The 57,671-nt window shown below is 37.2% G+C and carries 34 protein-coding genes and 1 pseudogene (1 of these 35 running past the window's edge); 27 read left to right on the top strand and 8 right to left on the bottom strand.

What is annotated here, in order from left to right; genetic code table 11:
• Positions 1-281: pseudogene (locus GQO80_RS08450) on the bottom strand (ISAon1 family transposase); the annotation flags it as partial.
• Positions 268-621: an ISAon1 family transposase N-terminal region protein gene (locus GQO80_RS08455; RefSeq protein WP_157207919.1), complete on the bottom strand. Its 354-nt coding sequence runs from the start codon at positions 619-621 to the stop codon at positions 268-270. The gene GQO80_RS08455 and the pseudogene GQO80_RS08450, both read right to left, overlap by 14 nt.
• 310 nt (positions 622-931) lie before the next feature.
• Between GQO80_RS08455 and GQO80_RS08460 the strand changes: the two genes are divergently transcribed.
• The 4 genes from GQO80_RS08460 to GQO80_RS08475 all read left to right on the top strand — a co-directional run bounded on the left by GQO80_RS08460 (position 932) and on the right by GQO80_RS08475 (position 5,588).
• Positions 932-2,020, top strand: a complete 1,089-nt coding sequence (locus tag GQO80_RS08460; RefSeq protein WP_157207920.1) for a sensor histidine kinase — start codon at positions 932-934, stop codon at positions 2,018-2,020.
• Between the two features lie 5 nt (positions 2,021-2,025).
• Positions 2,026-3,348 (top strand): sigma-54-dependent transcriptional regulator, encoded by a 1,323-nt coding sequence (locus GQO80_RS08465; protein WP_157208104.1) that lies wholly within the window; start codon positions 2,026-2,028, stop codon positions 3,346-3,348.
• Positions 3,349-3,850: 502 nt separating this feature from the next.
• Complete coding sequence (locus GQO80_RS08470; protein WP_157207921.1) at positions 3,851-5,155, top strand: Glu/Leu/Phe/Val family dehydrogenase; 1,305 nt, start codon at positions 3,851-3,853, stop codon at positions 5,153-5,155.
• Positions 5,156-5,168: 13 nt separating this feature from the next.
• Positions 5,169-5,588 (top strand): GreA/GreB family elongation factor, encoded by a 420-nt coding sequence (locus GQO80_RS08475; protein ID WP_157207922.1) that lies wholly within the window; start codon positions 5,169-5,171, stop codon positions 5,586-5,588.
• Between the two features lie 132 nt (positions 5,589-5,720).
• On the opposite strand, the gene GQO80_RS08480 is transcribed toward GQO80_RS08475, so the two are convergent.
• Positions 5,721-6,512, bottom strand: a complete 792-nt coding sequence (locus GQO80_RS08480; protein ID WP_157207923.1) for a gluconate 5-dehydrogenase — start codon at positions 6,510-6,512, stop codon at positions 5,721-5,723.
• A gap of 550 nt (positions 6,513-7,062) precedes the next feature.
• Here GQO80_RS08480 and GQO80_RS08485 point away from each other — a divergent pair.
• From GQO80_RS08485 to GQO80_RS08505, 5 genes are all read left to right on the top strand, one after another.
• Positions 7,063-11,217 carry a hybrid sensor histidine kinase/response regulator transcription factor gene (locus tag GQO80_RS08485; RefSeq protein WP_198037741.1) on the top strand — a complete coding sequence of 1,385 codons (4,155 nt, stop codon included), beginning with the start codon at positions 7,063-7,065 and terminating at the stop codon, positions 11,215-11,217.
• Between the two features lie 213 nt (positions 11,218-11,430).
• Positions 11,431-14,598 (top strand): SusC/RagA family TonB-linked outer membrane protein, encoded by a 3,168-nt coding sequence (locus GQO80_RS08490; RefSeq protein ID WP_157207925.1) that lies wholly within the window; start codon positions 11,431-11,433, stop codon positions 14,596-14,598.
• 107 nt (positions 14,599-14,705) lie between these two features.
• Positions 14,706-16,295, top strand: coding sequence for a RagB/SusD family nutrient uptake outer membrane protein (locus GQO80_RS08495; RefSeq protein ID WP_157207926.1), 1,590 nt, complete (start codon positions 14,706-14,708; stop codon positions 16,293-16,295).
• A gap of 104 nt (positions 16,296-16,399) precedes the next feature.
• Complete coding sequence (locus tag GQO80_RS08500) at positions 16,400-20,227, top strand: chondroitinase family polysaccharide lyase (RefSeq protein WP_157207927.1); 3,828 nt, start codon at positions 16,400-16,402, stop codon at positions 20,225-20,227.
• Positions 20,228-20,404: 177 nt separating this feature from the next.
• The gene (locus tag GQO80_RS08505; RefSeq protein ID WP_157207928.1) at positions 20,405-21,367 is read left to right on the top strand and encodes a T9SS type A sorting domain-containing protein; all 963 of its coding nucleotides are present in this window, start codon (positions 20,405-20,407) and stop codon (positions 21,365-21,367) included.
• A gap of 172 nt (positions 21,368-21,539) precedes the next feature.
• Here the strand turns inward: GQO80_RS08505 and GQO80_RS08510 are convergent, their stop codons facing one another.
• From GQO80_RS08510 to GQO80_RS08525, 4 genes are all read right to left on the bottom strand, one after another.
• Positions 21,540-23,447 (bottom strand): site-specific DNA-methyltransferase, encoded by a 1,908-nt coding sequence (locus tag GQO80_RS08510; protein ID WP_157207929.1) that lies wholly within the window; start codon positions 23,445-23,447, stop codon positions 21,540-21,542.
• 39 nt (positions 23,448-23,486) lie between these two features.
• On the bottom strand, positions 23,487-23,882 hold the full coding sequence (locus GQO80_RS08515) for a GxxExxY protein (RefSeq protein ID WP_198037742.1): 396 nt from the start codon (positions 23,880-23,882) through the stop codon (positions 23,487-23,489).
• A gap of 35 nt (positions 23,883-23,917) precedes the next feature.
• On the bottom strand, positions 23,918-26,839 hold the full coding sequence (locus GQO80_RS08520; protein WP_157207931.1) for a restriction endonuclease: 2,922 nt from the start codon (positions 26,837-26,839) through the stop codon (positions 23,918-23,920).
• Between the two features lie 678 nt (positions 26,840-27,517).
• The gene (locus GQO80_RS08525) at positions 27,518-27,901 is read right to left on the bottom strand and encodes an HU family DNA-binding protein (RefSeq protein WP_157207932.1); all 384 of its coding nucleotides are present in this window, start codon (positions 27,899-27,901) and stop codon (positions 27,518-27,520) included.
• Positions 27,902-28,487: 586 nt separating this feature from the next.
• On the opposite strand from GQO80_RS08525, the gene GQO80_RS08530 reads away from it, so the two are divergent.
• The 13 genes from GQO80_RS08530 to GQO80_RS08590 all read left to right on the top strand — a co-directional run bounded on the left by GQO80_RS08530 (position 28,488) and on the right by GQO80_RS08590 (position 50,465).
• Positions 28,488-31,337: a SusC/RagA family TonB-linked outer membrane protein gene (locus tag GQO80_RS08530; protein ID WP_198037743.1), complete on the top strand. Its 2,850-nt coding sequence runs from the start codon at positions 28,488-28,490 to the stop codon at positions 31,335-31,337.
• Positions 31,338-31,356: 19 nt separating this feature from the next.
• Positions 31,357-32,898, top strand: a complete 1,542-nt coding sequence (locus GQO80_RS08535) for a RagB/SusD family nutrient uptake outer membrane protein (protein WP_157207934.1) — start codon at positions 31,357-31,359, stop codon at positions 32,896-32,898.
• A gap of 578 nt (positions 32,899-33,476) precedes the next feature.
• Positions 33,477-34,757: a glycoside hydrolase family 88 protein gene (locus GQO80_RS08540; protein ID WP_198037744.1), complete on the top strand. Its 1,281-nt coding sequence runs from the start codon at positions 33,477-33,479 to the stop codon at positions 34,755-34,757.
• A gap of 6 nt (positions 34,758-34,763) precedes the next feature.
• Positions 34,764-36,278 (top strand): sulfatase family protein, encoded by a 1,515-nt coding sequence (locus GQO80_RS08545; protein WP_157207935.1) that lies wholly within the window; start codon positions 34,764-34,766, stop codon positions 36,276-36,278.
• Between the two features lie 128 nt (positions 36,279-36,406).
• A complete protein-coding gene (locus GQO80_RS08550; RefSeq protein ID WP_157207936.1) occupies positions 36,407-39,478 on the top strand; it encodes a chondroitinase family polysaccharide lyase in 3,072 nt (1,023 codons plus the stop codon).
• Between the two features lie 113 nt (positions 39,479-39,591).
• Positions 39,592-41,184 carry a DUF4955 domain-containing protein gene (locus GQO80_RS08555; RefSeq protein WP_198037745.1) on the top strand — a complete coding sequence of 531 codons (1,593 nt, stop codon included), beginning with the start codon at positions 39,592-39,594 and terminating at the stop codon, positions 41,182-41,184.
• 59 nt (positions 41,185-41,243) lie between these two features.
• Complete coding sequence (locus tag GQO80_RS08560) at positions 41,244-42,347, top strand: T9SS type A sorting domain-containing protein (protein WP_157207938.1); 1,104 nt, start codon at positions 41,244-41,246, stop codon at positions 42,345-42,347.
• 78 nt (positions 42,348-42,425) lie between these two features.
• On the top strand, positions 42,426-43,841 hold the full coding sequence (locus GQO80_RS08565; RefSeq protein WP_262885568.1) for a sulfatase family protein: 1,416 nt from the start codon (positions 42,426-42,428) through the stop codon (positions 43,839-43,841).
• A gap of 88 nt (positions 43,842-43,929) precedes the next feature.
• Positions 43,930-45,471, top strand: a complete 1,542-nt coding sequence (locus GQO80_RS08570) for a sulfatase-like hydrolase/transferase (RefSeq protein ID WP_198037747.1) — start codon at positions 43,930-43,932, stop codon at positions 45,469-45,471.
• Between the two features lie 26 nt (positions 45,472-45,497).
• Complete coding sequence (locus GQO80_RS08575; protein ID WP_157207941.1) at positions 45,498-46,922, top strand: sulfatase; 1,425 nt, start codon at positions 45,498-45,500, stop codon at positions 46,920-46,922.
• Positions 46,919-47,623: a DUF6250 domain-containing protein gene (locus GQO80_RS08580; protein ID WP_157207942.1), complete on the top strand. Its 705-nt coding sequence runs from the start codon at positions 46,919-46,921 to the stop codon at positions 47,621-47,623. The genes GQO80_RS08575 and GQO80_RS08580 overlap by 4 nt, the downstream gene beginning before the upstream one ends.
• 12 nt (positions 47,624-47,635) lie before the next feature.
• A complete protein-coding gene (locus GQO80_RS08585; protein WP_157207943.1) occupies positions 47,636-49,780 on the top strand; it encodes an alginate lyase family protein in 2,145 nt (714 codons plus the stop codon).
• A 31-nt stretch (positions 49,781-49,811) separates the two neighbouring features.
• Positions 49,812-50,465 (top strand): sugar-binding protein, encoded by a 654-nt coding sequence (locus GQO80_RS08590; protein WP_157207944.1) that lies wholly within the window; start codon positions 49,812-49,814, stop codon positions 50,463-50,465.
• On the opposite strand, the gene GQO80_RS08595 is transcribed toward GQO80_RS08590, so the two are convergent.
• On the bottom strand, positions 50,462-51,505 hold the full coding sequence (locus GQO80_RS08595; protein WP_157207945.1) for a substrate-binding domain-containing protein: 1,044 nt from the start codon (positions 51,503-51,505) through the stop codon (positions 50,462-50,464). The genes GQO80_RS08590 and GQO80_RS08595 overlap by 4 nt on opposite strands.
• Positions 51,506-51,720: 215 nt before the next feature.
• Between GQO80_RS08595 and GQO80_RS08600 the strand changes: the two genes are divergently transcribed.
• The 5 genes in view from GQO80_RS08600 to nagB are tightly spaced (at most 29 nt apart) and all read left to right on the top strand, a layout consistent with a single transcriptional unit that may run on beyond the window.
• Entirely contained in the window at positions 51,721-52,623 is a 903-nt protein-coding gene (locus GQO80_RS08600) for a nucleotidyltransferase family protein (protein WP_157207946.1), read from the top strand.
• Between the two features lies 1 nt (position 52,624).
• A complete protein-coding gene (locus GQO80_RS08605; RefSeq protein WP_157207947.1) occupies positions 52,625-53,716 on the top strand; it encodes a phosphotransferase enzyme family protein in 1,092 nt (363 codons plus the stop codon).
• Between the two features lie 5 nt (positions 53,717-53,721).
• Positions 53,722-55,056, top strand: coding sequence for a sugar MFS transporter (locus GQO80_RS08610; RefSeq protein WP_157207948.1), 1,335 nt, complete (start codon positions 53,722-53,724; stop codon positions 55,054-55,056).
• Between the two features lie 27 nt (positions 55,057-55,083).
• On the top strand, positions 55,084-56,061 hold the full coding sequence (locus GQO80_RS08615; protein ID WP_157207949.1) for a Gfo/Idh/MocA family protein: 978 nt from the start codon (positions 55,084-55,086) through the stop codon (positions 56,059-56,061).
• A 29-nt stretch (positions 56,062-56,090) separates the two neighbouring features.
• Positions 56,091-57,671, top strand: the 5' portion of a protein-coding gene (nagB, locus tag GQO80_RS08620; RefSeq protein ID WP_157207950.1) for a glucosamine-6-phosphate deaminase. The gene runs 348 nt beyond the window's last position; 1,581 of the gene's 1,929 nt are visible here — the first part of the coding sequence; the start codon lies at positions 56,091-56,093; the stop codon falls past the right edge of the window.

A 57,671-nucleotide genomic window follows, 5' to 3' on the forward strand; every position in this document is an offset into this window, starting at 1 on the left:
GCTCTGGTGCCCGAGAATATGGCCACTATAGAGCCCTTCTTGCCCTTTGCTTGTTTGTTGGTGATTATGGTATAAAGCTCTCCTTTGGAGAGTGCTGTTTCATCAATAGATAAATATGGGCCTGTATTTTCAGGAAAGACAAGCCATTGTTTAGCATGCTTGTTTTGTTCCCAATTTTTAAAATCACTTAGATAATCTCTGTACTGCCGCCGTAGGTTCTTGCCATTAACGCCATAGAATTGGCCTATGGTATGGCAATCAGTAGCTTTAGCATCGACCAATCTCTTTTAAAAAAGCAGCGAACTCGGTGGTCATCCGTGTTCCCTGTGCTACCAAACTCCAGTCCCTCTGAACGATTTCCTTAGTTGCTTTATCCAGCCATCTACGCCGTTTTACATGTAAATACACCGTGTTCCCGCGCAAAGGAAAGTCCTGAATGGTTACTTCTTTATGAAAACCATGGGCTATCAGTATCCTAGGGGTTTGCTCTTTTGGAGGTGTGTTTTGCTCTTCGAAATACAGGTGCATTACTTCACCGTTTTTGGTGCTCTTTATAAGGTCGAAGTGGTTAATTAAAAATTCTGGCAGAATGAGTTTTAGTAGGTCTAGATAATGGTCCAAGATTATATTTTTTTTACAAAAATCGTAATCTTATTTTAATTCACACACAACTTTTGAGATTGATCCGTCTTTTCTATTAACATCAAATTTATGGATGTGTATTTGTACACTAAATCCGAACTACTTCTTTATTGATTTAAGTTTAGTTTCCCAAGAGAATTATAATCTTAAATAAATAAGGGGTTTTAAGTTTTTAAGAATGTAAAGCTGTTATAAAACTTAAAAAGGTAACACGACTGTGGAATATTACTTTAATTGTTATATATTTATTTCATAAAAAAGCTGTAATATGGCTATGCGATGAAAATAAATGAACTCTACTGAACTTGCATTAAATGAACGAATTAAGGAATTAACCTGTCTTTATGATATTTCAACGATTATCGTAAATTCGGATGTTGAGACGCTTGAGGATACCATAAAGGCCATTGCTTTCAGTTTAAAAAAAGCATTTCGTTTTCCAATAGATACCCATATTGTTATTGCCACAAGCACCATTAAAGTAGAAACTTTCAATACAAAAGAATCGCCCATAAAACTGGTTGAAAACATTGTTGTTTTTAATAAGTTTGAAGGATCTATTGCGGCCTATTTGGATGCTTCAAAATTTGATATGGACCATTTTTTGAAAGAAGAACGGCGTCTCCTTAATAACGTAGCGCTAAAACTGGGCTCGTTATTGGAACGTGTGGAAATACAAAAAGGGGAAACATCCTTAAAACGCCAGATGGAACGTGCCGATCGTCTTAATATTTTAGGTGAACTTACCGCAGGAATAGCCCACGAACTCAACACGCCCTTGGCCAATATTTTAGGATTTGCAGAATTGCTCAAGGACAGCCTAAAGCATGATAAAGTAAATTTGGCCGATTTAGATAAAATCATACAAAATGCTATTTTTTCAAGAGAGGTTGTAAAAAAATTGATGTTTTTTGCCTGCGAAATGCCCCAGGAAATGACAAAAGTAAATATTGTTCCTAGCATTAAAGACGCGATTAATTTGCTGGATGCCACTTTTAGAAAACAGGAAGTAAAGTATGTTGTTAAAATAGAGGAAGAAGAACTATGGCTTCGTGCCGATACCGTTCAACTCACGCAAATTATTTTTAACCTTATTATGAATGCCATTTATTTTTCGCCCAAAAACGGCTTGGTCGTTATCAGTGCCTTTCAAACGGATAAGGATATTGTACTTAAAATTTCCGATGAGGGCCCGGGTCTTTCCGAACAGGCACACGAAAAAATTTTTCAGCCATTTTTCACTACAAAACCAGCAGGCGAAGGCTCTGGTTTAGGCTTAAGTGTTGTTCAAGGTATTGTTTCAAGCCATAAAGGCAGTATTTTGGCAACCAATAATTCACCCAAAGGTACTACCTTTACGGTATCCTTGCCAAAATAGTTATGATGCAGTTGCGTAAAGAGAACATATTGATTGTTGATGATGATGTTAACATTCTTGAACTGTTACAGCGCCATTTACAATCGTGGAACTATCATGTTTTTAAAGCCATTTCTGTAAAGGAAGCAGTATCCATTTTAAGGGATGCTTCAATAGATTTGTTGATTACCGACCTCAAAATGCCTGAAATTGATGGTTTTGAACTCATAAAGTTCGTATCCGAACATTATCCCAAACTTCCAAAACTTGTAGTTACAGGGTATCCATCCGTTCAAGACTCATTGGCAGCCATCAAATCGGGCGTGGTTGCCTATCTAACAAAACCCTTCACAAAGGATGAATTGAATACGGCCATCCAAAACGCATTAACGAAATCGGGTTCTGGAGAACCAACTGAAACACAAGGTCGTACAAAAGGTTCCTATGCTGAAATTATTGGCACTTCGGAAAATATAGACAAGGTTATCCAAATTATTGAACGCGTTAAAAACAATAAGGCCACCATTTTTATTAAAGGTGAAAGTGGAACAGGCAAGGAACTGGTTGCGCGTGCCATCCATTATCAAGGAAAATTTTCGAGGGCCCCATTTATTGCCGTAAATTGTGGTGGCATACCCGAGAACCTTTTGGAAGCAGAACTTTTTGGGTATGTGAAAGGTGCCTTTACGGGTGCAGATTCCAATAGGGATGGTTATTTTTTGGCAGCCAATGGTGGTACTATTTTTTTAGACGAAATTGGCAACGCCCCACTCGCGGTACAATCGCGTTTACTGCGTGTGCTTCAAGAGAAAGAAGTTGTTAAGGTTGGTGCCCAAAAAGCCGAAAAAGTAGATGTACGCATTATTGCCGCAACAAACAGCGATTTAAAGGATTTGATTGCAAAACAACATTTCAGGGAAGATTTATATTACAGGCTTACCGTTGTTGAAATTAACATGCCACCATTGCGCGAACGTAAGGAAGATATTCCGTTGTTGGTGGATAAATTTCTTTTTAAATACGGTGTGGAGTATAAAGACCGATTTATTGAAATTACACCCGAAGTTCGAGCAGTGCTGCAACGCTACGATTGGCCCGGTAATATTAGGGAGCTAGAAAATGTTGTTCAACGTGCCGTTATCATGAGCGATAAGATTGTTGACATGGAGCATTTGCCCAATGGGATCAAGTTTAATATCGATTTTCCAGATGAAGAACTGGTGCCATTAAAGGAAATGGAAAAAAAATATATCCAAAAAGTTTTAAACGTTACCAACAACAACAAATCAAAAGCAGCTGAAATTCTTGGAATAGACCGTAAAACCATCCGCGAAAAACTTTCAGAATAAGTCTATAATTTTTGGTACTTTTTATCCCAGATGGGTAAATTTGTACCACTTTCTTTGTGTTGTTTTATTTTATTTTAAATACAACACATTGTTTTATAGTGTTTTATGTATTTGTTGCTCTTTTTGGTATGATATGGCACAGCAATTGCCTTTAAGGTAGCAAAGCATAGTGCATGAAACCCAATCCGTTTAATATTTGCCCAACGTGTAAACACAGGTTAACCTGTGTTTTAACCAATCAGAAGAGTCAGGTTTGGTCGTGCAGTGAATATGAAGCAGTACATACGAAATCGACAGTTTTTCCGTCCATGAAAATTCGTTCGCCTAAGAAAACTAAATTTCTTATTTCAAAAATTTAACAACTAAAATTAAAAATCTTATTGTCAATTATTTAAAATCTATTCGTTATATAAATAACACGGAAGTATCAAAAACACACACAAATACACTTAAATGAATTACTAAAAAAATAATTAAAAGCCATTCTAAACAAATAAACCAAATGACAACAATAACAAAAGTAATGAATAACAAAACAGCCATTGTACCCGTAAGAGGTATGATGGAGAATGTAATGGAGCAATTCAATAAAGCTTCCAATCAAATAAATTTGAACCCAGACATCCGCAAAATATTAAGTATTACCAATAATGAGATAATCATCCATTTTCCGGTAAAAATGGATGATGGCTCCATTGAGGTTTTCACGGGGTATCGGGTACAGCATAACAATGCGCTTGGGCCATATAAAGGCGGTTTGCGCTACCATCCAACGGTTGACATAGATGCCGCAAGAGCTTTAGCCATGTGGATGACCTGGAAAACTTCGCTTGCGGGCTTACCTTATGGTGGTGGCAAAGGAGGTATTCAAATAGACCCTACAAAATATTCAAAAGGCGAACTGGAGCGTATTACCCGAAGGTTTACGTTTGCTTTAGCCGATAATATTGGGCCAGAACACGATATTCCTGCGCCCGATGTTAACACAAACAGTCAAACCATGGCGTGGATAGCCGATACCTATATGAGTACAAGGCCACCCGCAGAACGTTCAGCAAATCAGCATATCGTTACCGGTAAACCAGCGGGAAGTGGCGGTTTGGAAGGACGCGACAGGGCAACAGGTTATGGCGTGTATTTGACCATAAAATATTGGTCAACTAACAACAACCAGATTCTTAAAGGAAAACGTTTTATTGTGCAAGGCTTTGGTAATGTTGGCTATTGGGCCGCCCATTTTTTAGAAAAAGAAGGTGCCAAATTAGTGGCAGTACAAGATGCTTTTGGTTCTTTACAAAACCCCAAAGGTATTGATGTAGAAGCCCTTTTTAATTACGCCAATAACAACAAGGGCAGTATTGTCGATTTTCCAGAAGCTGCTGTACTAGACAAAAACGATTTTTTTGCAGTTGATTGTGATATCTGCATCCCAGCAGCCTTGGGCAACCAAATAACCAAGGAAACCGCACCCAAAATCAAGGCAAAACTAGTTGCTGAAGGTGCCAACGGGCCCACCAATGTAGAGGGTGAACAGGTGCTTTTGCAAAGAGGCGTAACCATTATTCCCGATATTCTATGTAATTCGGGAGGTGTTATTGCCAGCTATTTTGAGTGGCTTCAAAATAGAAATGGCGAATTATGGCACATGGAAGAAGTTATCGATAAATTAGAAAGAAAATTAAAAAACTCTTTTGATAGGGTTTCAGAATACGCCCAAAAAGAAGGTGTCGATATGCGAACAGCGGCCTATTGTTTGGCCATTGAAAGAATTGAACAAGCTTATGTACAACGAGGGATTTTCCCATAAATGATTTAATAAAATGAAATACGGAAGTTTAATATTGGAAAAAAAGGAATATGTGTACATCAAGCGGATTCTTAACATCTCAGGTTATGTTGGCGATCATGAAATTCAGAAGTCATTATCAAAATTCACTGAAGAACTCAAAACAGCCCACATTCTTGATGAGGAAGAAATGCCTAATGATGTAGTACGTTTGAATACCATTGTTACCGTTACATCGGATAATGATTGGGAAAAAACACTCCAAATCGTGCAACCCTCAGAAAAGGACATTAAGAGTAATAGAATTTCCATTCTTACGCCCATGGGAGCGGCGCTTTTTGGTTACTCGGTAAATGATGTTGTGCGATGGGATTTCCCTACGGGGGCTAAAGAACTTAAAATTATAGAGGTAACACAACAGCCCCAAAATAAAACTTTCGACGTGCTTATATAGTTGCTTCAACAATTGAAAACCACTGTATAGGTAACTATTCATCAAAAATAAAAAGGCAAGTAGCGCATAATACTATGGGTTACTTGCCTTTTTTATATTAAAACCGTAAGAAAAATTTAATCTATAAAGTAGTTAATTTTCATTTGAAGGCTTGCCTATGGTTGCTAAAATGCCCCCATCGACATACAAAATATGACCATTAACAAAATCACTGGCTTTTGAGGCCAAAAATATGGTGGCACCTTGTAAATCGTTTGGATCTCCCCAACGTCCTGCCGGGGTTCTACTTATAATAAATTCGTTAAATGGATGTCCATCTACGCGAATGGGCGCTGTTTGGCTCGTTGCAAAATAACCAGGTCCAATACCGTTTGTTTGAATGTTGAATTTTGCCCATTCGGTTGCCATACTGCGGGTTAACATTTTTAATCCGCCTTTTGCTGCGGCATAGGCACTAACCGAATCTCTGCCCAATTCGCTCATCATGGAGCAAATGTTTATAATTTTTCCGCCCCCACGTTTTATCATGTTTTTTGCAACATATTTTGATACAATGAAAGGCCCAACGAGGTCAACCTTTATTACCAATTCAAAATCGGGTATTTCCATGTCAACAATAGGTGTTCTTTTAATAATACCGGCGTTGTTTACCAAAATATCAATGGGCCCTACTTCAGTTTCAATTTTTGCAATGGCTTGCTCAACGGCTTTATCATTGGTAACATCAAATACATAGCCAAAAGCCTTCAATCCACAAGCTTTGTATTCTGCTATGGCTTCCTCTAAAGCTTCACTTGAATTGTTATTTACAACAATGGTTGCGCCTGCATTGCCCAATCCTTTTGCCATAGACATTCCCAAACCGTGTACGGCACCGGTAACTAAAGCTACTTTTCCTGTTAAATCGAATAAGTTAATTGACATAATTGTTTTTTTAAGGTAGTTTATTTTTAAAATAGTTATGAGATTGCAATTTTAAGCCCTTTAAATAATTGTTTATCAGTATTATAGATGCCTATTTTTAGGGCTATATTTTAGGAACCAAAACCTATTATGCTGCGAAAGTAGCTATTTTTTTGTAAAAAATAGGCAAATTATAAAATAATGTGTTCGAGCACACTATAATTTAATTTAAAAAATTATATTTGTTTACAATAAAAATGGAAATTGAGCCAATCAAATTTTTTAACTTTTCTTGAGTAGTTTCTTTTTTGTTTTTTACTTGTTTAAAAGGTGTTTTATAGCCATCAATGTCAATAATTCTGCTTAAATTTGGGTTAAGTAAACACAAGGTTGGTAACCACTCAAATATGCTGAAAAATGTGTGTTCAAAACTAATTTTTAATAGTTATTTTATTGTTTTCAAACAAAGCATCCAAACCTAAACTAAAACAGTTCTGGCTATTTTTGTTAAAGAAATATCCTTTAAAGACTTACATTATAAGTTATTATGAATTTGATCAGGTTTTTAATTTTGAAATACACGCAATACACGACACTGTTTTTTCTGATGGCGGTTATTACGGTTTCTAATGGGCAAAACGAAGTAAAGGAACATAAGAATTTAAAATTTAAACATTTTTCTTTAACCGAAGGGTTATCGCAAAGTTCGGTATTGTGTATTCTACAAGATAAAAAGGGCTTTTTTTGGTTTGGAACACGGGATGGGTTGAATAAATATGATGGACATACCTTTACAACCTATAGGCATAACTCGCAAGACCCTAGTAGCATAAGCAACAGTTTTATAAAATCTTTATTTGAAGATGAAACTGGCACTTTGTGGGTTGGAACCATGAATGGGTTGAACAAATACCTGCCAGATACCGATGGCTTCGAACGCTTTAAATATGCCAGCGCCAAAACCTATTTTAATAATAAATCGAATAACGAAATTTGGAGCATCGTTTCAAAAGAGAAAGGTTATTTATGGTTGGGCACCAATTACGGTCTGGAAAAATTTAGTATAAAATCAAACGATATTACACGTTTTTTAGTGCAAAATGAAACCACTAATACTGTTTCAAATAACAACATACGTTCCTTATTAATTACAAAAGACAAAAATTTATGGATTTGCAACAGCAAGTCTATCGACGTCTATAACCCAAACACAAAAACGTTTAAACATTACGAATATCCTCAAACAACGCTTAAAGTAATTAATCTCAATTATATTCCGGTGCTTTATCAAGATAAAGATGCTAATTTGTGGCTGGGTTATAAAGACGGACTTATGGTGTTCAACAAAAAAAGCAATGTTTTTCAACCTTATCGTATAAATTCCAACGGAATAAACCAAATTACAGATGAAGTAAGAAGCATTCGTCAAGATTCTTTAGGAAATTTATGGGTTGGAACTTATGAAGGTTTGTATATAATTAATAGCGATAAAAGCAGCATCTCCCATTATGTACATGATGAAAACGAACCAAATAGTTTAAGTCAAAATTCCGTTTATCAAATATTTGAAGACACCAAAGGCGATATTTGGATTGGCACTTACCTAGGAGGCATAAATTATTACGACCGTAGTTTCGATTTATTCAAGCATTTTTCGGCAGGCACCAATAAATCAAAGTTAAGCTATAAAGTTGTAAGTGCCATTATTGAAGACCCCGAGCGCAACTTATGGATTGGTACTGAAGGTGGCGGTATCAATTTTTACGATAGAAAAACGGGCCTTTTTGAATATTACCAACATAACGACAACCCCAATAGCCTGAGCACAAACAATGTGAAATCCATGATACGCACCCGAAGCGGAAATTTCTGGATTGGAACGCACGATGGCGGCCTTAATTTTTTAAACCCTAAAATAAAACCTTTCAAGTTTGAAAAATATAAATATATATTTGGAAACACTAATAGCTTAAGTAATAATCGGGTCATAGCCTTGTATGAAGATTACCAAAATAATATTTGGATAGGAACTTCTGGCGGTGGTTTAAACGTTATGGATGTTTCAACAAAAACCATAATCCGTATTCCCGATCCTTCGAACGCTTTAAGCAATTTGGTGTATAGTATTTCAAAAACCTCAAGCAAGGATACCCTTTTGATAGCTGGAGATAAGGGATTGGCTAAGTTTAATTTAAAGACATATAAATTCGTTCCTTTAGATTATAAAAACAATCAGAGCGTCTATGATTTTAACGCAACACTCTATGCTTACGAAGATCCTTCAAAAAACCTCTGGATCGCCACCGAAGGGGATGGTTTGTACTTTTATAATACCAATTCTAAAAAAAGCATAAAATATGGTATTTCCAATGGGTTGCCAAACGAGGTTATATATGGTATTTTACCTTCCGATAACAATACGCTATGGTTAAGTACCAACCATGGGTTAAGCAGGTTGAACCTAAAAACGCAACAATTTAAAAACTTTGATGTTTCCGACGGACTTATAGGCGATGAATTTAATTTTGGTGCTTTTATAAAATTACGAAATGGTAACCTTATGTTTGGCGGTACCATTGGCATCGATTATTTCAACCCTCAAGATATTATGGAAAATGCCTTTGTGCCACCCGTATCCATAACGTCTATATTAGTAAACAACAAACCGTTTTTGGACAAAAACCATGCTAAAAATGAAATAACGCTTACACACAACCAAAATGTATTCAGCTTTAATTTTGTGGCCTTGAGTTATTCGCAACCCAAAAAAAACCAATATGCCTATAAATTAGAAGGTTTTGATGAAGACTGGAATTATATTGGAAACAAAAAATCGGCTACCTATACAAACCTTGATGCAGGCGAGTACGTTTTCAAGGTCAAAGCGTCCAATAGTGATGGGGTATGGAATGAAACGGGCGCATCTATAAACGTGAACATCCAACCAGCACCCTGGAAAACCTGGTGGGCCTATGTTTTATATGCCATGGCGATATTGGGCGTTCTGTTAATAATTAGAAAGTACAGTCTTATACGAATCCATGAAAAAAACCAACTAAAGCAAGAACGTCTTGAAAAGGAACGTATTGAAGAAATCAACCAAATGAAATTGCGCTTGTTTACCAATATTTCCCATGATTTTAGAACCCCGTTAACTTTAATTATCGGCCCATTGGAGCGCATGTTGAGTCAAAAAATAGGCAATGATTTTATACAAAAACAACATGAAATCATGCACAGAAATGCCAGTGTGCTCTTGCAGCTCATTAATCAGCTATTGGATTTCAGAAAAAGTGAAGCAGGCAAACTTCAGTTAAATGCCTCAAATAGCAACATAGTTCCTTTTATTGAAAACATTAAACTGTCTTTTGAGGAATTGGCAAGGGTACGGCAAATAACTTACACCTTCAATGCGCCAACTGAGCCTATTTTTATGTGGTTCGACAAAATAAACCTTAAAAAGGTAGTGTTCAATTTATTGTCCAATGCCTTCAAATTCACGCCCGATGCTGGTGAAATTTCAATAACATTAAGCACTACAACCAAAAAAATAAAAAAAGGGAAACCTAAAGATTATTTAAAATTGGTAGTAAACGATAGCGGTAGGGGCATTCCAGAAAAAAGTCTAAAAGCGGTATTTGAAAGGTATTACCAAGTTGGGCAGGACGACAATACCCGGTCTGGAACAGGTATCGGTTTGGCGTTAACTAAAAATTTGGTGGCACTACACCATGGCATTATCAAGGCAAAAAGTATTGAGGGCAGTGGCACTACCTTTACGGTACTGTTGCCTTTGGGCGACCAGCATTTAAAGGAAAATGAAAAGATTAGTGAAGGGGCCGAAGCGCAAAACGATACGGCATTTTATTCTGAAACACCCAATTTTTTGGTCAAATCGGTTATTTCAAATGAAGTACAGGAAGAAGCAACAAAAGTTGACACGTCCAAACCTACCCTTTTAGTGGTTGAAGATAATGCCGAGGTACGAACGTTTATAAAGAATATCTTCAGCAACGATAAAAATGTATTAGAGGCTGAAAACGGTGAAATTGCCATAGAAATAGCCAAAAACAACAGCATCGATTTAATTATAAGCGACGTTATGATGCCCATAATGGATGGAATGGAACTATGCGAAACCATAAAATCCAATATACTAACCAGTCATATTCCAGTATTGCTTTTAACTGCCAAAACATCTGAAGAAGCTCAAAAAGAAGGGTTTGCACATGGGGCCGATGCGTACATTACAAAGCCTTTTAATACCGATTTGTTAGTGTTACGGGTTAACAATATATTGCGCTCCAGAAAAAAACTCATTGAAAAATTTAAAAAAGAGCGTATCCTAGAGCCTTCGGAACTCACCGCCACATCAACCGATGAGCTGTTTTTGCAAAAAGCCATCGACCTGATAGAAAAAAACATGTCCAGCGCCGAGTTTTCCATCAACGATTTCATCAAGGAAATGGGCATGAGCCGTTCGGTTTTGTACCGCAAGTTAAAAGCCCTTACCGATCAATCCATCACCGAATTCATTAGAACCATCAAACTTAAAAGGGCCGGACAACTTATTTTGCAATCGCAATTAAGCATTTCTGAAATTGCCTTCGATTTGGGCTTCAACGATTTGAAACATTTCAGGAAATCGTTCCAAAAACTATTCAACGAGCTCCCTTCCGAGTACCGACAAAAGCATACTTCAAAAGAAACGGACAACGGGGCATAAGCCATCATTTCTTAAAGTTTAAAAAAATGACTCTTACAAACAAAAAAATAAGGAATTTGTTTTAATAGGGCTTAACCTTCTGTAAATCAAGCATCATAAAAATAAACTGAACAGATACCCCCAGTTCAAAGAACGTTGCAGCCCCCTAAGATTGTAGTTGATATTTTTAATTTTACATAAAATTTATTACTGTAATCAAACTAAACAACAAAAATGAAAAAACATTTTAAACTATTGTTAACCCAACCAAAAAACAAAAAGCTCATTGTGTTCATGCTTTTGTGTATGGCATTAAGCAGTGTGCGAACTCATGCGCAAGTAAAAACCGTTACAGGCGTTATTACAGATGAAGTAGGGCTTCCATTACCGGGCGCCAACGTGCTTGAAAAAGGTACCCAAAATGGTGCTATAACCGATTTCGATGGTAGATATTCAATAAAAGCGATGCCAAATTCAAAATTGGTCATTAGCTATATCGGGTACAAAACAATTGAAGTAGCTGTGGGCGGTCAAACTACCATAAACGCAAGTTTAGCGCCCGACATGCAACAACTCGATGATGTTGTGGTTGTTGGCTACGGAACTGTGCGCAAAAAAGACTTAACAGGTTCGGTGGCATCGGTAAAAATGGAGAAATTAATTGAGGCTCCCGTAGCGAACTTCGACCAAGCTTTGGCAGGTCGTGTGGCAGGTGTTCAAGTAAATTCTACCAGCGGCGAACCTGGTTCGGGCATGGAAATTACCATACGTGGTGGCAATACCGTAAATGGCGATAATTCACCACTATATGTATTGGACGGATTTATTATTGAAAATTTTAACCCCGGTATTTTAAACCCTTCGGACATTCAAAGCATCGATATATTAAAAGATGCTTCGGCAACGGCCATTTATGGTGCACGCGGTGCCAACGGTGTGGTGCTTATCACAACCAAACAAGCAAAGTCTGGAAAAACAAAAATTTCTTATGAAACCCGCTTGGATGTTAAGAACATTGCTAAAAAACTAGACGTACTTAGTGCATACGAGTTTGTGAAGCTCGCCAACGAAATCAACCCAACAAATACGGTTTCTAAATTTTTTGTAGATGATAACGGTGCTGTTGTAGGCGGTGTTGAAGATTATAGAAATTCGCCATCGGTTAATTGGCAGGACGATGCTTTTAGAGTGGCATTTTCAAAATCACATACCGTTAAAATAGCAAGTGGCAACGATGTAACAAAGTTTGATGCTTCGGTTAACGTGGTCAATGATGAAGGCACCTTACTAAGATCTGATTATAATAAGATTAACGGCAGGTTGAATTTAAGGCACAAAATTAATGATAAATTCGATTTAACACTTGCTACCATATATGCCAATACCGAGCTTAACGGACTTGATACCGAAGGAACCGCAACGTATTCGTTTATGCGCAACGTGATTACTTACACCCCAGTAGTGAATAAATTTAAGGACTATGGCGATGCCAACCCTTTGTATGGAATCAATGTGGCTGAGTTTGACATCAATAATATTTTTAACTGGCATCCCATCGTATCGTTGAACAACGAATATAGAAAAAGGGAAACCAACCAGTTTATATCCAACCTCTCGTTGCGTTATAAAATTTTACCAAGCTTGGTGCTTGAAGTAAAGGGCGCATACAACGGAGATTTTAGGCAAACGGGCATCTTCAACAACAGCAATACCGTTTACGGTCGTTTAATCAATCCTATAAACGGTATTAATGGTACCATGGATCACCAAAATTATAAAACCCTTTCCAATACCAATACCTTAACCTATACCAAAGGGTTTGGTAAACACGATTTAAGTGTTTTGGTAGGAACCTCATTCAATTCCCGAAAAATAACCAGAACCTTTATTAGGTCGATACAGATTCCGCAATATGCTGAAAGCCAAGGCATCAATTCTTTGGATGAAGGCACGCAATCTAGTACAGATGATATAATAGGAAGTGATACTTCCAGAATCCAATCGCTTTTAGGAAGATTGAACTATTCATATAACGATCGCTATTTATTAACAGCCTCGATACGAAGGGATGGATCTTCAAAATTTGGGCCCGGGCATAACATTGGGTATTTCCCTTCTTTAGCGGTTTCATGGAAAGCAGAAGAGGAACAATTTATAAAAAACCTAGACTTTATTTCACAATTGAAATTTAAGGCAGGGTATGGTAAAACAGGAAACGATAGAATTCCCGGAGATGCAAGGTTTGACCTGTTCAATTCAAATTTGGCCTCTTATTTTATAAATGGTATTGAAATATTGGGACAACGCCCATCTTCAAGCGGCGCCAATCCAGAAGTAGAATGGGAAACCACTTCGCAATACAATGCAGGTGTCGATTTGGGGTTGTTTAAAGGCCGCATTTCGTTAGCTGCCGAGGTTTATGAAAAAACAACCAACGATTTGCTTATCAATGCAGATACGCCCCCATCTCTCGGTGTTAGTTCCGTATGGAAAAATAGCGGTTCGGTAAGGAATAGAGGACTGGAATTCTCGTTAAATACCATCAATGTAAATTCAAAAAACTTTAAATGGACCACCGATTTTAATATTTCATTCAACAAAAACGAAATCATGTCGCTTCCAGATGGTAAGCCTATTTATGGCAACCCAAGATATTACCAACGCTATTCTTCCAATCAATTTATTGTTGAAGAGGGCAAACCTTTGGGCAATATGTTCGGGTATGTTTCTGATGGCGTGTATCAACCAGACGATTTTGTTAATTACGATCCAAATTCATCAACTCACACTTTAAAACCGGGACAACCTAGTTATAAATTGGCACACCAACCAGGAGACGAAAAATATAAGGATTTAACAGGTGATGGAAAAATTACGGCTAATGATAAAACCATTATTGGTAACGGGCTCGCTAAACATTTTGGTGGCTTAGGAAACACGTTTTCTTATAAAGGTTTCCAATTAAGCGCCTTTTTTCAATGGTCGTACGGAAACGATATTATGAATGCCAATAGATTGGTTTTTGAAGAATTGGCCTATGAAGGTCAAAACCAATACGCTACTGTAACCAACAGATGGACGCCAGATAACCAAAACACTACCATGTTTAGGGCTAAAGGAAGAGGTTTTGAAGATTTATCATCAAGGGTTATTGAAGATGGTTCTTATATCCGTTTAAAAACCGTAAACCTGTCTTACGATTTTGCAAAGGATGTGGTTAAAAAATTAAATTTAAGCACCTTGTCTTTATACATATCGGCACAAAACTTAATTACTTGGACCAATTACAGTGGTTTCGACCCAGATGTTTCGGTAAATAGTTCGGCAATTATGCCGGGGGTAGATTATTCTTCCTACCCAATCAACAAAACCTTTAGTCTTGGTTTAAACGTATCATTTTAAAAACAAATAACACAGAAACAAGAAACTTCCATAACCAAATTTCAATACTTAAGTAATGATTATGTGGAAGAACCTTGTGAACGTTAAAAAACAAATAATATAAACACATGAAAACGAAATTTTTAATAATAACAATCGTTGGTTTGTTGTTCGTTCAGAGTTGCGACAACAAACTGGACATATTGCCAGAAGACGGTATTGGCTCGTCAACACTATATCAAAATGAAGCAGGTGCACTTGCGGGCCTTATGGGTGTTTACAGTCGCGTGGTGTGGGCTTATCGCGAGTCGGTTATTAATGCCATGTACCCTTCGGCAGCAACCGATGAAGCGTTTGAAAACCGAACAGGTTTAAGGTTTTATGTTGAAAATAATGGCACCAGTAGCAGCCAGGATATTCTAGCTTCGTGGGCCATATTATACGAAGGGGTAAATGCAGCAAACATTATGTTGGTTGAGGTTGCCAATTCTACGGGGCTCACAGAGGCCCAAAAAGTGGCATTTAGTGCAGAAGCTCGTTTTATAAGAGCCTTTCTGTACCTTGATTTACAGAAGAATTTTGGAGGTATTGATGGTATTCCTTTACCCACCGAAGCAACATTAAAGCAATTATTGCCCCGTACCAAAGGCGTGGAAGTATATAACCAAATTTTTGCCGATTTAGAATATGCCGAACAAAATTTAAAAAGCATCCAAGAGGTTACCCCGGGTAGAGCAAGTAAAGAAGCGGCACAAGGGCTATTGGCAAGAGCGTGTTTGTACAGGGCAGGAAAACCATTTACCAACGATGGCGATTACTACACAAAAGCAAGAGATTGGGCTAAAAAAATAACCGATAACCCATATTTTAAATTAAACCCGAGTTATGAAGATGTTTTTAACAAACTCGCAAAAGAACAATACGACACCAAGGAAGTACTCTTTCAAATAGGCTTTTTCTTTGGTAATCAAGACCAAAACCAATCTAGTAAAATTGGTTCTACAATAGGTCTGCGAGTAGATGATGGTTCATGCCATAATAGAGGCTATGGTTTGTTTTCGGCTACCATTACCTTAACTAATGCTTATAGAAGCGACCCAACCGATGAGCGAGGTTTATGGAACGTATCGCCATTTTATATTGCCAATAACAATAACTGCGGCTTTAAAACCGAAGTCAATCAGTTTAAATATCCAGCATCAAAATACCGTCGTTTGTTAGAAAGTGGGGGTACGGGTAGTTACGGCCCACACCATTGGCCCGTGTTGCGTTTTTCAGATGTCTTGTTGATGTATGCTGAAGCTGAAAACCAATTAACCCCCGGGTCGTCCTTGGCATTGGCAGCTGTTAACAAAGTACGCAACCGAGCAAAGGCAACCCCGTTTTTAACCATAAACGAAGCCAAAATTCAAGAAGAAAGACGATTGGAATTGTGTTTTGAAGGATTGCGCCGATACGATTTGGTACGTTGGGGCATCTTCCAGCAAAAAGTAACCGAAACGGTAAACGCAATGCGCGCTGCCGATGGTTCGACAAATACCGATTGGCCACTTTACGGTACAGGATCGCCTGCTACAAGAAAAAACACCTTAACCGGTTTGGATTATTATTTTGAAGGTTACCTAAATTATGATGATAGCAAACACCAATTGCTCCCCATACCAGAGCAAGAAATGGGCGCTAATGATTTGATACAAAACCAAAACCCTAATTGGTAGAATTTTATTGAAAAAAAATAAAATCCCCAAGCCGTTACTGAAAATATGTATTGGTATTGGGGATTTTTTTGATAAAATAAAAACACAATTTTAAAACGTTAATTATGAAAATAATGTTACATAATTTTTTAAAAACGCTTACCAGACACATTATCTTGGTATTGTTTATTGGGTTGTGTTTTAATCTATCTGCCCAAGACGAATCGTTTGAAACGGCATTGCCACCAGCCCATTGGGCAACTACCAATGGCACACTGTCCACGTCTGCCGACCATTATAAATTGGGAACCCAATCGTTAAAGTGGGATTGGTCCAGTAACGCCGTAATTACCGTTAGTAACTTACAGAGCCAAGGCTTAGTGCCATCGCAAGTAACCAACTATAATTATAACATGTTTAGGATGTGGGTTTATAACACCGCTGCCATAAGTCCCCAATCCTTAAAAGTAGAGTTTTATGATGGCTCAGGAACTTTACAATACTTTTACAATGTGCAGTTAAATTTTACGGGATGGCGCGCAGCTTCGGCCAGTTATCTGTATGAGATGTCCGGAACTAAAAATACCACCAACATTACAACCATGAAAATTAAGGCACCTTCTTCTGGAAATGGAACGTTCTTTTTTGATTTCATCGATTATACCATGGCCAGGAATGATTCGAGAAGCGCCGACTACCAGCTCCCGTTTATCACCTTGGATAACGATGAACATTGGGGCGACGTCATGTATTTTCAATCCTTGCCAAAAACCGTTCCGTTGGTAACGCCCACAGCACAAGAGCTATCCGATGTAGCAGCCATCAAACAAGCCTATGATAACGCAATTATAGGAAGTGCGCCCAGTGCCAGTGCGGTTTCCAATGCTATAACAAAATATAACGCACTAAATATTTCCTATGTAGGGGGGCTTGTAAAAGGCAATCCCATTTATGGAAAAGACTATCCAAATGCCCAAAATGTTCAAGCGGTAGAAGATTATTTGCTAACCTTCGCCAGAGATTATAAATTTACTTCAAGCACCACCAGTAAAAACTATTTCATCAATACCGTTAGGTACTTGCTCGATCAGGGTTATGCTGATGGAAGTGCCATGGAAACCATCCATCATATAGGGTATTCTTTTAGAAACATCCCATCTGCCATCCATTTGATGAAAACCGAATTGGAAGCTGAAGGGTTATGGGTTGAGGCCCAAAAAATGGTTGAATGGTACACGGCACTCGATGGTATTTGGGAACCTACCGCCTCTAGCAGCAATATGGACGATGCCAATACACGGGCATTATACAGATTGGGTGCCTGTTTGTACAAATCAACCGATGCCGAAAAAGTGCAATATTTAAAAGGCTACAAACAGTATGTAGAAACTTTTTTTACATTGGTCCCTAAAGAAGGGCAAGGCATGAAAATTGACTTTACCGGGTTTCACCACAATACCTATTATCCGGGGTATGCGTTTCCGGGATATAATAATTTGGCCGAAACGGTTAAGTACCTATCCGAAGGGCAATTTGCCGTTTCAACAGTTAAAAGAGATGTTTTTAAAAAATCAGTATTACTGGCAAGAGTTGTGGGTGCGAGTGGCGATATTCCCAACGCTTTATCGGGCAGAAACCCTTTTGCTGCCGTACCTATTAAAAACGCATTGAAGAATTTAGGACTTGCAAATCCTGTGGATACCGATTTGGTTAAAGCATACAACTATGTTTATGGTGCCGATTCGCAAACGGTTTCCTATGGAAATGAAACCTCACCAAATGGCTTTTGGCAAGTCAATTTTGCCAATTTGGGAGTTTACCGACAAGATAATTGGGTGGCCGACATCAAAGGGTTCAATAAGTATTTTTATGGTTCTGAGATTTATGCAACCGAAAACAGATACGGTAGGTACCAAAGCTATGGTGCTATTGAAGTTTTGTACAAAGGCGGTTATGGCAATTCCAGATTAAATATTAATGGTTGGGACTGGAATAAAACGCCCGGAGCTACCACCAAACAATTATCATGGAACGACTTAAAGGCAGCGACCAGCAGACAGGACGAACTAACCGATTCCAATTTTGCGGCAAGTTTGCGTTTCGGTACAAAAAATAACTATTATATAGACGAGAAAATAGAAGGCACTTTCGGTGTTTTTGGGATGGATTTTGCACAGAAAAAGAACTCCCCAACGCACGATACCAGTTTCAAATTTAAAAAATCGGTATTCTGTTTTGATGGAAAACTGATTTGTTTAGGAAGCAATATCCAAAGTGCCACGGGCTTGATAACCACTAACTTATTTCAAAATTATTTAACCAGTACGTCGTTGCCAACTACCGAAAACAATGTAGCTGTTACTGCGTTTCCGTATAACAACACACTAAGTGGCGTTTCCAACAATTGGTTGCTGGATGCTGCAGGTACCGGTTATTTTGTGAAAAATGGCAATTCCATAGTGGTTGATAGAAAAAATCAAGATTCCCCTTCAGAAACTGGAAATGGCACGCTAACCAACGGCAACTTTGCATCGGCATACATCAGCCATGGTACAGCACCAAGTAACGATGGTTACGAATATGTAATCATTCCACAAACCACCGCAACCGATATGGTGGCCTTTAGTGCGAATATGGATACTAACGCGACTGCTTTTTATGAAGTCATTCAAAAAAACCAGAACGCTCACATTGTAAAATATAACGATATGTATGGCTTTGTGCTTTTTAGTGCAGGAAGCTATGGCACAACCACACCACTTAAAAACAATGACAAACCGTGTTTGGTTATGGCGCAACAAACTGCGGGTAATTTAAACCTATCGCTGGTGAGCCCCGATTTAAAATTTGGTGGCAGCAATGGTAACAGTCAAGTGGTTGCTATCGATATGACCCTAAATGGCGAATGGAACGTAGCCGCAAGTAGTGGTGGCAATGTAACCGTTACCAAAAATGCAGGGGAAACCATATTGACCATTGAAGCAAAAAACGGATTGCCAGTAGATATTTCGTTAACTTCTGGATTTGTAAACCCCCATTACCCCATCGTTTTTTATGAAGATTTTAGGTACGATGCAGGTTCAAATGGGTTTACCAGACATGTATTAAACGACGGTGGCCATCCCACCCCTACAAGCATTGTAAATAGGGTAAGTGATGTGCCCGATTCGGCCGATACGAACAACCTATTTGATGCTGCTGTTGACAGACCTTTAAATAGAATACCACAAGGAAGCGCCAATGCCCAACGCGCCATTGCAACAAATGGCAGCGATACCACTACCAATTTTCCCATAGATGCCTATGCGGTTTTTACAACCTTGGATTTAACCGAGGCAAACCCACTTATAAACGCTTCAGATACTTATAAATACGCATCCTTTTGGACGGAAAGGCGCAATGGCGATGGCGATATTGCCACCATAACCTTATTGGTTTCCACAAATTACACCGGTAATCCTGTAACGACTTCATGGACAGTACTTCCGCTGCTTTCTGGGAAATTGGCCGAAACTGCCGATGGCCTAACCTATGTAAAAGGCGTGATAGACTTAACGGCTTATGCCAATGGAGCAAATGGGAACACGGTAACATTGGCACTGCGTTACCAAGGGAGTGCAAGTGCTTATAGTCCATCGAATAGAAATGGCACATTTTATTTCTCCGACCTACAATTTTTTGTGCAATCGGCACCTTTGTCGATTTCAAAAAATAACGTGGAAGAGGATGGCGTTTCAGTATATCCAAACCCTACCAATAATCTTTTCAATATAAAGATTTCAAATCCGAATGTTCAAATTAAAAAAGTTGTATTAACAGATGTTTCAGGTAAAATTATATATTCAAAAAACACCAAAACCATTAACGTAACCGGCTTTTCAAAAGGATTTTATTTTTTAAGTATTGAAACCAATTCTGGCAAATCTATCACTAAAAAGGTGCTTGTGAAATAATTTTAACCCATCTCAAATTATAAATCTTAAAGCTGTTTTTGTTATAGAAACCGGCTTTAAGGTTTTTTTATTTAGAACAATATCACCGCTTTTTTGAACGCCTACCCCCGTATGGTTATTGTAGCGTATTATTAATTTTATCTACGAATTATACTAACTTTTTAAATTTTAATTATTATGAAAAAAATTACCCAAAAATTATTCTTTTTAATGCTAACGATTTTAGGTGTCTCAGCATTTGCTCAAACTACAGTTTATTACGAAGATTTTTTAAATGCTACAGGAAGAGGTTTTGAAGCCTTTGCAGTAGCCGATGGCGGTCAAGCAACAAATCAAATAATGAAGCGTGTAAATGATGTTACCGATGCAACCGATAGTGACGGATTGTTTAATCCTGCAACCGATAGGCCTGCCAATAGAATACCTGTTGGTACAACTAGAGACCAAAGAGCCATTGCTACGGTAGGGAATAGTTCTGATACCAATTATCCAATTGATGCTTATGCGGTTTTTACAACTTTAGACCTAACAGATACTGGAAATGCACTTATTGGGCCAACAGATATTTATAGATATGCTTCTTTTTGGACTGAAAGACGTTACGGAGATGGGGATATTGCTACCATAACCATGTTAGTGTCTACGGCATATACCGGAAATCCAGCAACCACAACGTGGACAACCCTTTCATTACATTCTGGAAAAATTGCCCAAACCGCTGATGGCCTTAAATATGTTAAAGGAATTGTAGATCTATCGGCCTATGATAATGCTACGGTTACACTTGCTTTACGTTATAAAGGTTCTGGTAGTGCTTGGGGAGCTACTAATAGAAATGGTACATTCTATTTCTCAGATTTAAAGTTCTTTGTGCAGTCTTCAGCATTATCAACAAAAGATAATGTATTAAGCCAAGGCATCTCTATTTATCCAAACCCAACAAATGGTGTTTTGAATATTAGTTCCGAAGCCAATATCGCTATCAAAAACGTAAGTCTTATTAATGTTATCGGCAAAACGGTTTATTCAAACACAACTGCTAAAGCCATTCCTGTAAGCGGTTTTTCAAAAGGATTATACATTCTTAAAATTGAAGCGAAAGATGGTGGTGTGGCCACTAAAAAAGTAATAGTGAACTAAAAATAACAACCTATTTTTCTTAAAACACTTTAAAGATATAAAAACCTTTAAGGTGTTTTTTTTTGCTCATAAGTGTAACCTGATTAACCATTTTAATCAAAAACCAACACCCAACACCCAAAAAAACAGATTGCTTCGCGCGTGCTTCCCGAGCAATAACGGGCGTAACAATTTAAAACACAATTTTCACATCTTCTTTGTAATTCTGTAATGTGCCGTTCAAACTCGCTGTCCAACCGTCAATGAATACTTTGCCGTTTTTAATGGCGTTTGAAAAATCATCGCTTGTTATGTTCTCGCTGTTGGTTATGTAGTAATGGTTGCCGATTTTGTAAATGCAATCTTTCACTACTTCTTCGGGAACTTGTGTTGGCTCGTCTAAACCAACCGTAAAAATCATATTGTAAATACGACTTAAAGCGTCTGTGTGGTTTTCAGTAAATGAAATTTGCCCTTTGTCGTCAACTTTCAGTTTTGGCGCTTCTACACTGTCAAACACTTTGAAACCAATGTCTAAACTATGATTGTTTTGATTGTTGTCTGAACTATGATTGTTTTGATTAGTTTGATTGCCTTGATTATCCGAAAACAAATCATTTGAATCACGGGAATCAGGTAAATCACGGTTCAGACTATTTTTGATTTTTTCTCCTGCTCGTTTCAGGCGTTCAATGGTAATGCTTGAAATTACGGGCGGTAGCTTGTTATCTATACAAAATTTGTATGCTGGCTTTTTCTTGTCAATAGGTTCATCTATTTGGCATAAAATAAATTTACGGTTGCCACCATCTTCGGCATTAAGTTGCATTACTGCATGACCTGTCGTTCCTGAACCTGCAAAGAAGTCAAGAACAATTTCATTTTCTTTTGAAGCTAAATGAATAATTCTTTTTATCAATCTAATAGGTTTGGGAGTTTCAAAATATAATTCACCTTCAAACAATTTTCTTAGTTCTTGAGCAGCTTCTTGATTATGAGCGACATCTTTGTGATACCATATTGTTAAAGGTGTTATACCTTCTTTTACCTCATTAAGAAATCTCTTTAATCTTGGAACATTATCACCATTTGCTCCAAACCAAACTCTATTCTCTAAAATTAATTCTGCAACTTTTTCCTTTGAAAATCTCCAGCATATTCCTTTTGGGGGTGATACTTTTCTACCAGAAGGAGTAGTTATTTCAAAATCATAATTTGAATTGTATGTTTTAACTGTCATATCACCAGAAACCCATGCACCACGAGAATCATTGTCGGGGTTTTTATATCTATTCAAAGCTTCTTCATTTCTTTCAAGAAGATTAGGTCTGAATAATTCTTTACTTTTTGAATAGATTAGTATGTGGTCGTGGTTATCTGAAAACCATTTAGCATCATTTGAAGGTGCAAATTTCTTCTCCCAGATAATATTCGCAACAAAATTCTCCTCTCCAAAAACATCATCACAAAGTAGTTTTAAGTTGGCTTGCTCATTATCATCAATGCTAATAAATATAACGCCGTCTTTACTCAATAAATCTCTTGCCAACAAAAGGCGTGGATACATAAAAGCCAACCAACCATTATGGCTCTTTTTGGATTTGAAACTGAAATCCATTCTTGCAAAATCACCTTCGCTCAAATTAGCCAAACCCAAAACTTCTGCTTCTTCTTTATCAAACTTATCGGGATAAACAAATTCATCTTTGTCAGTATTATACGGAGGGTCTATGTAAATGCATTTGATTTTCCCGCTGTAATGGTTTTTCAGGATTTTTAAGCTGTCGAGGTTGTCGCCTTTTAGCACCAAATTTTCTGTTGTGTCAATATTCTTGCTCAACGTGTTATTTAGGCGTAATTCCTTTTCTGTTTTTTGAGCATATTTAGCCCGGGCAAAGTTTCTGCCTACAAAGTTTAAACCGTAACCGTTTACCTTTTCGTCAATGGGCAAACCCAAAACGGTTTTTAGTTCTTCTAAATTTATCTCGGTATCACTGATTACGTTAGGGTAGTTCTCTTTCAGAAAACTCAACAATTTGTTTTCGTTGTTTTCTGTGCCAACAACGGTATATCCTGCGTTTATAAATTCTTGTTCTGCCATAATATTGTTTGAACCTTGATTTTCGTAAGATTTTAACGATTATCTAGAAATAGGTTTGTATTTATTATTGAATATTCTTTTGTATTGCAGGCTATTTGATCCAAAATTGATAAGTAGGCCTGTTTCTAAATTATATGCTTCTAAATAATTTTTAGCTTGTGCCAAATGCACATCATCTAAATTGATTAGGGCTTTGATTTCTACTGAAATTTCAGCCATTACCAAAAAGTCAACTCTTCTCCCTCCGATATTAAAGCCTTTATAAGACAAAGGCATTTCAAATTCTCGTTGGTGTTCTATGTTTCGTAAATTCATTTCAATAGACAATGCACGCTGATAAACAACCTCCTGAAAGCCATTTCCTAAAGTGCGATGCACTTCCATAGCACTTCCTATAATATTGTGTGTAACTTTATCATGCTCTTCTTTTGTCATAATTAATCTTGTTAAATCTATTAATCTTGATAAAATCATGGTTCAGACTTTATCAATGCCGCTAATTGCGTTTTATTGATACGTTCTTTAAATGAAATTTTAATGTTTTGGTCTTTGTAGTGTTCGCCTAATGCCTCAAAATACTTTTTGGCAAAATCAATCTTGCCTTTTTCATCTACTGGAATTGCGGTTGACGATTTGTAACCTTTGGCTTCCACTACAAGAAATATTTTGTTGCCTTCGGTGCTTTTGATAGCATAGCAAAAATCGGGGTTGTAATCGCCCAATGGTGTTTTAATTTTCAGGCGTGGCAGTTTACCGAAAATTTCAATACTGTCAATGTCGGGGTCTTGCTCCACAATTTCCAATTCAAAATCACTGTCATATTCAATTACTTCTTCAAATACCCATTTAGTTTTCAAAGAAAAATCGCCTGCAATTTCCTTTTGGAATTTGCCAATGCTTCCTGTATCTAAGTATGTTTTTCCTTTTTCGGTTTTGAATACGTTTGGCAAGCCTGTTCCGTTAATTCCGTCATACTTAATGTTTGCTTTAAGCATAGCAATTAAGTTCTTGTTGATTATTTCGGAAATTTCTCTTTGTGCCTGTTCAGGATTGTTGCAGAGCATTTTGGTTTTGAAATCATCACTCAACGCATTGAAAACCTTAACCACAAATGAAATAGGGGTTTTGGTGTTGTTGGACAAAGTGCGAACCAATTCCAAATAATCAACTTTGCTTTTATATGAAACGGTGTCGGTTAGCTTTTCTGAAATTGCTCCCTGTTCGCCAATCTTGTTCACGTTTAATTCTGCACGAATGGTCTGCAATAGAATTTTCTCAATATTTACGGCTTCTATTTGCGTTTTTATGTTTTGTATCAGTTGGCTTTCTTGTTCTTCGGTCAAAGTATCCAAAACATAAAAAGCATTTTTGTTGATTGCGTTCCATAGATTTTGAAACTCTTGCAAATGGGTTCCTTTTATAAAAACTTTCTTTTTCTTTGTAGGTTTATTACCGTCTTGTACATATGTTTTTGTATCAGTTGCAAACAAGCTTTCTATGGCTTTTACTTGTTCTTCGGGCAAATTTTGAACTTTGAGAATGGCAGAGAAGTCAGGTGATTTTTCGTAAACATCAATGCCATCTACCGTAGCCTTAAAAACAATTATTTCTTTGTTATCAAGTGTTTTGAAAATATTTCGAACAGTTACATCATCAAACCCCGATTTTTCTTTGAGTATTTTTTTAAGTTCTTGTTCCGTAAAGGTTTCAGAAATTAAGAATGAGTTGTTTAAAATCTCGTTTTGAATGGCTTCTACAAAGCCTTGTTCTTTGCTGGAAACAACCACGTCAAGGTTATTAATTTTCCAAAAAGCTTCTTGGTCGTAATTCAAATTTTTTAGTGTATATCGTTGCAAGTTTTGGTTTACGCAAATGCGCAAACCACGCCCAATTTGTTGCAGTTTTGATATGTCGCTTCCTTGATTGGATAGTTTGCAAATAGTAAATACATTCGGATTGTCCCAACCTTCTTGCAAAGCCCAAATGGAGAAAATGAAACGTGAAGGACTTTCAAATGAGAGTAGTTTCTTTTTGTCTCTTAAAATTTCATCAACGCCTGCTTTTACTTTTTCGTCTGCATTCCCTTTATCGCCCGAAAAATAACCCTTGTGAACCTGCAAGGTGTTGTTGCTGTCAAAATCGTTTTGCAAAAATTTATAATAATCGTTTGTTTGGTCAAGTTTGCTTACAACTTCGTTATATTGCTTTTTGTATTCTTCTTCAAATATGTTTTTGACTTTCGGATTTTCGCCACGAAACAAACTGGTGTCAGCTTCCATAAAAAACAAAGTGAGTGCTTTTACGCCTTGCTCAAACAATGTTTTTTCTTTTTCAAAATGTATTTTGATGGTTTCTTTAATCATTGTCCGAAATGATTCGTCTGACAGAGAATAATCAACCTTTTCAATGGTGTCATCCGCTAAAACAATGGTGTCTTTGTTTATTTTCTTAATGTTTTTACCGTTGAAAACAGCTCCAATACCTAATTCTCGTCTTGCAATAATTCCGTTTGTTAATGTGCTTACGTGAGCTATATTTTTAGAGCCAACTTTTTCTATGCCAATGAGTGTATCCGTATTTTCAATGACATCCTGCGTATAAACTACAATTTTCTTAACTAAGTTTTGGCGGAAAGAAGAAATGCTGTCTAAAACGTAAGCCACATTTGAAAGAACTAAACTGTCTTTCTTTTTTGGAAATGTTGCTCCAAAACGCAAAAAGTAATTTTCAAATCCCTCAAAATAAGTTTTAAAGGCATTGCCTTCAAAACGGTGCGGTTCGTCCATGATCACAATCGGACGTAAGCGTTTCAAACATTCCAAATACGATTTTGGCGGTTCTTGATTAACTACAAATAATTCAGGTGCGTTCATCTCGCGTTCTAACGGACGGTTCAAAATATTGTCCTTACTATTAAATGAGCTTGGTGTCATAACCAAAACCGACAAATGGGAAGTGCCGATAAATTGTTTTACCGCAGAAAGATTGCCACCTTCGTAAACAAAAGTTTCAATTTCCTTTTCTTTTTCGTTGGCGTAAAAGCTCTTAAAGTAATTTTTGGTGTCTTCTAAGTTTGTTTTTGTACCCTCACGAATAGGGACAGTAGGTATAAGAACAATAAATTTTTTGTAGCCGAAGTTTTTACTGAGTTCAAAAATGGTTTTGATAAACGTAAAGGTTTTTCCCGTTCCCGTTTCCATCATGATATCAATGTTATTGTTGTTTTGAACTGGGAATTTGTATTTGTTATTTTTTTGGTGTGCAATAAGCACATCACAAAAATTTTGTTTTTGGCGAAGGCTTTCAAAAAGATTGATAATGTTATTTACGCAGTCCTCTTGGTATGCTTGGATTTCATATTGAAACTGTTTTGTTTCTGTTTTTGTAGTCATTTAATATCTCAAAAATTTGAATCGCTAAAATACCAATTTATCTTCGTTAATCTTTTTTTTTAATTCAATTCTTGTCAACCTGTAAAATAGGTAGCTTCGTGGTTTTAGATGGCTTCCCTTGCGCCTCACTCCCTATTACATATTGCGTAGCCAAAACCTAGTACCCAAAACCAACACCCAAAAAACAGATTGCTTTGGTCATGTTTACAGCGCAATGACGTTTCAACCCAAAACCCAAAACCAAACACCAAAAAATACGATAAAACGTATAATTTTTAACATAAAAAAAGCGTAAATCACGGGGCTATTGTGTAAGTTTACACCAATTAATAACGTTTTAATACATTTTAAATGCGTTTTAATTACGATTTGAGTGGGTGAGACCGCTCAAGACCTTATTAAATTTAGCTCAAAAAACGGGGTTCTAGCTGTTGTTTTTGAGCTTTTTTTATGCAAAACTGTTTCTAAAAAGTTGTAAAAGTTGTAAAAAACGTTGAATAAGGCGTGTTAAAACACCCTCGGCATCAGGTTTTCATGTCATCAGCATCAAAGAAATGGTTCATCAGCATCAAACAATTGCTTCGTCCGCATGAAATTTATTCATTTTAGGGCATAAAAAAAAGGCCCTGAGTGGTGAGAACACTCAAGACCTTATTAAACCTAGTAAATAACGGGGTTCTAGCTCGCTTTTCTAAAAATTAATTCGTTTAGCAAATTGCGTAAACGTTTACCAGGCCTAAACAAAATACGGGTTTTGGTAATCGCGTTGGCATCAACAGCCAGTTCGGTATCTCTACCTTCTGAGCTTAAGCCCACTTGAAAATTACCCAAACGCCCTAATTTAACAATGCGCCCTTGTTTTAAGGCATCAATAATGTTGCGCTCCAACGAGAGCAGTACCGCATAACAATCGGACTCGGTTACGGTACATTGATACGAAATTTGCTCTGCGAGCGTATCCATATCTACTTCACCATCTGCAATGGCAGCGGCATAGTACTTCTCAGGTAGGTTAACATCCTGAGGATTCTTTCTGGCTTGCGCCTTAAATTTAATAGCCATTGGCTTAAAAAATTAAAAAATTAATATAATAATTTTGTCTTAGTATGCGCGTATAATGCATCTAACTGACCTTACTAAGTTTGTAAATTTTTTATACATATTAAAACAAACTTATAAACAAATCTTGCTAGTTTTTAACACTGTTTTAGTTAATAAAATTTGATAAAATTGTGCTTAATAATAGTGTTATTTTCAAATAATTTCAAACTATTATTGCAGTTATTAAATTGTTGATAACGTACTATTTTCAAATATGGCGGTGAATTTATGGTAAAATAAACAGCTATAAATATACAGACCTCTAAATTCTTTTCTTAATCTAACTATTTATAAGTACCGTTTGAGGAGAAGTTCTATTTAAAAAATGAACCCTACAAAAAAAAAGGTTTATTAGTAAAAAACACCCCTAAGATTGGATAGAATACTCCCCCTCACCAATAACTGATTTAACATAATATTGGCGTTTAAATTATATTCTATTTTTCAACTAAAACTTTAACTAAATCAAGAACAAATGGTAAAAAAATTAAATTTTTTGTCGCGTAAATTGAAAACTGCTGTGAGGTTTTTAATTTTACTGTTAGCTATGTGCCTTAGTACAGGGTCTCTAAATGCACAATCATCAATTACAGTAAATGGAATTGTCACAGATGCCGAAGGCATAGGATTACCAGGTGCTACTATTTTGGAAAAGGGAACATCTAACGGATCTACAACAGATTTTGATGGTAATTTTAATATGTCTGTTGCAGGAAAATCTACTTTGGTAGTATCTTATGTAGGTTATAAGACCCAAGAAGTTGCAGTTAACAACAGAACTTCTATTGCTATTAAATTAGTAGAAGATGCTGCAGCCTTGGATGAAGTTGTGGTTGTGGGTTATGGCGCAAGGCGTAAAAGCGACCTTACAGGTTCTATTTCAAGCGTAAGTGCTAAAGATTTTGAAAATCAACCATTGGTAAGAGCTGAAGATGCGTTGCAATCGCGTACTGCGGGTGTAAATGTATCTAAAAATTCGGGAGCACCAGGGGGTGATATTAAAATCCGTATCCGTGGTTCTAATTCCATTACAGGAAACAACCAACCTTTAGTCGTTATTGATGGTATTATTGGTGGCGATCTTGCAAGTTTAAACACAAACGACATTCAAAGTATCGATGTGTTAAAGGATGCTTCTGCGACTGCTATTTATGGCTCAAGAGGATCTAATGGCGTTATCATGGTAACAACTAAAAGGGGAAAGTCTGGAATGCCCCAAGTAAATGTTAATTATTTTTTATCGTCGTCCGTAGTTCCTAAAAAATATGATCTATTATCTCCATCAGAATTTGTAGCCTTTGCTGGAGGTGCGGCCACCATAGTGAATGGCGGTGCCGATTATCAAGATGAATATTTTAGACCTGCCATAACCAATAATGTACAAGTTACAGCAAGTGGTAAAGAGGGGCGCTTAAATTATTTTATTTCTGGAAATATGGTAAACCAAGAAGGTATTATTATTAACACCGATTACCAACGTTATTCCTTGCGTAGTAATTTAAGTGTGGATATAACCGATAAGTTTACTGTGGGTTTAAATATTTATGGATCTAAAGAAGATTCTCACAACTTAATTGCTGGTGGAACGCGAGGCGCCCAGGATGTTCGTGGTGGAGTACAAGCTATTTTAGGATGGAATCCAGCGGTAAACTATATAAACCCTGACGGTACCTATAATTTACAAAATAGTTATGGTTCTATTTTAGTGAATCCAATTGCGGTTCAAAAAGAAAGAGATGGCAATGATGTTACTAACAATTTGAATACAAATTTAACTTTGGGGTATAATTTTAATGATAATTTTAATTTTACCTTGTTAGCAGGGTCCTCTCAGAAAATCCTTAATAGCGAAGTGTTTAACGGTATTCCTGATGGTTCTATAATATTGCCGGCATCCGCTAATTTCGGCTCTCGAAGAACGGAAGATTACCAATTAAGTAATATTTTAACTTGGAATAAGGACTTTGGAACTACGAATATAAAATTAACTGGAATTTACGAATTGCAATCCTCCACTTTCAAATCTGCGGGTTTTAACTCTACAAATTATATTTTTTCAGGATTGAAAGATGCGTTTTATTTAGCTGAATTGGGTTCAAATCAAACCGTAAACGCTAATAAAAATAAAAGCGCTATCGATTCTTATGTTGTGAGAGCAGAAGTTAATTTTGCAGATAATTTATTTGCAACAGCAACCATGCGTGTTGATGAATCGTCAAGATTTCGAAAAGGAAACAGAACGGGTTATTTCCCATCAGTATCTGCTGGTTACAACATTGGGAATTTGTTTTTAAAAGACGATTCGTTTTTAAACAGCCTAAAGTTTAGGGCAGGTTATGGGGAAACAGGAAATCAAAATATTGCACCATATTCAACCTACCAAGAACTAGAAACAGGTATGAATTTTCCATTTAACGGAAGTGCGCTCAATATAGGTTTGGGCTTTGGTGGTCTAGTTGATGAAAATTTGACTTGGGAAACTACGAAGCAATTTAATGCTGGTTTAGATTTTAGAATGGCTAATGGTCGCATAAATTTAAGCTTGGATTGGTATAAGAAAAACACGGTCGATTTATTGTTAGAAAAACCTGTTTTAGCATCCAATGGCGGTGGTACTATTTTAACAAACATTGGAGAAGTTGAAAATACGGGTGTAGATGTTACTTTATCAGCAACGGTAATTAATTCAGAAAACTTTAAATGGAACTCTGACCTAACCATGTCTTTTGTTAAAAATAACGTTGTTGATCTTGGAGGTCCCGATCAAATAGTAACACCAGCACCTTTTAATCCAGCTGGAGGATCATCCAACTGGTTTTTACTTAAAGTAGGAGAGCCATTAGGTAATTTTTACGGGTATCAATATTTAGGGGCCGATGCCAATGGTGCTGCACAATACAGTACCGACCAAGGTATTATAGGTAATGGTACACCAAACTTTACTTGGGGTTTAAACAATACATTAAGTTATAAAAACTGGGATTTAAACCTTTTGTTTAGAGGTGTTCATGGTTATGATGTACTTAATTCTACTTTGGGAATTATTAGATTGGCAACTGGTAACATTACAGTTCCTACAAGTGCAGAAGTATTGGACCCAGCTAGTCCAAAAACAGGAAATAATAATTTGAATTCCACCAGAAATATTGAAGATGGAAGTTTTATAAGATTAAGCAATCTATCATTAGGATATACACTTCCTAGTGTTAAAGGTTTTGCAAATTCGGTAAAAATATATGTAAGTGGACAAAACCTGTTCACTATTACCGACTATAAAGGGTATGATCCCGAAGTTTCTTCAGTAGGCGTAACGAGTTCTGATGTCACAGCTTCATTTGATGCAGGTGCATTACCAAACCCAAGAACAGTCACTTTTGGAGTTAACATAGGTTTTTAATAAAAAAAAATAGATAAAGATGATACGAAATATTTTAAAAATAAATTTTTGGACCAAACTAAGCATCATGGTACTTTCGGTAGTCATGATGACATCCTGTTCAAATCTTGATGAAAATCCAGGTGAAGTACAATTAGCACCAACGGCTCTAACTTCCGATGATGCTTTAGAAGCTGTTTTAACAGGCATGTATAGAAATCTTATGGAAGGAGGCGCGCAATGGGCACAATTTCAACTAGCGGCTTTTGGAGGTGATGACCTTACTTCACATAGTGGACTTAATAAAATTGCTTTTAGAGAATCTGATTGGAGACGACAAACTTCGGGTACACAAAATATACAAATGGCCTATAACACGTGTTACAATGTTATAACGCTTGCCAATATAGCAATAGATGCTAAAGCTAATATTATTAGCACCGATCAGGCAAAAGTAGATCGACTTATTGGAGAGGCTTATTTTATGCGTGCATTTTCTTATATGCATTTAACGAAAACGTATGGTAGAGTACCATTACAATTAGTTTCAAACTCAAATGAGTTACTGCCAAGAGCATCATTTCTTGATATTTACACTCAAATTGAGTCCGATTTAAAACAAGCAGAAACATTACTGCCTAACGTATTTCCTGGTATTCCAGTAGTAGGCGCAAGACCTAATAAAGGAACCGCAAAAGCTTTTATGTCTAGATTGTATTTAAGTTGGGGAGGGTACCCAATTAAGGATGCTTCTAAATATGCGTTAGCGGCTAGTAAAGCCAAAGAGGTTATAGATAATGAAAGTACTTACGGATTTGGATTGGTTAGTAATTTTAGAGCGTTATGGACAGAGAAAAATCGTTTTAATCAGAATGAAAGTGTATTTACTTTGGTAAGTTGTACACCTTGTGGCGTGCGTAATAGAACCATGGGTCGTTTAGGAATGCCTGCTGAAGCTGGAGGATGGAACGAGATTTTCAGTGAAATAACATTCTTTAAGGATATGCAGTTAGATGCCACTGCGAACGGCACAGAAAAGCGATTTAACGATACCTACGTTCTAGAACAAATACCAAGAAAACCAAGTTTTCCTATTGGAGCAAATTGGGAAACATGGTCTGATCCACACCCTTTATTTCGTAAAGTCTTGGGAGGTGATTTAACGGAGCCAGGATCAAACAACACGATAGCCGATTTTAATATATATTTTATGCGTTATGCAGAAGTATTGCTAAATTATGCTGAAGCTACAGGGCGATCTGGAGGTAATGATCCAGCCGCTTGGAATGCACTAAACAGAGTAAGAAACCGTGCGGGTGCTACCACAACTTTAACAGCTGCTAATGGCACGTTAACAGATTTGGCGTTTGCAGAAAGAAAATGGGAATTTGCAGGTGAATATTTAAGAATGCACGATTTGGTAAGAACTGAAACGCTTTCAGCTTCTTTCGCTCGTAGATCGCCCGTGGAGACTGTGGATATAAAAAATAATATTCTACCGATAACGAGTGGTGGAGAAGAATTTTATTTTTCGCCGCTACCTCAAGCTGAATTGGATATATTACCAAGTTTGGGTAATTAATATACCCGTTTACTTGCTAAATAAAAGCCGTCTCAAAAATTAGAATTGAGACGGTTTTCTTATTTATAATTTTTTGTATTGTTAGGAAAAATATTAAAAAAACCGCTATACTATTAATACAAAAAAAGTGGTTGTAGCTATTTGGTTATCGTATATTTTTGAAATTCAGCTTACTCAAAATTTCAAATTCCCAAAGTGAATTTAATAGCTTGAAAGTGGAGTTTTCAAATTTAAATTAGCTGAGAATTTTTAATACTAATATTAAAAAATTGAAACAACCTTTTTTAATTGAATACATTATGTTGATGCATATTAAAATCAAATGGAATATCAGATTATAATGGAAGTTACCATGGCAAATGAATTAGTTGTTAATACAACAAGTTGTGTTCTATAAGTCATGGTTGAATTACTGAAAAACAATCAAATTAATATTTTATTAAGATAAAAAACCCACAATAGGTCAATTACCCCCTTACCATAGAACGCCTACACCGCCTCAACTTGCGTTTTATTTCATTGTTTTGTAGTGAACAATACTAATTATTGAATAAAAAATATCAACATTAACAACTATTATGATGCGTAACGATTTGAATCCATACCCCAAGCAACCATTTATTTTTAAAAGTCTTTTTTTAGTAGGTCTTTTAATGTTCACAACAAGTTGCAAAAACTCAAAAGAAAAGGAAGTTGCTAAGGTTGTTCCAGAAGCTGCAGCAAGCATTGATTTGAACAAGCAAATAAACGATTGTGAAAAACAACTGGAAATTTCGGTGCCTAAATTAACCGATCTTACCAAGCATCCCCGACTCATAGAAACCAATGAAACCGAATGGCAAGAAGTTACCAACCACAAGCTTATCTGGACCTCTGGTTTTTACCCAGGCATCTTATGGTATGCCTTTGATGTTACCGGAAATGAGCGCTGGAAAGACGAAGCCATTAAGCGCACCGAGGTTTTTGAGGATTTTAAAAATATTACAGAACATCACGACATCGGTTTTATGATGTTTCCCGCTTACGGATTGGGCTATGAAATTGGTGGCAAAAAAGAGTATAAAGATGTGCTTTTAACTTCAGCAAATTCACTGGCATCACGTTTTAACCCAAAAGTAGGTACCATACGCTCGTGGTCCAATAAAATGCATCCCCGCTGGAAACAACACATTACCATCATCGATAATATGTTAAATTTAGAGTTGTTGTTTTGGGCAGCCAAACATGGTGGCGATAAAAAATTATACGACATTGCTGTAACACATGCCGAAACAACCATGAAAAACCATTTCAGGCCCGACTATACCTCGTGGCACGTTTTAGAGTACGACTCCATTACGGGAGCTGTTTTAAACAGAAACACCAAACAGGGCTTTGCCGATGATAGCCGTTGGTCCAGAGGTCAAGCTTGGGGGGTTTACGGTTATACCATGGTTTATAAAGAAACAAAAGACAAAAAGTTTTTGGATTTTGCACAGAAAATAACCGATAAATATCTGTCGCTTTTGCCAGAAGATATGGTACCTTGTTGGGATTTTGACGTGGCCAACGACCCTAAGGAAGAAAAAGATGCCTCTGCCGCAGCCATTGTAGCTTCTGCATTATTGGATTTAAGTATTTTGGTGGAAGATAGGGCAGACCAAGAACGCTATTACAACGCCGCCATAAAAATGCTGAAATCTTTAGGTTCCGAAAAGTATTCGGCCGTAGGGAAGGCAGATTCCTTCTTGCTACATTCTACGGGCGCAAAATCGTTAGGGCATGAAATTGATGTGGCTTTAATTTATGCCGATTATTATTATATTGAAGCCCTAGATCGATTGAAAAAAATGGAAGAAAAAAATAAAATAAACTTATAATTAGTTGTGAATTATCTCTTTAAATATCCCGCTGGCATTTTTGTACTGATGCTTTTCTTAGGTTGTGTAAGTACCGCCCAAAAAGTAGCTCAGGAACAGCCTGAACAGGAAAAACCTAATTTATTGTTTATTTTCCCCGATCAGTTAAGAAATGCTGCCATAGGCATTAACAACCAAGACCCGGTTATTACACCAAATCTAGATGCATTGGTAAACGAGGGCATGCTTATTTCAAACGCCATAAGCAGCTTTCCTTTATGCAGTCCGTACCGCGGTATGCTCATGACGGGAAAATTACCGTACCATAATAAGGTTTTATCCAATGCGAATTCATTGCGCTACCCATACAATAATTCGTGGCAAAAAAGCGATGTGAGTTTTTCCGATGTGCTGGTTGAAAACGGGTACGATGCTGGATATGTTGGGAAATTGCATTTAACATCGCCACCACCCATTGCTGGAAAAGATTCTGTTATTTGGGATGCTTACACCCCTAAGGAACAGCGTCACGGTTTTAATTTTTGGTATTCTTATGGCGCATTTGATGATCATAATGCACCACATTATTGGACAAACGATGCGGAAGAAGATCAACTAACCTATGTTAATGAATGGTCGCCAAAACATGAAGCCGACGTTATTATCGATTACATAAAAAACCCTTCGGAAAAAACGAGAAGCAAAAATAAACCATTTGCGCTTTTCTGGTCGGTAAACCCGCCACATCCACCATATCAATACGTTCCAGAAAACTATTTAGAACCTTATAAGGATAAATCTTTGGATGAATTATTGGTGCGTCCGAATGTTAATTTAGAAACCGATGCTAACGATTTGGCGTTTCATGCAGGTGCAAGCAGAAAACTTACCCATTTAGCAAAAGAACATGTGCGTAATTATTTTGCGATGGTCACGGGGGTCGATTTTGAAATTGGTCGTGTATTAAATACTTTAAAAGAAGAAGGACTTGATAAAAACACCATTGTTGTTATTACCTCCGATCATGGCGACATGATGGGAAGCCACGGCTTAATGTCGAAAAACATTTGGTATGAGGAAGCCATAAATATACCTTTCATCATTCGTTGGCCAGAAAAAATCAAAGCAGGCCAAAAAAGTGATTTATTGGTAAGTCCTGTGGATGTTATGCCCACTATTTTAAACATGTTAGGTGCAAAAAAAGGCATGCCATCGCAGTTGGATGGAGCCGATTTATCATCCCTCATCCTTAAAAACAAAGGCGATAAGCCAACTTCTGTATTGTATTATTTTATTGAAGCTGGCCAACCGGCATCGGGGCATCGTGGGATACGAACAGCCCGTTATACTTATGTGGTTACCTTAGATGCTAAAAATGTAGAGCGTATTATGATGTACGATAATCAGGAAGACCCTTATCAAATGCATAATATGGTAGGTGAAAATGCATCATTGCAAAAAACATTGCACAACCAACTTTTGGAAAAGTTAAAAGAAAAAAAAGATCCTTGGGTGGAACGCTATTTGGAGTTGAAAAAATAACATTTAATGCATTTTTACACCTCGCAGGTTTTTAAAAGCTGTGAGGTGTATGAGGAAAAAACCATGTAATAATTTGAAAACAAGAATAGGGTGTTTTCCATTTTAATTGTAACATCTACTAAAACATTATGAGATATTCATATTTACTTATAAAAAAATCATCAGCATGTTTAGTGCTGCTTTTTTTAATTTCCGCATTAGGTTTTTCACAAGAAAACAACAAACCCGCTGTAGAATCTTTTGAATTCCCGTCGGTTTTGGAGGTCTATAAAGCAGAAAATGGTAAATTATCGTTAAGTGAAGCCCACAGAAGGTATGGTAAATCTTCATTGCAATGGGAATGGACGGGCGCAAGTACCATAGGCACCCCGCATTTTAAAATTTTAACGCAAAAAGAAAGTCCGTTGGCTTATGGCGAACACTTTCCGGCAAGTCCAACCTTGCAAATGTCCCTTTATAATGAAACGCCCCAAGAAGGTGTCATTCGCATTTCATTTGAAAAAAACAAGGTTAAACAAGTGTGGTTTGATGTGCCTTTAAGTTTTACCGGATGGCGACGCATTTGGGTACCTTTTTACGAAATGCAAGGAAATGCACCAAAAAAAGGCACACAAATAGATTACGATTATTTTAAGATAAGCACCACATTGCCAAGTGGCAAACTGTTTTTTGATGATATTACTTATTCACAATATCAAGATGATAGGCACCAATATCCTGATGAACTTGTACCGTTTATAAAATCCAGCACAAATTTGGGCGATGATCATTGGATGCCCTTAATATCAAATTACGAGCGCATCAAAAAATTGGAGCCAAAACCGGTTTCCATGGCCATTCGCATGGATTTAAAAAAGTTTGAAGCTCAAATTGACCAAGATTTAACCATCGATAAGAAATATAAAGTCTATATAAATTCGTTAAAGGAAGGTTTTCAGAAATTAAACATCCAAGATAACGGTAAAACAGTGGTTGGGCCGCCTTTAACCTTTAGGGAAGAACAGGAGTATTTTAATGAAAAACAGCAAGGGCCAAAAACGTCCAATGATATCCAGGATTTAGGAAAGTTTTTAAAAAAGATTGCCAACTTATACGACAGGGGCACTCCTGTTGAAAAACAGGAAATGGCCACAATGTTTTTAACCGGCACAAAATATTTTCTCGATCAAGGTTGGCAAGCGGGATCCAATGGTGGTACGCGCCATCATATAGGTTACAACGTTAGGGAAATTACCGAAGCATTTTTTACCATGCGTCAATTACTGTACGACAATGGTTTGCTAAACCAAGTTGGTTCAAGTTTGCATTGGTTGTTCAATCTAGGCATGCTTTTAGAAGATGAAAGCCAATTTCACGTTAACATCGATTATTTAAACACCCAGTCGTATTACCATTTAATGCTTATTTTTTTGCTTGAAAAACAAGAAATGCAGGCCGAACTATTACGGGCGTACTCAAAATACATGTCCGTTACCTTGGCACAACAAAACGAGGAATGGGGCTTTAAGGTAGATGGTACGGCATGGCACCATAACGGGCATTATCCTGCGTATGGTTTGGGAGCCTTCCAAACGGTGCCCAAAGTGATACATATCTTAGCCGGTACACGTTTTCGAATTGATACGGCTGGTCACCAAAATTTTAAAAATGCTTTTTTGGCAACAAGGGCTTACAGCCAATTATACAACTGGGGTTTTGGTAACTCTGGTCGTCATCCGTTGGAAGATGGTGGTATAGAACCTTTGAAAAACGAATTTTTACTAATGGCCAATGCAGGAAACCCCGAAGGGACCTCGAAAATAGACCAAGATGTGGCCGCTGCCTATTTAAGGCTTTGGGGTAAGGATGATTTGCTTAATTCCACCCTTTTTACCCAAATGAATGGCATACAAAAGGAACGGTTATCGGGGTACAAAACATTTCCCTATGCGGCAACTTCCGTGCATAGGCGCGATAATTGGGCTGCCCTTATAAAAGGTTACAGCAAATATGTTTGGGCTTCTGAGATTTATGTGAATGAAAACAGGTATGGCAGGTATCCGGCAAATGGCACCATACAGTTATTAAACGACAAAAGTGAAGCGGGCAGTGGCTTTAAACAAGAAGGATGGGACTGGAACCGCTATCCTGGGGCAACCATTATTTATTTGCCCTTCAAGGAATTGGAACCTAAAATGCCGTTAATTATGTTTCGCTCCAACGAAAGTTTCGCAGGAAGCACATCATTGGGCGAGAACGGTATCTTCGGAATGGTTCTAAACGAGGGTAAGGGTTCTAATGCTGAAGGCAATGAGGTAAATGTAGGGTTTCCCGGAAAATTGAAAGCCAAAAAATCGGTGTTTTCATTTGGAAACAAGCTCATCTGCATAGGTACAGAAATTTCAAGTATCGACGAAAAAAATCCAACTGAAACAGCTATTTTTCAATCGTTTCTAACCGATACCAAGGCTCCTTTATACACGTCTTCTGAAACCATAAAAAAATTCCCTTATCAAACGGAATTACAACCCAATACGGCAACTGGAAGTTGGTTGATAGATCCTTATGGCAACGGCTACCATATCCTTTCAAACACGCCCGTTCAAGTTAAAAAGGAAAAGCAACAGTCGTATCACAATAAATATTCCATCAATACAGGTTCCATGAACCCTAAAGGAAAAGGCGCCAAAGAAACCGAGGGCGACTATGCCACCGCCTGGATTAATCATGGGTTGGCACCTAAAAATGCATCATATCAATATGTTATCTACCCGTTTTTAGATGAAGAAAACCAAAAGAATTTCAGTTCAAAAATTAAAAAAGAGGACTCGTTTAAAATTGAAAGAGCCGATAACATAGCACACATTGTATCTGATAAAGAATCAAGTACAACAGGTTATGTGGTTTTTGAAGCTAATACAAATTTAGATAGCGGAATTTTAAAAGAAGTATCGCAACCAGCTTTAATAATGGTGAAGAAAGATGGTGCAAATGCCATAACCGTGAGTGCGGTACAACCCGATTTGAATTTTCCTGAATATGCAAAAGGAAAGTTTAGAAATTATAGCCAACAAGTAACGCTTACACTAACGTTGGAAGGTAAATGGAGCGCGTTTCCGGCCGATTTTATAACTAAAACGGATAATTCTGGAAACAATACCGTTATTACATTAAACTGCATAAATGGGTTACCGAGGGAATTCAAATTGAATAAGTTATAACTATTGGAGTCATTGCAAGAAGGAACCACGAAGTAATTTGTTGAATAGGAGTACTTCCATCCCAAGATTGCTTCATGACTCGCAATTGCGGTTTAAAAATAAATTATAACAGCATGAAGTGTCTATTTTATCTTTTTTTTAGCTCTATTTTTAGCATATCCTTCTGTAATGCCCAAGAAGCCATTATTTGGAAAAAATTCACGGGCGAAATTAACAACCCGGAAGTCCCGATGCTTTTTGATTATTCGTACGCGGGCTATAAACTAGGTGAAACAGGCATTCCCGATAGGTTCAAACATTTAAAGGTTTATAATGTGGTCGATTTTGGAGCCGTTCCAAATGATTCGGTATCCGATCAGGAAGCCATTCAAAAAGCCATTCACGCTGCCGAAAAACAAGAGGGCGGCATCGTGTTTTTTCCATCAGGTACTTTTTTAGTGAATGTAAACCCAACCAAAACAAACCCTATAACTATAAATAATTCCAATATCATTTTAAAAGGCAGCGGTTTGGGCACCGGTGGTACCACAATTCAAATGAAAAGCCACATGCTTCAAAGGTATCCAGACGAACCGGAGTGGAAGGTGAGTTATATGTTTGTGTTTTCGGCAAAAAAAAGTAAAGGGGCATCAACGCACATCACAAAAAATGCTCAAGAAGGCCATGTAGTTATTGAGGTGGAGCATCCTAATTTATTTCAAAACTCCAAATACATTCAGTTGGAAATGCCTTATAATTTGGACGCCGTTTCAGTAGCTTTGGATGGAAAAACGCCTCGTCCACATTGGGAAAATGTTATTAAAAAGGGTGTGTCTTTTATCGAAAACCATGAAATTGAAAGCATCAACGGAAATCAAATAACCATAAAAGACCCGTTGATTAATAACATATCAACTTCTGAAAACTGGCAAGCCCATCCCTATATTCCTCTAGAAAATGTAGGTGTGGAAGATATTTATTTTAAAGCCAATTTTAACGACAATTATGTGCACCACAAAGATTATATTCACGACAATGCCTGGTCTATAATAGCCATGAATACCGTAGCCATGTCTTGGGTTCGCCGATGCCGCTTTAGCAATATAACGGGTGCCGTTTCCTTAAATAATAGCTATGCATCGTCCATACTCATGTTGCTTGTAGATGGTAATGGCGGCCATAAACTTACCAATGTAACCCAATCTACACGGGTTTTAACAGGATTGATTAGCGATGCTACCAACAACGGCCAATTTCACGGTGCTGCCATGTCGCATAAAACCTCAGGTTCTGTTATTTGGCGTGTAAAAACACCAAAACAAGGCTGGGATTCTCATGCGGATATTCCTAAAAATAATTTGGTCGATCTTTATGAAGGTTCAAAAATGACCAATCACGGTGGTAATTACATAAATGAACCGCACCATTTAGGCGGTTTAACCTTATGGAATTACAAACGTGTTGGCGAAGCTGAGATTAACTACGATTTTTGGAGTTTATCAGGCAAAGGGATATATTGGGGTTTTTCAGCAGTAAATCCTATTGTTGTGGGTTTGCATGGTTCTGAAACCAGCTTTGAAAAGTCGAATGTTGGGTATTTGGAAAGTTTGGGAGCCCCGGTGTTTCCAGAATCGCTTTACGAAGCGCAATTAAAACACCGGTTGGGTAACTTGCCCGAATGGGTTGGTGAAAGTTTGAAAGTTTGGGAGGAAATGGAAAAAAAATGATCTCAAAATAAGTTATAGCATGCAATCATCTCATTTTAAAAAGCTAAAAAATAATCATTATGAAAAATAAATTTATATTATTAATGCTTGCAAACTTTATAGTTTACGCAGTATCATTTGCTCAAAGTACCTATTATATTCCAGGTACTGGAACCTTGGTAAAAGAATTAAATTTTGAAAGCACGTCACTTTTAAGTCAAACTTTTGATTACAGTTCCGGTTGGGCAGGTGCAGGATTTGGTTTATCTGGAACACAAAGGGGTGCTCCTGAAGTTATTTCTGTTGTTGCAAACCCTAAAAAGGTGACATCATCTGGAAATCAAGTTCTTGCTTTTTATTCACAAGATAGAGATGCAGCATGGTATGCAGCAAATCCTTCTGCTGTTGGAACCACGTATTATAGTGGACAAGATCCAGAATCGCAGGATGACTTTTTTATGTATGGCGCATCATGGGTTTCTGCAGATACACCTTCTGTGATGATGCATGTTTTTTTGCCAGGTTCACTTGACCAAAATGGCGTTACCTCGTTAAGAATGCCCGTAAAATATAATTCAGGAACTAGTTCATGGCCTGGGATTTGGTGTTATGGTAATATTCTTCTCTTGAGAGGCCCGGGAAGAGACGATATTCAAATTACAACAAATGCGCCCAATAGCGGTAAAGATACGTGGTGGACTTTAGGTGTTTCTGTAGCACCAGATGGCGATATTCAATATTATGCAACGCCCAATTACGTTACCACATTAACTACTGCGCATTGTATAGGTTTTAATAGCGTTTTAAGTCCTGCAAATGGATTAGCTTATAAAACTGTAGATGAAAATAGTGATGCCATTATTATGTCGTCCAATAGAAATTTAACAACAACGCCAACATTAATTGATCGCTTATATTATACAAAAGGAGCAACACAAGTTTTAGGTGTTTCAAAAAATGAAGTCGTATCCACAACAATATATCCCAATCCAACATCCGATTATCTTATCGTAAATGGATTAAAAAATAGGACTCTCTATACGATTTCTGATAATTTAGGACGAGTTATTAAAACAGGAGAGTCAACAGCAGCTTCCAATAAGATTGATGTTAACTTTTTATCAAAAGGAATTTACTTTTTGGTTTTAAACGGATACAAAACGAATAAATTTATCAAAGAGTGATTATTTTATATAAAGCACTCATATATATCATTCAAACAAAATCTTATGAAGAGCATATTTTTAAATTACAATTTTCGGATGCTAATTGCTTCATTTTGTTTATTTAGCTTTTTCTGTTCAGCTCAACAAAATAACACATTTTTAAAAGATAATAGACCCAATATTGTGTTAATCATGACCGACCAGCATCAAGCTGAAGCCTTGAGTATTGCAGGAAACCTAAACCTTCATACGCCTAATTTAGATAGGTTGGCAAAAACCGGCATCCGTTTTGAAAATGCGTATGTTACCTTTCCGCTTTGCACCCCGTCGCGTTCCAGTATTTTTACAGGTAAAATGCCGCATAGCCTTGGTGTGAATTCCAATGCCGACAGCGATAATAAAATGAAAGATACTGATAAACAATTGGGTTTAGGGCATCTGTTAACCCAATCGGGATATGATGCAGCGTATGCTGGAAAGTGGCATGCCCATGAAGAGGCAATGGCAGATGGAAATGGGTTTGCCACCATTGCCGATTTTGGCGATATGCCTTTGGCCGAAAAATGTATCGATTATTTAGAATTGAAACAAAAAAGCACCCAGCCTTTCTTTTTGGTGGCTTCTTTTGATAATCCTCATAATATCTGTGAATGGGCACGGAATGAACCTTTGCCTTATGGAAATATTGCGCCAGTTCCATTAAATGAAACACCCAATTTACCTGTCAATTTCAAGAAATCAGCAACCTTTCCTGAAGCATTGCAATTAGAGCAAAATGTAGAGGTTAAAATTTATCCTACCCAAAATTATACGGAAGCCGATTGGCGACAGTATCGTTATACCTATTATCGTTTGGTTGAAAAAGTAGATGCCGAAATTGGCAAAATCATAAATGCTATCGATGCTTTAGGATTGCGGGAAAATACCATCATTATTTTTACCAGCGATCATGGCGATGGGAATGCATCACATGGTTGGAATCAAAAAACAGCTCTCTTTCAGGAAAGTGTCAAAGTACCTTTAATTATCAATTATAAAGCAATCACTAATGCCAATGAAAGACTAAATAAATCTCTGGTTTCTAATGGATTGGACTTATATCCAACAATATGTGATTATGCTGGAATTGATTTTTCAGAAAATTTATTAGGAAAAAGCATCAAGAAAATCATTGAAAAAGATATTACTCCGCACGATTTTGTAGTAGTTGAAACAAAGTTTGAAGGTAAAAATGCCTATGGTACCTTAGGAAGGGCCTTGATAACCCAAAAGTATAAATATATTTTATACAGTTGGGGGAAAAACAGGGAACAGTTTTTTGATATTGAAAACGACCCTTATGAAATGCATAATTTAATAAATTCTAAAGCTGAATTAACGCATATTGATGATTGTCGGCAAAAATTATTGAACTGGTGCAAACAGACAAACGATACAAAATTTCTAAAAAAAATCGTTTTACCAACCACAAGTATTTTAACATCCGATACCTTATTTGATAAACCTTATTAATTTTTTTTACATGATTAATTTTAAACCCCACAATATGTTTTTAAAAAATTATTTTTTACCTGTTTGTGTTCTTTTTGTTTTGTTTACAATGAGTTGTAAGCATAAAAGTGAAGAAACTAAAGCGGTTACCAATACTTCGGAAGAACATCGGTTAAAGCCCAATATTGTTTTTATTTATACCGACGATTTGGGTTATGGCGACATAAGCAGCTATGGTGCTACGGCCATTGAAACGCCCAATATTGATGCTTTGGCTAACCAGGGCATTGCTTTTCACAACGCGTATGCTACGGCAGCTACCTGCACACCGTCCAGATATTCGTTGTTAACGGGCGATTATGCATGGCGAAAAAAAGGGACGGGTGTAGCGAAAGGCGATCAAGGTCTGTTAATCGACACAGCTAGAACAACCTTGCCCAAGATGTTGAAAACTGCTGGGTACAAAACGGGCATTGTTGGTAAATGGCATTTAGGGTTGGGTGGCGCAGAAGGTCCAGATTGGAACGGCAAAATAGCTCCAGGCCCTTTGGAAATAGGGTTTGATTACGCATACCTTATTCCTGCAACCGGCGATAGGGTACCTTGCGTTTTTGTTGAAAATCACCATATCGTCAATCTCGACCCTAACGACCCGATTCGGGTCAATTACAAAGAAAAAATAGGCAATTGGCCAACGGGCAAGGAAAACCCGGAGCTGTTAACGCTCAAGCCATCACAAGGCCATAACAATACCATTGTAAACGGCATTAGCAGAATTGGCTATATGGAAGGTGGAAAAGCGGCTTTATGGAACGATGAAACCATCCCCATGGAATTGGTTGATAAATCTAAAAAATTCATCGCTGCCAATAACGGCCAACCCTTTTTCTTAATGGTTTCTACACACGATATCCATGTGCCACGAATCGCTAACAAAATGTTTCAAGGGAAGAGTAAAATGGGAGCTAGGGGCGATGTTATTTTACAGTTGGACTGGACGGTAAAACAAATCATGGAAACACTTAAAGCGCAAAATTTATTGGAAAATACCATCGTTGTTTTTTCAAGCGATAATGGGCCGGTGGTGGATGATGGTTACCATGACCGTGCCAGAGAGCTACTTGGTAATCACAAACCAACAGGCGGCATGCGCGGAGGCAAGTATAGTGCTTATGATGGGGGCAGTAAAATCCCTTTAATTGTACGTTGGCACGATGGTAAAAATAAAGGGACCATTTCCAACGCCTTGTTTAGTCAAGTAGATTTTTTACGTTCGTTTGCACAACTTATTGGCGTTAAAAAAGTAGGGGCCGATGTTATAGACAGCCAAAACCAATTAAATGTTTTATTGGGAAATGATACCGTTGGAAGAGCCTCTTTAATACAAGAAAGTTATATGGGTCCCTTATCGTATGTTGAGAATTCATGGAAATATATAGAACCGTTGGATGGTCCTAAATTAGTGCCTTGGGGGCCCGTCATTGAAACCGGTTTTCAGCTTAAACCACAACTTTATGAATTAAAAAACGACCCGAACGAACAAAAAAATCTGGCAACTGAATATCCAGAAAAAGTAAAGGATTTCAGGGAAAAATTAATGAAATTAAAAAAAGACGGATTTGCGAATAAGCACGAAGTGGAGCTAAATTGATTTTTAACAGATACATAATCAGAAGCATGTTCAAAAAGTTTCTTATAGTTGGTTTGGTTGTATCCCAACTTTCATGCAAAACAGCCAAAAAACAAAATTTTGTTTTCATATTGGTCGATGACATGGGGTGGGCCGATTTAGGATATACGGGCAGTACTTTTTATGAAACACCAAACATAGATGCCTTAAGTAAATCGAGCATCCAGTTTAGTAATGCCTATGCTTCCGCATCCATCTGTTCGCCAACCAGAGCCTCTATTTTAACGGGCAAGCATCCGGCAAGATTACAAATTACAGATTGGATTCCCGGTGATGATAATCAAGATAGAAAATTAATAGGCCCAAAAGATTTGGATGCCCTTCCACTAGAAGAAGTTACCCTAGCCGAAATATTAAAACAACAGGGCTATAACACCTTTTTTGCTGGAAAATGGCATCTTGGGGATGAAGGCTTGCTACCTCAAAATCAAGGTTTTGATGTGAATTTAGGTGGGTTTCATAAAGGACAACCCCCAGGGGGTTATTATGTGCCTTATAAAAACCCGTATTTACCCGATGGTCCCGAAGGTGAACATTTAACCGATAGATTAACCACTGAATCAATCAAGTTTTTAGATACGATTAAGGACAAACCCTTCCTGTTGTATTTAAGTTATTACACAGTGCACACGCCTATTCAAGCCAATACAAAGTATATTGATAAGTTTAAACATAAACTTAAAACCATGGATACTTTGATGCCTTCCGATAGAAACGAAGGGTCGGCTATTACAAAAATAGTTCAAAGAAATCCGGAATATGCTTCGATGGTTTATGCGCTTGATGAAAACGTAGGTCGCCTCATTAAAAAGTTAAAGGATGAAGGACTTTATGAAAATACAACCATCATATTCACCTCTGATAATGGCGGTTTAACCACTATTGAAGCAGGCTTGAATTATGAAAGACCAACGGCGGTGGTGCCTTTAAGAGGTGGGAAAGGCTGGTTGTATGAGGGCGGTATTCGTGTACCTTTATTAATAAAACCAGCACATTATAATAGTGTTGCGCATGTTGTTTCAGAACCCGTAATAAGTCATGATTTTTTTCCAACCATGTTATCTTTAGCGAATATCACTTCAGAAAAAAATATGGAGATAGATGGAGTAAACCTTGTGCCATTACTTATTGGTAATAAAATAGATAGAAAAGAAATTTTTTGGCATTACCCACATTACCATGCCAGTGGTTGGACGCCAGGAGCCGCTATCCGACAAGGCGATTGGAAGTTAATTGAGTTTTATGAAACCGGTGTTGTGGAGTTGCATAATCTAACTGAAGACATTTCGGAAAAAAACAACCTCGCTTCAAAATATCCAGAACGCGCGGCTGCACTTAAACAGCGACTTCATGAACTTCAAGAATCTATGAATGCGAGTAAAGCAACATTAAATAGTAATTTCAAAAAATGAGACGTTCTATAAAATTTACCTTTTGTTTTGAAATTTTGTTTTTTTGTGTTTTACTGTTTCTGAATAGTTGCAAAGCACAAGATGAAATTAGTTATAAAAATGTTCTAAACGATGCTTCTAATTGGATTATAGAACAACAACCTAACGGGGAAGTACATGTTGATAACGGTAAAATGGAAATCATTGATGCCAAAGGCTGCACCGTTTGGTTTAAAAATAAATTAGAAGGGAATCTAAAAATAGAGTACGATATTACCATCATTGACAATAAAGGACCATACGATAGAGTATCCGATATGAATTGTTTTTGGATGGCAAACGACCCTAACCATCCCAATGATTTTTTTAAGGAATCCAAGCAAAGGGCCGGTCATTTTCCAAATTACCATCATTTAAAGCTTTACTATGTAGGCTATGGCGGTCACAACAATTCAAAAACCCGATTTAGACGATACGATGGTAATATTGATAGACCATTATTGCCAGAACACGATTTAACAGATAAAAAATTTATGATTGTAGCCAATAAAAAAATGCACATCGAAATTTTAATAAAGGATAATTACACGAGTTACAAAAGAGATGGTGACGTTATTTATGAAATTAACGATGCTAATCCTTACACGAGTGGTTATTTCGGATTTAGAACGGTAGAAAATCACATGATAATTGAAGATTTTAAGATAACAAGATTGGAGTAAATTGAATTGAAAATGAAAGCAAATATATTTTTTTTGTTTTTTATTATTGGTATTTCAACACTGGCACAAAATAATGCAATTTTTGAAAAACTTGATTTTAATAAACCACAACTAGAAATTGTTAAGAAATTGCACGTATCAGGTAACGAACAGCAAGCCTTAAAAGCCTTATTTGAATTATATCAAAAAAAAGAAAATTTATATTTAAAGGTTTCTGAAACCGATGCGAAATATATAAACAGTACCTATCCAAAAGAAGTCACTAAAACATTAAAAACAGCTAACGATGTTTTAAACCAGTATTTTTTATTTCGTGATGATTGGGACATGGAGAAAACCAACATTCCTTATCAGTTCAAAAATGAAATCGATTGGAAAGCCATGCCAAATGGCGATGAGGAGTGGTGTTATATGCTGAACAGGCATAAATATTGGATTGATTTAGGAAAAGCCTATTTGCTAACTGGGAACGAAAAATATGCCAAAGGGTTTGTTAAACAGGTTACCCACTGGATTGCTAATAATCCTTTAGATGATAGTTTGAAAAATTATTCATGGCGTCGTATTGAAGCTGGCATCCGATGTGAAAATTGGATTAAATCGTTTGAATATGTAAAAAAATCAAAAAGCATAACGCCCGCATTTTTGTCTAAATTTTTAGAATCACTTTATCAACAGGGAGTCTATATTAATAGTGCCTTTAGTGGTTTTTCACAAACCAGTAATTGGGGTGTTTTAGAATATCAAGGTTTGTTTAATTTGTCGTTGTTTCTAGATGATTTTAAGATTGCACCACAATGGCAGACGGATGCGATTGATAAATTAACGACTTGTATCAACCTGCAAATATTAGAAGATGGCACCCAATGGGAGCAATCGCCCATGTACCATAATGAAGTGTTTCACTGCTACATGAATGTGAATTTATTGTCACAACAGAAAGGGATTAAGTTGCCTGAAGTTCTTGTTCAAAAAACAAAAGAGATGGCGTATGCCAATGTAAAATGGCAAAAACCTAATTATCACCAACCACTTTTAGGCGATAGTGATGATACCGATTTAAGAGGTTTGCTTACATTGGCAGCGTCTATATTCAACGACCCTGTATTAAAATCCAGAGCGTTTAATACGTTAGATTATGAAACGTTATTCATTACAGGTATGGAAAACAATAAGATATATGAAAATATACCTTCTAAATTTCCCGATTTTTTATCGGCATATCAACAAAGTTCAGGCGATTTTTATATGCGTAGTTCTTGGGAAGCAGATGCCACTTATACTAGTTTTCATTTAAAAAAGTTGGGCTGCGGTCATGGGCATGATAATCTATTGCATTTTACCATTTTCGCTAATGGTAGAGATTATTTAATTGATGGCGGGCGCTTTTCGTATGTGGATAATGAATGGCGGGAGTTTTTCAAAAACAATAAAAGTCACAATACCTTAGGAGTAGACGATTTGACTAATAGTATTTATAAAGATTCGTGGTTAAATACGTTTGAAGCACGCTCACAAGGTGTTTACACTAAAATAACGACTGATTTTGATTATGCTGAAGCTGAAAATACGGCATACAAACGGTTAGCGGATCCTGTTTTTATCAAACGGCGGATGCTCTATTTAAAACCAGATGTTTGGTTGGTATTTGATAGTTTTTCCGCTAATGGCAATCACGCGTATGCGCAATATTTTAATTTTCCGAATAAAAATATTCAAATTGAAAATGAGGGATTAACCACAACTTATGCCGATTCCAATTTAAGAATCCAACCCATTAAAGCTTCAGAAATTAAATTATCAGACGCTTGGTGGTCTTCGGAATATAATTTAAAAGAAGAAACTAAGCGAGCAGAAATTTTTAAGCAATCAGAAGGTTTTACATCGTTTATTACCTTGTTATATTTCCCTGATAAAACAAACTTGAAGTACGAGAAAACACCTGTTTATGATAGAGCAGATGTTTTGCTTAAAGATGCGGATGTGGAAGCGGTAAATTTATATATAGATGATAAAACCTATACACTATTGGTTGTTCATAATTCGCCCGCACCAGCAGCACATTTTTTTAAAGTAAACGGACAAATTGTAAATGGAGAAGTGGTTTTAATTGAAAAAAGTGAAAACCAAAACAGCATTCATATCATTAAAGATTAAATAATGAGTGATTTTAAAAACAAATAAGAAATTGGAATCTAAATTAAAAGCATACAACGTCGTAAAAATTGATAAAAACCAATTAGAAATTAATGGGAAGGGTAATCATTCACTCTGGAAAAAGGCTAATGAATTAACCAATTTTTCTTCACCATGGGATGATGCTTCGGTAAATGAAATAACTTTTAAAGCGCTGTGGGATGCAGTAAATTTATATTGTTATTTCAAAGTCCAAGATTCTGAAATCCATATTGATACAACTGATAATACAAAAAGCAGTATTAACAATTCAGATAGGGTAGAGCTTTTTTTTAGAACAAATAGCAAACTTAACCCTTATTATTGTTTAGAAATAGATCCGTCTCCACGTTTAATGGATTTTAAAGCAAAACCGAATAAAGAATTTGATTTTAATTGGAATTGGCCAACAGATGATATTTTGATTAAATCGGATTTTCAAAAGGATTATTTCACCGTTGAAATAGCTATCAATTTAGTATCATTGATACAATTAAATTTGTTGAATAATGGTAAAATAGAAACAGGCATTTATCGTGCAAAATACATTCTACAAGAAAATGGTACTTACGAGCCCATATGGATTACTTGGATAGATCCAAAAACTGAAACACCAAATTTCCACACACCAGCTTCTTTTGGAACATTAAACTTGGTAGATGCTTAATCTCTTGCAGAAAGCGTAATGTTTTCAGAATTTATAATATCAATAGGTAATAGTAATTGAGTTGGTATTTCTTTCTCAAAAATAAAATGTTCCACTAAAAGTTTCAGTCCCAAATAAGCTTGTTGTTTTGGGTGTTGATGGATTAAGAAATCAATCGTGCCCTTTTTTAAATAGGCAATGTTCTCTGTTAATAAATCGTAACCTACCAAGGCAATCTTTTTAGGGGTTAATTTTTGAATGATGGTTGCAACCTGATGCGTTTTGGAAGTTGTTACAAAAATTCCCTTTAGATGGGGGTGTTCGGCTATGAAGTTTTTTAGTGAAGTTTCAAAATCCAAATCCTTTAGTTTGTGCTTTAAAAGGTTGTAATTAGGCGAGTCCAGATCGTTAAAAAAACTTATAAATCCTTTTTCCTTTTCTTGCATGAACACCGCGTTTTTATACTTCTCGCTTACGTGCAGTATGGCAATATCGCCTTCATTAACAAGGCTTTGCAGTAATTTTGCGCCCACGCGTCCGCTTTGGAATAAATCTTGGCCAATAAAGCTTTTTGCAGCTTCTGAGGCGATGCGGTTATTAAACGTCGAAACTTTTATGCCTAAGGCTTCATAGGTTTCCATAACTATAAGTGCTTCCTTAAAAAATAAGGGCACCAACAAAACGGCATCGGGCATGCTGCGCTGGATCTGTGCATTGGCGTCTAAAAACGATTTGGTTTGCGTTGGGTTAAATAATACGGTTTCAATATTTACTCCAAAGGCCCCCAACTCAGAAATAACGGTGTTTATACCACTAATGCAGGGTTCCCAATACACATCTTTTTTGGGGTCTGGCAGCAAAACGCAAATGCGATATACCTTATTGTTTTTAAGGTTTTTGGCTATAAGATTGGGCTTAAAATCAATTTTGTCCAGTATATCGTTCACTTTTTTTAGGGCAGTTTCCGATACTTTCCCCCTATGGTGTAGCACCCTATCGACGGTGCCTTTGGATACGCCTGCCAAATTGGCTATATCTCGAATGGTGTATTTTTTTAACATATTACAAATGTATGAAAGCTTCGTTAATATTCTATAATGTTATCGAACACATTTTTTTGTGTGTTCGAGCACATTTTATCTGTTTTTTCTTTTTTTATCAATGGGCTTTCGTTACTTTTGTGGTAAACGAGGTGAAGAATCGTGTCTTTTTAACCGCAGTACTCGTTTGAAATTAAGTGTATTACGGTTTAAAGGGAACTAAAAAATATATTAAAATGGAAAAACCGACCTTAGTGGTTTTAGCGGCAGGAATGGGGAGCCGGTATGGCGGACTCAAACAAATGGATGCTTTTACGCCAGAAGGCGATACGATTATTGATTTTTCAATTTACGATGCGCTTCGTGCGGGCTTTGGCAAATTCGTGTTCATCATAAGAAAAAGTTTTGAAAGCGAGTTCAAGGAAATTTTCAACAAAAAATTGGAAGGAAAAGCCGAAGTTGCCTATGTGTTTCAAGAGTTGGACAGTGTGCCCGAAAACTACGTGAACCCAGAGCGCACCAAGCCATGGGGCACTGGCCATGCACTTTTAATGGCCAAAAATGCGGTCAATGAAAATTTTGCCATCATCAATGCCGACGATTTTTATGGCGCTGAGGCGTTTCAGGTCATGGCAGAGGCTTTAAGGACAACCAATAAAGATTCGTACCATTTTAATACCATGGCCTATTTGCTTAAAAATACCGTTTCCGATCATGGTTTTGTGTCAAGGGGCGAGTGCAGGGTAAACGAAAAGGGCTATCTGGTTGATGTTACCGAACGCACCCATATTGAAAAAATGAACGGCGTTTTGATGCGGAAGGATGATGCCGGTACTTTTGTTCCCATTGATGAAAATACCATTGTTTCCATGAATTTCTGGGGCTTCACGCCAAAATGTTTTGAGTTTGGTGGGGCTTTGTTCAACACGTTTTTAGAAGAAAACAAAGCAAACCCCAAAGCTGAATTTTATCTGCCTTCCATAGTAAACGAGATATTGAAATCCGGAAAAGCCACCGTAAAGGTATTGCAATCGGATGCAAAATGGTTTGGGGTTACTTACAAAGAAGATAAGGAAATAGTAGAAAAAGCAATAGGTAAATTAAAAGAACAAGGTATTTACCCAACAAAACTTTGGTAATATGAATACGGAAAAATTACAATACATCTTCAATCAGTTTCAGCATAACAGCGCATTTCAAGAATTTAAGGAATTGGCTTCGGGCCATATTAACGACACGTATTTGGTGGTTACCAAAACAAAGCCCTACTTTGTATTACAGCGCATCAACCATGGTGTTTTTAAAGATGTTGTGGGCTTAATCAATAACAAAGTCGCGATCAGTCTGCACATACAAAACAAACTAAAGCATTTGCCAAAGGAAGAATTGGATAGAAAAGTGCTTCAATTTGCCCAAACAAAAAATAACAATTCCTATTACCAAGATGAAACCGGTAATTATTGGAACCTTATGTATTTTATTGACGACAGTGTCACGTATGAAACGGTAAAGGATGAAGAAGTGGCCTATGAAGGTGGGAAATTATTCGGTGAATTTTTGAATTTAACCAGCGATTTTGATGTAACCAAATTAACAGAAGTCATCCCGAAATTCCACGACATGTCTTTTAGGTTCGCACAGTTTAGTTCGGCGTTGCAATCGGCACCAAAAAACCGACTTTTTAATGCTAAAAATGAAATAGACTCTGTTTTTGAGTTAAAGGAAGAAATGCATATTCTTGAAAATTTAAAAGAATCGGGCCATATCAAAGTACGCGTTACGCACAACGACACCAAAATATCGAATGCGTTGTTTACTAAAGACAATAAAGGCTTGTGCGTTATTGATACCGATACCGTAATGCCCGGAATTGTGCATTATGATTTTGGCGATGCCATTCGAACTATTTGCAATTCCGCTGCCGAAGATGAAGCCAATTTGGATTTGGTTACTTTTAATGCCGAATATTACAACGCCTATACCAAAGGATTTTTAGAAAAGGTGCAGGATTCGTTAAGTCCTTTGGAAATAAACTATTTGCCATTAGGCGCAAAATCCATTATATTTCAGCAGGCTTTGCGTTTTTTAACCGATTACCTAAATAATGATGTGTATTACAAAACCAAATACCCAACGCATAATTTTGATCGTGCCAAAAACCAATTCAAATTATTGCAAAGTTTGAATGAAAAATATAGTGAAATCAATAAAAACCAATTAACCCTAAACTAATTAATATGTCGCATCCACAACAGTCTGTTGCCAAAAACAACACGTTAGTACCTATTATCATTATAGCTGGACTCTTTTTTATTTTCGGATTCGTTACCTGGATAAATGGTGCGTTAATACCTTTTATGAAAACCATTAATGAGCTTACCGACGCACAATCCTATTTAGTGGCTTCCGCATCCTATATATCATTTGTGGTTATGGCATTGCCTGCTTCCTATATCTTAAATAAAATAGGATATAGAAAAGGGATGTCTTTAGGCTTGGTTATCATGGCAATTGGTGCCTTGGTGTTTATTCCGGCGGCAGAAGCCAGAACGTACTGGGTTTTTTTAACAGGCATATTCATCCAAGGTATTGGTATGACTTTATTGCAAACGGCATCAAACCCCTATATCACTATTTTAGGGCCTATTGAAAGTGGTGCCAAACGTATTGCTATCATGGGAATTGCCAATAAAACCGCGGGTGCTTTAGGCTCGTTGATTTTTGGGGCCTTATTGCTTTCAGGAATTGATGAAGTAAAAGAAAAATTAGGCACTGCCACGGTAGCAGAAAAAGGCGTGCTTCTGGATACCATGGCCGATAGTGTTTTTATGCCTTATTTAATCATGGCCATTGTATTGTTTATTTTAGGGATTTTAATAAGAAAAGCGCCATTGCCACATGTTGAAGCAATAGAGCCCGAAGAGGCAGTAGCGGGTAAAAGCGTAAAAACCAGTATTTTCCAATTTCCGCATTTATGGTTTGGTGTAGTGGCATTGTTTGTTTATGTAGGTGCCGAAGTAATTGCTGGAGATTCAATAATTTCATACGGCATATCGTTAGGCTTTACTGGTGAAGAGTCCAAACATTTCACGGCCTATACGTTAATGGCCATGGTGGCAACCTATGCCCTAGGCGTTATTTTAATACCTAAATATTTAAAGCAAAAAACGGCACTCATAGGAAGTGCTCTTTTGGGTATTATATTCAGTGTCTGCATTTTGTACACCACTGGAATTACATCAATTATGTTTGTGGCGGCATTAGGTATCGCCAATGCCTTGGTTTGGCCAGCTATTTGGCCCTTAACCTTGGAAGGATTGGGCAAGTTTACCAAAACAGCGTCTGCTTTACTTATTATGGCAATTTCAGGAGGGGCAATCATACCGCCTTTATACGGAAGAATGGTCGATGCCAACAAACACGAACTCATTACTGGTGGTTTAGAGAAAGCCGATGCTATGGCAACAGCCGCAACAAGTAGCTACTGGATTTTAATTCCTTGCTATGCGATTATTTTGCTATTTGCAATCTGGGGGCATAAAATTAAAAGTTGGTCAAAAACCGCATGGTAAAACTGAAACACGAAAATAGGTTTAAAAATGAATAATATTTACAGGTGGGGCATAATTGGTTGTGGCAATGTTACCGAACTTAAAAGTGGTCCCGCCTACCAAAAAGTGGAAGGATTCGAACTGCATGCCGTTATGCGTCGCGATGTTGAAAAAGCAAAAGACTATGCATCGCGGCATAACGTTCCTAAATTTTATGGCAATGCAGATGAATTGATAAACGACCCAGAAATTGATGCCGTCTATATTGCCACACCTCCCGATACCCACGCTTTTTACGCATTAAAAGTTGCAGCGGCAGGAAAAACTTGTTGCATAGAAAAACCCATGGCACCTACTTTCCAGGAGAGCGTTTTAGTGAATAACGCTTTCTTGGAAAAAAACATCCCATTGTTTGTGGCCTATTACCGGCGTTCGCTCCCTAGGTTTGAACAAATTAAAAGTTGGCTGGAAGCAGGCAAAATAGGCGAGGTAAGGCACATCAGTTGGCATTTAAGCAAACCGGCCAATGCCATCGACCTGTCAAAAGCATATAATTGGCGTACCGATATAAAAATTGCATACGGTGGTTATTTTGATGATCTGGCATCACATGGTATCGATTTATTTATTCACTTTTTAGGTGACATTGAAAATGCAAATGGAACAGCCGTCAATCAACAAGGTTTATATACGGCCATGGATGCCGTTACGGGCTATTGGGTTCATAAATCGGGCGTTACAGGTTCTGGAAGTTGGAATTTTGGAAGCGAAAAAAGAGAGGATACCGTTCAAATTTATGGTAGCAAAGGCAAAATAACGTTTTCGGTTTTTGATGAAAACCCCCTTGTTTTGGAATCTGGAAATCAAGAGGAGCGCCTTACCATCGAACATCCCGAAAATGTGCAATTCTATCATGTACAAAACATGAAGAAGCATTTATTAAATAATGCTATTCATCCATCAACAGGAAGTACCGCAACACATACCGGTTGGGTTCTGGATAAAATTTTGGGCAAAAACAAATAAAGTGAAATTCATATAAAAAAAGCATAAATATGTTAAAGAGCAGTATAGACAAAGCAACAGGATTCGAGAAACGTTTTGAAAAAATAGGAACCGTAGTTTTTGAGAATTCAACCGTGGCATCCAAGGCCGTAGCAAGGGAGATCGCTGATCTTATTAGAGTCAAACAAGCACAAAAACAACCCTGTATTTTAGGTTTGGCAACCGGGTCTTCTCCTAAAGGCCTGTATGCCGAATTGGTGCGTTTGCACAAAGAGGAAGGCTTGAGCTTTAAAAACGTCGTGTCCTTCAATTTAGATGAATATTACCCCATGGAACCCGATTCGGTAAATAGTTACGTGCGTTTTATGAAAGAGCAATTGTTCAACCATGTTGATATTTTGCCTGAAAATTACCATGTTCCAGATGGACTGCTTTCTAAAGAGGACATTGCCGATTACTGCGACCAGTACGAAGCAAAAATTGATGCCTTGGGCGGTATCGATTTGCAAATTTTAGGCATAGGTGGCAATGGCCATATTGGTTTTAACGAATCGGGGTCGCTACAAAATTCAAAAACGCGTTTGGTGGCGCTGGACCATATTACAAGGGTAGCGGCGAGTGGCGATTTTGGCAGTTTGGATAAAACCCCAAGAACCGCGATTACCTTGGGCGTTAAAAAAATTATGGAAGCCAAAAGAGTCATTCTCCTGGCTTGGGGCGAAAGAAAATCGAACATTATTAATGCGTCAACAGAGGGTGAGGTAACCAGTCGGGTGCCGGCATCTTACTTGCAAGAGCATAACAATGCTACTTTTGTGCTGGATAGGGAAGCAGCTTCAAAATTAACACGTATCAACTCACCATGGTTGGTTGAAAAAATTGTTTGGACAGATAAATTAATCCGAAAAGCGGTTTTAAACTTAGCTCTCGATTTAAAGAAACCCATTTTAATGCTTACCGATGCCGATTACATCGAGAACGGTATGAGTGATTTGTTGGCCGATTCTGGACCCGCATACGATATTAACATCCATATTTTCAATAAGTTACAAAACACCATCACGGGTTGGCCGGGAGGTAAACCAAATGCCGACGACAGCAAACGTCCGGAACGCGCTGAACCTGCCAAAAAACGGGTGCTTATTTTTAGTCCGCATCCCGACGATGATATTATTAGCATGGGAGGTACTTTTAAACGTTTGCAAGAACAGGGCCATGAAGTGCACGTAGGCTACCAAACATCAGGAAATATTGCCGTTGCCGATGATGAGGCACTCCGTTTTGCAAGTTTTGTGTGCGATTATAATAATAAATTCGGAATTGAAAATAAAGCGGCCGACACCATTTATAAACGTGCAGCCGAATTTTTGAAAAATAAAAAATCAAGTGAAATTGATACGGAAGAGGTTCGTTACATCAAAGGACTCATTAGAAAAGGTGAAGCCCGCGCTACCTGCCATTTTGTTGGTGTTCCCGACGAGCAAATCCATTTTATGGAACTGCCATTTTATGAAACCGGTGAAATAACTAAAAAGCCTTTAAGTGAAACCGATATTCAAATAACGATGGATTTAATCGAAAAAATTAAACCCCACCAAATATATGCTGCGGGCGATTTGGCCGATCCACAC

The sequence above is a fragment of the Mariniflexile maritimum genome, assembly GCF_009746565.1.
GTDB lineage: Bacteria > Bacteroidota > Bacteroidia > Flavobacteriales > Flavobacteriaceae > Mariniflexile > Mariniflexile maritimum.

What these genes read in the sequence shown, in the direction of transcription:
- GQO80_RS08460 (WP_157207920.1), top strand. Translation starts at nt 932, where the DNA reads ATGAACTCTACTGAACTTGCATTAAATGAACGAATTAAGGAATTAACC.
- GQO80_RS08465 (WP_157208104.1), top strand. Translation starts at nt 2,026, where the DNA reads ATGCAGTTGCGTAAAGAGAACATATTGATTGTTGATGATGATGTTAAC.
- GQO80_RS08470 (WP_157207921.1), top strand. Translation starts at nt 3,851, where the DNA reads ATGACAACAATAACAAAAGTAATGAATAACAAAACAGCCATTGTACCC.
- GQO80_RS08475 (WP_157207922.1), top strand. Translation starts at nt 5,169, where the DNA reads ATGAAATACGGAAGTTTAATATTGGAAAAAAAGGAATATGTGTACATC.
- GQO80_RS08480 (WP_157207923.1), bottom strand. Translation starts at nt 6,512, where the DNA reads ATGTCAATTAACTTATTCGATTTAACAGGAAAAGTAGCTTTAGTTACC.
- GQO80_RS08490 (WP_157207925.1), top strand. Translation starts at nt 11,431, where the DNA reads ATGAAAAAACATTTTAAACTATTGTTAACCCAACCAAAAAACAAAAAG.
- GQO80_RS08495 (WP_157207926.1), top strand. Translation starts at nt 14,706, where the DNA reads ATGAAAACGAAATTTTTAATAATAACAATCGTTGGTTTGTTGTTCGTT.
- GQO80_RS08500 (WP_157207927.1), top strand. Translation starts at nt 16,400, where the DNA reads ATGAAAATAATGTTACATAATTTTTTAAAAACGCTTACCAGACACATT.
- GQO80_RS08505 (WP_157207928.1), top strand. Translation starts at nt 20,405, where the DNA reads ATGAAAAAAATTACCCAAAAATTATTCTTTTTAATGCTAACGATTTTA.
- GQO80_RS08510 (WP_157207929.1), bottom strand. Translation starts at nt 23,447, where the DNA reads ATGGCAGAACAAGAATTTATAAACGCAGGATATACCGTTGTTGGCACA.
- GQO80_RS08515 (WP_198037742.1), bottom strand. Translation starts at nt 23,882, where the DNA reads ATGACAAAAGAAGAGCATGATAAAGTTACACACAATATTATAGGAAGT.
- GQO80_RS08520 (WP_157207931.1), bottom strand. Translation starts at nt 26,839, where the DNA reads ATGACTACAAAAACAGAAACAAAACAGTTTCAATATGAAATCCAAGCA.
- GQO80_RS08525 (WP_157207932.1), bottom strand. Translation starts at nt 27,901, where the DNA reads ATGGCTATTAAATTTAAGGCGCAAGCCAGAAAGAATCCTCAGGATGTT.
- GQO80_RS08530 (WP_198037743.1), top strand. Translation starts at nt 28,488, where the DNA reads ATGTGCCTTAGTACAGGGTCTCTAAATGCACAATCATCAATTACAGTA.
- GQO80_RS08535 (WP_157207934.1), top strand. Translation starts at nt 31,357, where the DNA reads ATGATACGAAATATTTTAAAAATAAATTTTTGGACCAAACTAAGCATC.
- GQO80_RS08540 (WP_198037744.1), top strand. Translation starts at nt 33,477, where the DNA reads ATGATGCGTAACGATTTGAATCCATACCCCAAGCAACCATTTATTTTT.
- GQO80_RS08550 (WP_157207936.1), top strand. Translation starts at nt 36,407, where the DNA reads ATGAGATATTCATATTTACTTATAAAAAAATCATCAGCATGTTTAGTG.
- GQO80_RS08555 (WP_198037745.1), top strand. Translation starts at nt 39,592, where the DNA reads ATGAAGTGTCTATTTTATCTTTTTTTTAGCTCTATTTTTAGCATATCC.
- GQO80_RS08560 (WP_157207938.1), top strand. Translation starts at nt 41,244, where the DNA reads ATGAAAAATAAATTTATATTATTAATGCTTGCAAACTTTATAGTTTAC.
- GQO80_RS08565 (WP_262885568.1), top strand. Translation starts at nt 42,426, where the DNA reads ATGCTAATTGCTTCATTTTGTTTATTTAGCTTTTTCTGTTCAGCTCAA.
- GQO80_RS08570 (WP_198037747.1), top strand. Translation starts at nt 43,930, where the DNA reads ATGAGTTGTAAGCATAAAAGTGAAGAAACTAAAGCGGTTACCAATACT.
- GQO80_RS08575 (WP_157207941.1), top strand. Translation starts at nt 45,498, where the DNA reads ATGTTCAAAAAGTTTCTTATAGTTGGTTTGGTTGTATCCCAACTTTCA.
- GQO80_RS08580 (WP_157207942.1), top strand. Translation starts at nt 46,919, where the DNA reads ATGAGACGTTCTATAAAATTTACCTTTTGTTTTGAAATTTTGTTTTTT.
- GQO80_RS08585 (WP_157207943.1), top strand. Translation starts at nt 47,636, where the DNA reads ATGAAAGCAAATATATTTTTTTTGTTTTTTATTATTGGTATTTCAACA.
- GQO80_RS08595 (WP_157207945.1), bottom strand. Translation starts at nt 51,505, where the DNA reads ATGTTAAAAAAATACACCATTCGAGATATAGCCAATTTGGCAGGCGTA.
- GQO80_RS08600 (WP_157207946.1), top strand. Translation starts at nt 51,721, where the DNA reads ATGGAAAAACCGACCTTAGTGGTTTTAGCGGCAGGAATGGGGAGCCGG.
- GQO80_RS08605 (WP_157207947.1), top strand. Translation starts at nt 52,625, where the DNA reads ATGAATACGGAAAAATTACAATACATCTTCAATCAGTTTCAGCATAAC.
- GQO80_RS08610 (WP_157207948.1), top strand. Translation starts at nt 53,722, where the DNA reads ATGTCGCATCCACAACAGTCTGTTGCCAAAAACAACACGTTAGTACCT.
- GQO80_RS08615 (WP_157207949.1), top strand. Translation starts at nt 55,084, where the DNA reads ATGAATAATATTTACAGGTGGGGCATAATTGGTTGTGGCAATGTTACC.